At 71.2% G+C, this 56,521-nt stretch carries 54 protein-coding genes and 1 riboswitch (2 of these 55 cut by a window edge); of the genes, 17 read left to right on the top strand and 37 right to left on the bottom strand.

All coding sequences use genetic code 11. From position 1 onward, the window contains the following. A protein-coding gene (locus F8O04_RS01995; RefSeq protein WP_188726332.1) for a tyrosine-protein phosphatase crosses the window boundary here: on the bottom strand, positions 1-951 show its 5' portion. It extends 36 nt beyond the left edge of the window; 951 of the gene's 987 nt are visible here — the first part of the coding sequence; it begins with the start codon at positions 949-951; the stop codon falls past the left edge of the window. A gap of 195 nt (positions 952-1,146) precedes the next feature. Between F8O04_RS01995 and purF the strand changes: the two genes are divergently transcribed. After that, positions 1,147-2,604 carry an amidophosphoribosyltransferase gene (gene purF / locus F8O04_RS01990; protein ID WP_158027655.1) on the top strand — a complete coding sequence of 486 codons (1,458 nt, stop codon included), beginning with the start codon at positions 1,147-1,149 and terminating at the stop codon, positions 2,602-2,604. Positions 2,605-2,726: 122 nt separating this feature from the next. Here the strand turns inward: purF and F8O04_RS01985 are convergent, their stop codons facing one another. Together F8O04_RS01985 and F8O04_RS01980 are read right to left on the bottom strand one after the other, a co-directional pair. Beyond that, the gene (locus F8O04_RS01985; protein WP_158027653.1) at positions 2,727-3,131 is read right to left on the bottom strand and encodes a hypothetical protein; all 405 of its coding nucleotides are present in this window, start codon (positions 3,129-3,131) and stop codon (positions 2,727-2,729) included. 106 nt (positions 3,132-3,237) lie between these two features. Next, positions 3,238-3,606, bottom strand: a complete 369-nt coding sequence (locus F8O04_RS01980) for a sterol carrier family protein (RefSeq protein WP_158027651.1) — start codon at positions 3,604-3,606, stop codon at positions 3,238-3,240. A gap of 79 nt (positions 3,607-3,685) precedes the next feature. Here F8O04_RS01980 and purD point away from each other — a divergent pair, with 79 nt between their 5' ends. Together purD and F8O04_RS01970 are read left to right on the top strand one after the other, a co-directional pair. Next, complete coding sequence (gene purD, locus F8O04_RS01975) at positions 3,686-4,972, top strand: phosphoribosylamine--glycine ligase (protein ID WP_158027650.1); 1,287 nt, start codon at positions 3,686-3,688, stop codon at positions 4,970-4,972. Then, entirely contained in the window at positions 4,969-5,901 is a 933-nt protein-coding gene (locus F8O04_RS01970; RefSeq protein WP_158027648.1) for a phosphoribosylaminoimidazolesuccinocarboxamide synthase, read from the top strand. The genes purD and F8O04_RS01970 overlap by 4 nt, the downstream gene beginning before the upstream one ends. Before the next feature lie 22 nt (positions 5,902-5,923). On the opposite strand, the gene F8O04_RS01965 is transcribed toward F8O04_RS01970, so the two are convergent. After that, positions 5,924-7,480 (bottom strand): AI-2E family transporter, encoded by a 1,557-nt coding sequence (locus F8O04_RS01965; protein ID WP_225734816.1) that lies wholly within the window; start codon positions 7,478-7,480, stop codon positions 5,924-5,926. Between the two features lie 180 nt (positions 7,481-7,660). Between F8O04_RS01965 and purS the strand changes: the two genes are divergently transcribed. Genes purS through F8O04_RS01950 form a run of 3 tightly spaced genes read left to right on the top strand, consistent with a single transcriptional unit; the run spans position 7,661 to position 9,560 of the window. After that, entirely contained in the window at positions 7,661-8,041 is a 381-nt protein-coding gene (purS, locus tag F8O04_RS15210; protein WP_158027646.1) for a phosphoribosylformylglycinamidine synthase subunit PurS, read from the top strand. A gap of 2 nt (positions 8,042-8,043) precedes the next feature. Next, on the top strand, positions 8,044-8,736 hold the full coding sequence (purQ, locus tag F8O04_RS01955) for a phosphoribosylformylglycinamidine synthase subunit PurQ (protein WP_158027644.1): 693 nt from the start codon (positions 8,044-8,046) through the stop codon (positions 8,734-8,736). 56 nt (positions 8,737-8,792) lie between these two features. Continuing rightward, complete coding sequence (locus tag F8O04_RS01950; RefSeq protein ID WP_188726333.1) at positions 8,793-9,560, top strand: DUF3817 domain-containing protein; 768 nt, start codon at positions 8,793-8,795, stop codon at positions 9,558-9,560. A gap of 50 nt (positions 9,561-9,610) precedes the next feature. Here the strand turns inward: F8O04_RS01950 and F8O04_RS01945 are convergent, their stop codons facing one another. After that, positions 9,611-10,420 carry an SDR family NAD(P)-dependent oxidoreductase gene (locus F8O04_RS01945; RefSeq protein ID WP_158027643.1) on the bottom strand — a complete coding sequence of 270 codons (810 nt, stop codon included), beginning with the start codon at positions 10,418-10,420 and terminating at the stop codon, positions 9,611-9,613. Between the two features lie 374 nt (positions 10,421-10,794). Here F8O04_RS01945 and F8O04_RS01940 point away from each other — a divergent pair, with 374 nt between their 5' ends. Together F8O04_RS01940 and F8O04_RS01935 are read left to right on the top strand one after the other, a co-directional pair. After that, positions 10,795-11,232: a YciI family protein gene (locus F8O04_RS01940; RefSeq protein ID WP_158027641.1), complete on the top strand. Its 438-nt coding sequence runs from the start codon at positions 10,795-10,797 to the stop codon at positions 11,230-11,232. A 57-nt stretch (positions 11,233-11,289) separates the two neighbouring features. Continuing rightward, positions 11,290-12,585 (top strand): RNA polymerase sigma factor, encoded by a 1,296-nt coding sequence (locus F8O04_RS01935; protein ID WP_158027640.1) that lies wholly within the window; start codon positions 11,290-11,292, stop codon positions 12,583-12,585. Positions 12,586-12,624: 39 nt separating this feature from the next. Here the strand turns inward: F8O04_RS01935 and F8O04_RS01930 are convergent, their stop codons facing one another. From F8O04_RS01930 to F8O04_RS01910, 5 genes are all read right to left on the bottom strand, one after another. Beyond that, the gene (locus F8O04_RS01930) at positions 12,625-13,626 is read right to left on the bottom strand and encodes an iron-siderophore ABC transporter substrate-binding protein (RefSeq protein ID WP_158027639.1); all 1,002 of its coding nucleotides are present in this window, start codon (positions 13,624-13,626) and stop codon (positions 12,625-12,627) included. Then, positions 13,623-14,549, bottom strand: coding sequence for an ABC transporter ATP-binding protein (locus F8O04_RS01925; RefSeq protein WP_158027637.1), 927 nt, complete (start codon positions 14,547-14,549; stop codon positions 13,623-13,625). The genes F8O04_RS01930 and F8O04_RS01925 overlap by 4 nt, the downstream gene beginning before the upstream one ends. Positions 14,550-14,611: 62 nt before the next feature. Continuing rightward, on the bottom strand, positions 14,612-15,796 hold the full coding sequence (locus tag F8O04_RS01920; RefSeq protein ID WP_158027635.1) for a FecCD family ABC transporter permease: 1,185 nt from the start codon (positions 15,794-15,796) through the stop codon (positions 14,612-14,614). Then, complete coding sequence (locus F8O04_RS01915; protein WP_158027633.1) at positions 15,793-16,989, bottom strand: FecCD family ABC transporter permease; 1,197 nt, start codon at positions 16,987-16,989, stop codon at positions 15,793-15,795. Before F8O04_RS01915 ends, F8O04_RS01920 begins: the two co-directional genes overlap by 4 nt. A 13-nt stretch (positions 16,990-17,002) precedes the next feature. Next, the gene (locus F8O04_RS01910) at positions 17,003-18,031 is read right to left on the bottom strand and encodes a siderophore-interacting protein (RefSeq protein WP_225734815.1); all 1,029 of its coding nucleotides are present in this window, start codon (positions 18,029-18,031) and stop codon (positions 17,003-17,005) included. A 220-nt stretch (positions 18,032-18,251) separates the two neighbouring features. Between F8O04_RS01910 and purL the strand changes: the two genes are divergently transcribed. Further along, complete coding sequence (gene purL / locus F8O04_RS01905) at positions 18,252-20,570, top strand: phosphoribosylformylglycinamidine synthase subunit PurL (protein WP_158027632.1); 2,319 nt, start codon at positions 18,252-18,254, stop codon at positions 20,568-20,570. Between the two features lie 497 nt (positions 20,571-21,067). Here purL and F8O04_RS01900 read toward each other — a convergent pair whose 3' ends face one another. The 6 genes from F8O04_RS01900 to F8O04_RS01875 form a co-directional block, all read right to left on the bottom strand. Then, complete coding sequence (locus F8O04_RS01900; protein WP_158027630.1) at positions 21,068-22,192, bottom strand: nitroreductase family protein; 1,125 nt, start codon at positions 22,190-22,192, stop codon at positions 21,068-21,070. Beyond that, positions 22,189-24,249 carry a hypothetical protein gene (locus F8O04_RS01895; protein WP_158027629.1) on the bottom strand — a complete coding sequence of 687 codons (2,061 nt, stop codon included), beginning with the start codon at positions 24,247-24,249 and terminating at the stop codon, positions 22,189-22,191. The genes F8O04_RS01900 and F8O04_RS01895 overlap by 4 nt, the downstream gene beginning before the upstream one ends. Position 24,250: 1 nt before the next feature. Beyond that, positions 24,251-25,927, bottom strand: a complete 1,677-nt coding sequence (locus tag F8O04_RS01890; RefSeq protein WP_225734814.1) for a phenylacetate--CoA ligase family protein — start codon at positions 25,925-25,927, stop codon at positions 24,251-24,253. A gap of 93 nt (positions 25,928-26,020) precedes the next feature. Beyond that, positions 26,021-27,670 (bottom strand): tripartite tricarboxylate transporter permease, encoded by a 1,650-nt coding sequence (locus F8O04_RS01885; RefSeq protein ID WP_158027627.1) that lies wholly within the window; start codon positions 27,668-27,670, stop codon positions 26,021-26,023. Then, entirely contained in the window at positions 27,670-28,314 is a 645-nt protein-coding gene (locus F8O04_RS01880; protein WP_158027626.1) for a tripartite tricarboxylate transporter TctB family protein, read from the bottom strand. Before F8O04_RS01880 ends, F8O04_RS01885 begins: the two co-directional genes overlap by 1 nt. Next, complete coding sequence (locus F8O04_RS01875) at positions 28,311-29,291, bottom strand: Bug family tripartite tricarboxylate transporter substrate binding protein (protein WP_158027625.1); 981 nt, start codon at positions 29,289-29,291, stop codon at positions 28,311-28,313. The genes F8O04_RS01880 and F8O04_RS01875 overlap by 4 nt, the downstream gene beginning before the upstream one ends. A gap of 103 nt (positions 29,292-29,394) precedes the next feature. Between F8O04_RS01875 and F8O04_RS01870 the strand changes: the two genes are divergently transcribed. Both F8O04_RS01870 and F8O04_RS01865 read left to right on the top strand, forming a co-directional pair. Continuing rightward, the gene (locus F8O04_RS01870; protein ID WP_188726334.1) at positions 29,395-31,113 is read left to right on the top strand and encodes an ATP-binding protein; all 1,719 of its coding nucleotides are present in this window, start codon (positions 29,395-29,397) and stop codon (positions 31,111-31,113) included. Beyond that, positions 31,110-31,808: a response regulator gene (locus tag F8O04_RS01865; RefSeq protein ID WP_158027621.1), complete on the top strand. Its 699-nt coding sequence runs from the start codon at positions 31,110-31,112 to the stop codon at positions 31,806-31,808. The genes F8O04_RS01870 and F8O04_RS01865 overlap by 4 nt, the downstream gene beginning before the upstream one ends. A 40-nt stretch (positions 31,809-31,848) precedes the next feature. On the opposite strand, the gene mdlC is transcribed toward F8O04_RS01865, so the two are convergent. The 7 genes from mdlC to deoC all read right to left on the bottom strand — a co-directional run bounded on the left by mdlC (position 31,849) and on the right by deoC (position 38,692). Further along, positions 31,849-33,489, bottom strand: coding sequence for a benzoylformate decarboxylase (mdlC, locus tag F8O04_RS01860; RefSeq protein WP_158027620.1), 1,641 nt, complete (start codon positions 33,487-33,489; stop codon positions 31,849-31,851). A 137-nt stretch (positions 33,490-33,626) separates the two neighbouring features. Next, the gene (locus F8O04_RS01855) at positions 33,627-33,926 is read right to left on the bottom strand and encodes a chorismate mutase (protein WP_158027618.1); all 300 of its coding nucleotides are present in this window, start codon (positions 33,924-33,926) and stop codon (positions 33,627-33,629) included. Between the two features lie 28 nt (positions 33,927-33,954). Then, positions 33,955-35,727 (bottom strand): choice-of-anchor G family protein, encoded by a 1,773-nt coding sequence (locus F8O04_RS01850; RefSeq protein ID WP_158027617.1) that lies wholly within the window; start codon positions 35,725-35,727, stop codon positions 33,955-33,957. Beyond that, the gene (locus tag F8O04_RS01845) at positions 35,724-36,431 is read right to left on the bottom strand and encodes a hypothetical protein (protein WP_158027616.1); all 708 of its coding nucleotides are present in this window, start codon (positions 36,429-36,431) and stop codon (positions 35,724-35,726) included. Before F8O04_RS01845 ends, F8O04_RS01850 begins: the two co-directional genes overlap by 4 nt. Then, positions 36,428-37,129: a signal peptidase I gene (locus F8O04_RS01840; RefSeq protein ID WP_158027615.1), complete on the bottom strand. Its 702-nt coding sequence runs from the start codon at positions 37,127-37,129 to the stop codon at positions 36,428-36,430. The genes F8O04_RS01845 and F8O04_RS01840 overlap by 4 nt, the downstream gene beginning before the upstream one ends. Positions 37,130-37,157: 28 nt before the next feature. Then, complete coding sequence (locus F8O04_RS01835; RefSeq protein WP_188726335.1) at positions 37,158-37,796, bottom strand: SipW-dependent-type signal peptide-containing protein; 639 nt, start codon at positions 37,794-37,796, stop codon at positions 37,158-37,160. Positions 37,797-37,939: 143 nt separating this feature from the next. Beyond that, complete coding sequence (gene deoC / locus F8O04_RS01830) at positions 37,940-38,692, bottom strand: deoxyribose-phosphate aldolase (RefSeq protein ID WP_225734967.1); 753 nt, start codon at positions 38,690-38,692, stop codon at positions 37,940-37,942. A 466-nt stretch (positions 38,693-39,158) separates the two neighbouring features. On the opposite strand from deoC, the gene F8O04_RS01825 reads away from it, so the two are divergent. After that, positions 39,159-39,524: a hypothetical protein gene (locus F8O04_RS01825; protein ID WP_158027613.1), complete on the top strand. Its 366-nt coding sequence runs from the start codon at positions 39,159-39,161 to the stop codon at positions 39,522-39,524. Between the two features lie 142 nt (positions 39,525-39,666). Here F8O04_RS01825 and F8O04_RS01820 read toward each other — a convergent pair whose 3' ends face one another. The 9 genes from F8O04_RS01820 to F8O04_RS01780 form a co-directional block, all read right to left on the bottom strand. Further along, positions 39,667-40,959, bottom strand: a complete 1,293-nt coding sequence (locus F8O04_RS01820) for an adenylosuccinate synthase (protein WP_158027611.1) — start codon at positions 40,957-40,959, stop codon at positions 39,667-39,669. A gap of 65 nt (positions 40,960-41,024) precedes the next feature. Then, a complete protein-coding gene (locus tag F8O04_RS01815) occupies positions 41,025-41,516 on the bottom strand; it encodes a DUF3151 domain-containing protein (RefSeq protein WP_158027610.1) in 492 nt (163 codons plus the stop codon). A gap of 101 nt (positions 41,517-41,617) precedes the next feature. Beyond that, positions 41,618-42,271 (bottom strand): TrmH family RNA methyltransferase, encoded by a 654-nt coding sequence (locus F8O04_RS01810; protein WP_158027609.1) that lies wholly within the window; start codon positions 42,269-42,271, stop codon positions 41,618-41,620. Between the two features lie 144 nt (positions 42,272-42,415). After that, positions 42,416-43,450, bottom strand: coding sequence for an ABC transporter substrate-binding protein (locus tag F8O04_RS01805; RefSeq protein WP_158027607.1), 1,035 nt, complete (start codon positions 43,448-43,450; stop codon positions 42,416-42,418). A gap of 19 nt (positions 43,451-43,469) precedes the next feature. Beyond that, the gene (locus tag F8O04_RS01800) at positions 43,470-44,300 is read right to left on the bottom strand and encodes an ABC transporter permease (protein ID WP_158027606.1); all 831 of its coding nucleotides are present in this window, start codon (positions 44,298-44,300) and stop codon (positions 43,470-43,472) included. A gap of 120 nt (positions 44,301-44,420) precedes the next feature. Next, positions 44,421-44,547: riboswitch (FMN riboswitch) on the bottom strand. A 55-nt stretch (positions 44,548-44,602) separates the two neighbouring features. Then, a complete protein-coding gene (locus F8O04_RS01795; protein ID WP_158027605.1) occupies positions 44,603-45,040 on the bottom strand; it encodes an SRPBCC family protein in 438 nt (145 codons plus the stop codon). 24 nt (positions 45,041-45,064) lie between these two features. Next, entirely contained in the window at positions 45,065-45,823 is a 759-nt protein-coding gene (locus tag F8O04_RS01790; RefSeq protein ID WP_158027604.1) for a septum formation family protein, read from the bottom strand. Beyond that, the gene (gene pyrE, locus F8O04_RS01785) at positions 45,820-46,395 is read right to left on the bottom strand and encodes an orotate phosphoribosyltransferase (RefSeq protein WP_158027602.1); all 576 of its coding nucleotides are present in this window, start codon (positions 46,393-46,395) and stop codon (positions 45,820-45,822) included. Before pyrE ends, F8O04_RS01790 begins: the two co-directional genes overlap by 4 nt. Positions 46,396-46,424: 29 nt before the next feature. Continuing rightward, positions 46,425-46,841 carry a nuclear transport factor 2 family protein gene (locus tag F8O04_RS01780; protein WP_158027601.1) on the bottom strand — a complete coding sequence of 139 codons (417 nt, stop codon included), beginning with the start codon at positions 46,839-46,841 and terminating at the stop codon, positions 46,425-46,427. A gap of 109 nt (positions 46,842-46,950) precedes the next feature. Between F8O04_RS01780 and F8O04_RS01775 the strand changes: the two genes are divergently transcribed. From F8O04_RS01775 to F8O04_RS01755, 5 genes are all read left to right on the top strand, one after another. Next, on the top strand, positions 46,951-47,574 hold the full coding sequence (locus F8O04_RS01775; protein ID WP_158027599.1) for a TetR/AcrR family transcriptional regulator: 624 nt from the start codon (positions 46,951-46,953) through the stop codon (positions 47,572-47,574). Positions 47,575-47,785: 211 nt separating this feature from the next. Further along, positions 47,786-48,535, top strand: coding sequence for a hypothetical protein (locus tag F8O04_RS01770; protein ID WP_158027597.1), 750 nt, complete (start codon positions 47,786-47,788; stop codon positions 48,533-48,535). A gap of 5 nt (positions 48,536-48,540) precedes the next feature. Continuing rightward, positions 48,541-48,843, top strand: a complete 303-nt coding sequence (locus F8O04_RS01765; protein ID WP_158027596.1) for a transcriptional regulator — start codon at positions 48,541-48,543, stop codon at positions 48,841-48,843. Further along, positions 48,840-49,724, top strand: a complete 885-nt coding sequence (locus F8O04_RS01760) for an ABC transporter ATP-binding protein (RefSeq protein WP_158027594.1) — start codon at positions 48,840-48,842, stop codon at positions 49,722-49,724. Before F8O04_RS01765 ends, F8O04_RS01760 begins: the two co-directional genes overlap by 4 nt. Beyond that, positions 49,721-50,584: an ABC transporter permease gene (locus F8O04_RS01755; RefSeq protein ID WP_158027592.1), complete on the top strand. Its 864-nt coding sequence runs from the start codon at positions 49,721-49,723 to the stop codon at positions 50,582-50,584. Before F8O04_RS01760 ends, F8O04_RS01755 begins: the two co-directional genes overlap by 4 nt. Positions 50,585-50,681: 97 nt before the next feature. Here F8O04_RS01755 and F8O04_RS01750 read toward each other — a convergent pair whose 3' ends face one another. The 5 genes from F8O04_RS01750 to F8O04_RS01725 form a co-directional block, all read right to left on the bottom strand. Next, the gene (locus tag F8O04_RS01750) at positions 50,682-51,875 is read right to left on the bottom strand and encodes a cysteine desulfurase family protein (protein WP_158027590.1); all 1,194 of its coding nucleotides are present in this window, start codon (positions 51,873-51,875) and stop codon (positions 50,682-50,684) included. A 232-nt stretch (positions 51,876-52,107) separates the two neighbouring features. After that, positions 52,108-52,980 (bottom strand): carboxylating nicotinate-nucleotide diphosphorylase, encoded by an 873-nt coding sequence (nadC, locus tag F8O04_RS01740; protein WP_158029048.1) that lies wholly within the window; start codon positions 52,978-52,980, stop codon positions 52,108-52,110. Positions 52,981-53,036: 56 nt separating this feature from the next. Then, positions 53,037-54,824, bottom strand: a complete 1,788-nt coding sequence (gene nadB, locus F8O04_RS01735; RefSeq protein WP_225734813.1) for an L-aspartate oxidase — start codon at positions 54,822-54,824, stop codon at positions 53,037-53,039. After that, complete coding sequence (nadA, locus tag F8O04_RS01730) at positions 54,821-56,221, bottom strand: quinolinate synthase NadA (RefSeq protein WP_158027588.1); 1,401 nt, start codon at positions 56,219-56,221, stop codon at positions 54,821-54,823. Before nadA ends, nadB begins: the two co-directional genes overlap by 4 nt. A gap of 141 nt (positions 56,222-56,362) precedes the next feature. Then, on the bottom strand, positions 56,363-56,521 hold the 3' end of the coding sequence (locus F8O04_RS01725; RefSeq protein WP_158027586.1) for an NUDIX hydrolase. The gene runs 678 nt beyond the window's last position; the window shows 159 of its 837 coding nt (coding positions 679-837); its start codon lies off the right edge, out of view; the stop codon is at positions 56,363-56,365.

Genomic DNA, 56,521 nt, shown 5'->3' with positions numbered 1-56,521 from the left:
CAGCTCGGCCTCGGTCAGACCGGCCCTCGTGAGCGCGGTCCACGGGTCGAAGCCGTCGAGCTCTTCGAGGACCGCGGTGCGCACCGTGAGCCCGTGCTCGGCGAGCGACGCCTCGATGACCTCCTTGGGGTCGGGGAAGTCGAGGCGCGAAAAGAAGGGGCCTAGCTCCTCGGCACTCTCCGCGTAGTCGTCAGCGATCGCCTCGGGCTCCACGTCGGCGAGGCTCAGCAGCGCGAACGTGACGAGCCCCGTGCGGTCTCGCCCGACGGCGCAGTGGTAGACGACGGCGTCGGGCGACGCCGCAATGGCGCGAAGCACCGCGACGACGCGCTGCGGCTGCTGCTCGATGACGGGTCGGAAGAACCGGGGATTCCCGAGCCGACGCTCCTCGCGCATCCGGTCCCAGAACACTCGGTCGCTCGTGTTGTCGAGCGGCACGCGGATGCCGAACACGCCGTCGGGGAGCTCCGCTTCGCGCGTCGCAGGCACGCGATACGCGTTCGCCCGCTCCTCCCACGCGCTCCTCGCCACCGGACGCGTCTCGAACGCATTGCGCAGGTCGACCACGGTGCGCACGCCCGCCTCCCGCGCCGCCTCGAGGCCCGCTTCGGTCGCGAAACGCAGGTCGGCCGAGCGCACGAATGCACCGGTGAGCGTCACGCCGCCGTCGCGCGTGGGCAGCCCGCCGAGGTCACGGGCGTTGTAGAACCCGTCCCAGTCAACCGCGCGCGGCGAACGACGGAGTGGCTCCGGGTGCGCCTGCGGCTCGGGCGCGTGCGGTTTGGCCGGGGCGGCCGGCGCCCCCGCGTCCGGCCTACTGGGAACCGGATCGAACTCGTCAGGCCGCTCGGCGGGCCGTGAGTCTGGGCGGTCTCCCATCGCTGCCGGATCGGGCGCAGGCGTTGCACGATCGGTCGCGGCTGCTGGCGTTGGGGCGGCGGCGTCAGTCACACCCTCAATGGTCGCGTAGTCGGACGCCCCGCGCACCCGTTCTCCCCGATTCCTCGCCGCCGCCCGAGATTCCTCGCCGCCGCCGAGGCCGCCCACCGCCCTCCGCGAACGCCCGCAACGCGCATCCGCCTGGTGTGAAAAGATCGGTGCGACCCGTTCCGGGCTTTCCTGAGCAACCCCTGGAGTACTCCCAGCGTGTGCGGCATTGTCGGTCATGTCTCGACCACCCCCGTCAATCAGCAGATCTACGACTCGCTGCTTCTTCTGCAGCACCGCGGACAGGATTCGACGGGCATCACGACCTCGAAGGGGTCGACGTTCTATCACGTCAAGACGACGGGGCAGGTGCGCGAGGGGTACCGCACGCGCGACATGCGCAGCCTGCTCGGCAACGTCGGTCTTGGCCACGTCCGCTACGCCACGGCCGGCGACGCCACGAACGAGGAAGAGGTGCAGCCGTTCTATGTGAACGCGCCGTACGGCATCACGCTCGTGCACAACGGCAACCTCACCAACACCCGTGAGCTCGACGACGAGCTCTACCGCATCGACCGGCGGCATCTGAACTCGTCGAGCGACACCGAGATCCTGCTGAACGTGCTCGCCAACGAGCTGCAGCGCACGGTGCAGAGCGACGAGCTCACGCCGGAGCAGCTGTTCACCGCGCTCGGCCGCGTCCACGAGCGCGTCGAGGGCTCGTACGCCGCGATCGCGCTCATCGCGGGCCACGGCCTGCTGGCGTTCCGAGACCCGTTCGGCATCCGGCCCCTCATCCTCGGTCGCCGCCTCGACGAGAACGGGCGGGACGAGTGGGTCGTCGCCTCCGAGTCGCTCGTGCTGGAGTCGGGAGGCTACGAGGTCGTGCGCGATGTCGAGCCGGGCGAGGCCGTGTTCATCACCAACGGCGGCGTGCTGTATTCGCAGCAGTGCGCGACGAACCCGAAGCTCGCGCCGTGCTCGTTCGAGTACGTGTACCTCGCCCGACCCGACTCGGTCATGAACGGCATCTCGGTGTACGAGTCACGCCTGCGCATGGGCGAGACCCTCGCCGACGAGGTCGCCCGCCAGGTGTCGACCGGCGACATCGACGTGGTCATGCCGATCCCGGATTCGGCCCGGCCGAGCGCCATGCAGCTCGCGATGAAGCTCGGCATCGACTATCGCGAGGGCTTCTACAAGAACCGCTACATCGGCCGTACATTCATCATGCCCGGGCAGAAGGTGCGCAAGCGCTCGGTGCGGCAGAAGCTCAACGCGCTTTCGACGGAGTTCAAGGGCAAGCATGTCCTCCTCGTCGACGACTCGATCGTGCGCGGCACGACCTCGAAGGAGATCGTCGAGATGGCGCGGCAGGCCGGCGCCGCATCGGTCACCTTCGCATCGGCGGCGCCGCCCGTGCGTCACCCGCACGTGTACGGCATCAACATGCCGTCGCGTGGCGAGCTCGTGGCTTCGGCCCGCTCGATCGACGAGGTCGCCTCGGTGATCGGCTGCGACCGCCTCATCTACCAGACCGTCGAGGGCCTGCATGAGGCGATCGTCCGCGGCAGCGACATCACCGACCTCGACATGAGCTGCTTCACCGGCGAATACGTCACCGGCACGGTCAAGCCCGAGTACCTCGCGTGGCTCGAGCAGCACCAGACGAGCTGACGCGGGGTCTCCGAACGGCCTGGCCACGCCGGCCCCCAAGCGGACTCCGCAGAGGGCACCCGTAGGAACAGGCGACGGCGGGCCGACATCTGCACGCCACCTCCGGGCGGAGGCTGGCGCGGCTACTCGGCGTTGCGCGCGATGACGATCTCGGTGCGGCTGCGCTTCTCGGCCGCGCGGCCGAGGAAGTAGCCGATCAGGCCGCCGAGGCCGAGGCAGATGGGCACGAGGTAGACGGCGAGGAAGCCAAACACCTGTAGCTCGGTGAACTGGAGCTCGGGATTGGGGGGAAGGAACGACGGGTCGTCGGGCCAAAGGAGCGTGAGCCCGACCGCGAGCAACAGGCCGACGATCGCGCCAAGTCCGAGAAAGCGACCCATGCGCGCCTGGCGCGACACCCGGGCGGGGAGCTCGACGGGGGCTTCGGGCTCACTCGCGTCGTCGGGTTCGCTCGCGTGGTCGAGCTCGGCCTCGACGCCAGGCTCGTCGATACCGCGGGGGGTCGTGTCGTCGTCGCGTGCGGGCATACCGCTATTGTCGCTCACCCGCGAGGTCTGGGGGCACACGCTGCGCTCAGACAGGAGCGTGCGCCCGTCCTGTCCGGCCGCGGCCGGGTGCGGACGCGGACGCGGCTCAGCGGAGCCGGACGACGGGAAGCAGCGCTTCCAGGCTCGCCCGCGTGCCCGACGCGCGCACCACGCCCGCCGTCATCGCGTCGTTCCACGACAACCGGCCCGTGGCGAGCGCGAGCCAGGTCTCCGTGTCGACCTCGACCACGTTCGGCGGGGTGCCTCGGGTGTGGCCCGGCCCCTCGATGCACTGCACGGCCCCAAACGGCGGCACCCGAACCTCGACGCTCGCGCCCGGCGCGCGTTCGGCGAGCACTTGCAGCGTGTAACGCACGGCCGCGGCCCTGTCGGTGCGGGTCGCCGCCTCGCCCGCCGCCACCCACGCGTCGAGGGCCGCGCGCCCCTCCGCCTCCGAAATCCGCGCCTTCGCCATGGACTCATCGTGACATGGGCGTGGACGGAGGCTCGGCACGCGACTGCGCGCGCCCCGCGTCGCCCGTAAGCTGTGCCGGGTGAAGATTCTGGTTCTTGGTTCGGGCGCCCGCGAGCACGCCATCGTGTCTTCGCTGGCCGCCGAAGGCATGCACGACATCATCGCGGCACCCGGCAACCCCGGCATCGCGGCCGAAGCCACAGTGCTCGCGCTGGACGCCAACGACCCCGACCTGGTTTCCGCGTTCGCCCGCGACGAGGGCGTCGGGCTGGTCGTGATCGGCCCGGAGGCGCCCCTCGTCACCGGAGTCGCCGACGCGGTGCGCGCCGAGGGCATCCCCGTCTTCGGGCCGAACCGCGCGGCTGCCGAGCTCGAGGGCTCGAAGACGTTCGCGAAGCAGGTCATGGAGCGAGCGCACGTGCCAACCGGCGGGGCGCGGCTGTGCACCGAGATCAGTCACGTCACCGATGCGCTCGAGGCGTTCGGCGCGCCCTACGTCGTGAAGGCCGACGGCCTCGCGGCCGGCAAGGGGGTCATGGTCACGACCGACCTGGCCGAGGCGCTCACCCATGCCACGTACTGGCTGACCTCGGGCCCGGTGCTCGTCGAAGAGTTCCTCGACGGTCGCGAGGTGTCGCTGTTCGTGCTCACCGACGGAACGACGTGCCGCGCCCTCCCGCCGGCGCAGGACTTCAAGCGGCTGGGCGACCACGACACGGGCCCAAACACCGGCGGCATGGGCGCGTACACCCCGGTCCCGTTCCTCGTCGAGCGATTCGGCTCGGAGGCCGCCTTCGCGACGACCGTCGTCGAGCAGATCGCCCAGCCCGTCGTTGACGAACTGCGCCGCAGCGGCGCCCCTTTCGTCGGGCTGCTCTACTGCGGCCTCATCGTCACCGACGGGGGCATCCGCGTCATCGAGTTCAACGCGCGTTTCGGCGACCCCGAGACACAGGTCGTGCTGGCGCGTCTCGACCAGCCGCTATCGGAACTGCTCCTCGCCGCCGCGAACGGCACGCTCCACGAGCAGCCGGAAGAGCTCGCGGTCGCCGATCGGGCGGCCGTCACCGTCGTGCTCGCGAGCGAGGGCTACCCCGATTCGCCGCAGACCGGCCGCATCGTGATGGGAACGGCCGAGGCCGATTCATCCGACCGCGCGGTCCGCGTCCTGCACGCCGCGACGCGGGGCGACCTCGACGGCGAGCTGCGCGCGACGGGCGGTCGCGTGCTCAACGTGGTGGCTCAGGGGGCCGACATCGCAGAGGCACGGCAACGCGCCTACGGCGCGCTGGAGCGCATCCGGCTCGACGGCGGCCATTTCCGCACCGACATCGGCGAGGCCGCCGCGAACGGGTTGGCGCGATGACCCAGGGTCAGTCCGCACCCGTGGGCCCAGCCCCCGAACTCCCGGGCTGGCGGCACGTCTACTCGGGAAAGGTGCGTGAGGTCTACGAGGCTGAGGCCGCCGCCGAGGGCGATGACCTGGCCGACGACGCCGGCACCCTCCTCGTGGTCGCAACCGACCGCGTGAGCGCGTTCGATCACATCCTTCGCCCGGCCATCCCCGGTAAGGGCGCCATGCTCACTCGCCTCAGCCGCTGGTGGTTCGCGCAGCTCGACGCGCCGAACCACCTGCGTGAGCCGGCCGGGTGGGATGCGGGGCTCGATCCCGACACGGCTGCGCGGGCCATGCGCGTGGCGAAGCTCGAGATGTTTCCCGTCGAGTGCGTCGTGCGCGGCTACCTCACCGGATCGGGCTTCGCCGAATACCGCGACCACGGCACCGTCTGCGGTCTCGCGCTGCCGGCGGGGCTCGGCGACGGCGATCGGCTCCCCCAACCCCTGTACACGCCCGCGTTCAAGGCGCAGCAGGGCGACCACGACGAGAACATCACGTTCGAGCGGACCATCGGGCTGATCGGCGAGGATGCCGCGGTCGCGCTTCGCGACGCGTCGCTCCAGATCTTCGCGCGAGCGAGCGGGATCGCCGAGTCGCGCGGCGTGATCCTCGCCGACACGAAGTTCGAGTTCGGGGTCGATCCCGCGACGGGCGAGATCACGCTCGGCGACGAGGTGCTCACGAGCGACTCGTCCCGTTATTGGGACGCGGCGCTCTACGGCGATGCGTCGGCACCGCTCGGCGTTCGGCTGTCGTCGTTCGACAAGCAGCTCGTGCGCGACTGGCTGCGCGACAACTGGGACGGCTCGGGCGAGCCGCCCGAGCTGCCCGCCGAGGTGGTCGAGCGCACCGTCGAGCGCTACGAGGAGCTCTTCGACCGGCTCGGGGTGGCGTAGCGCGATCGAGCGCGCGGCGCGCTCAGCGAGCGTCGCCGTCGCCTGGTCTCGCCACCTCCGGGAGCCGGGGCTGCGATGCCGACATGGCTTCGGCATCCGTCGCGCCCGTTCGCCCGCCGCGCCGCCCGCGCTCGTCCGGATCTCGGCCGAACCAGCCCTTTGTGGTGGCGTGCTCGAGCTGGGGCAGCGGCTCGTTCCAGGCGACGATGAGCGCCCACCCGACCGCCGCAATCGGCACGGCGAGGAGCGTTCCGACGATGCCGCCGAGGACCGTTCCGACCATCAGGGCGATCAACACGACGAGCGCGTGTAGCTTGAGCGACCGCCCGAGCACGATCGGCTGCAAGAAGTTGCCCTCGAGCTGGTTGACGACCACGACGATCGCGATGACCGCGATGGCCTCCCACATGCCGTTGGTCACCAGGGTGACGAGCGCCGCGATGATGCCGGCGAGCGTCGCGCCCACGATGGGGATGAACGCGCAGATGAAGATGATGACGGCGAGTGGGAAGGCGAGCGGCACGCCGATGACCCACAGGCCGATGCCGATGAACACCGCGTCGACGAGCGCGACGATGACGGTGCCGCGCACGTAGCCGCCCATGACACTGACGGCGCGCCCGCCCATGAGCTTGAACCGGCGCAGGCGGGCGCCCTTCGCGGGGCGGAGGAGGAAGTTCCAGATGATGGGGCCGTCCTTCATGAAGAAGAACAGCACGACGACGAAGAGCACCGCAGAGGTGGCGAACGTCGCGACGGCCGAGATGCCGGCCGTGACGCCCGTGGCGGCGGCCGAGCCGAACTGGCTCGAGAACACGAAGTCGCGCACCTGCTCGTACCACTCCCCCAGTTGTTCGGCATCGACCACGAGGCCGAAGGTCGACTCGACCCACGACAGCGTCTGGTGAAAGCCGTCCACGGCATTTTCGCTCAGCGTGGCCCACTGGTTTTCGATGAGCACGACGATCATCCAGATCGCGCCGCCGAGCAGCAGCACGACGGCCAGCAGCACGACGATCGTCGCGAGGGATGATGGCCAGCCCCAATCGCGCAGCTTCGTGACGACGGGAGTGGCAGCGGACGCGATGATGAGCGCCAGCAGCACCGGAATCACAACGATTGAGATCTGGAGGCTGCCCCAGATCAGGAGCGCGGCGAGACCGACGACCAGCAGCACCTGCAGGCTGCGGGTCGCGGCGCGGCCGAGGGCATCCGTCCACATGAGGCCGACCGAAGCAGGGCGGCTCCCGCGGCCGTCGTCGGGACCCGGCTCGGCCGCCTCGGCCGCCGACGCCTCGGCGACGGGGTCTGGGCGCGGAACCTCGACGACGCTCGTCGCGACGGTCGGTGACGTACCGGGCGACGCGGATGCTGTCGCGACCGGTTGGGAAGGCCGGGGCGGCGCGCCCGCGGCTCCCCGCGCCGCCGTCTCGGCGCCAGCATTGGCGCCGACACCGGCCCCGGCACGGGCGCCAGCCGTCGCCGCCTCGTGCTCCGGCGCGGTCGGCTCGCGACGCGAGCGCTTTCCCGCTCCTGCGCGCGACGCGAGATCGCGCATCCGTTTTTGCCAAGCAGCCATCGGTATCCCCTTTCCGGCGCTTCTTCACCGTGCGCAACGCGTTTCGACGCAGCCAGACTCACCCTAGGCCGCGCCGCCCGCATGTGGACCTGCAAACTTCACGTCGAGGTACGCGCGACCGGCCCATCCCGGTCGCGGCGGTAGACTGATGCAGTTGCCGTCGGAAGGGTGAGGTGTCTGATGCCGAAAATCGTCGTGCAAGTCATGCCGAAGGAAGAGCTTCTCGACCCGCAGGGCAAGGCCGTCGCAGGCGCACTCGCACGTCTCGGGAAGGGGTACTTGAGCGACGTTCGCGTCGGCAAGCGCTTCGAGATCACGACCGACCGCGAGCCCTCGGGCGAGCTGATGGCGGAGATCACCGCCGTGAGCGAAGAGCTCCTGTCGAACGGTGTGATCGAAGACGTCATCTCGATCGACGTGATCGATGACGAGTTCGACGGCGAGCTCGACGAAGAAGACGACGACGAGCGCAACATCCCGCTCGACGAGCCGCGCAGCGACGTGGATGACGAGCAGCGGCTCTCGTCGCAGCAGGCGGAGTCGAACGAGCAGGGCGAGTAGGCATGCGAGTCGGCGTCATCACCTTCCCAGGGTCGCTCGACGACCGCGATGCCCAGCGCGCCGTGCGCGCGGCCGGCGGCGATGCGGTCGCGCTGTGGCACGGCGACCACGACCTGCAGGGCGTCGACGCGATCGTGCTGCCAGGCGGTTTCTCGTACGGCGACTACCTGCGCGCCGGGGCCATCGCGAGCCACTCGCCCATCATGACCGAGGTCGTCGAAGCCGCCGAGCGCGGCCTTCCCGTACTCGGCATCTGCAACGGCTTCCAGATGCTCACCGAGGCGCGCCTGCTGCCCGGCGGGCTCATCCGCAACGACCACGGCCAGTTCGTGTGCCGCGACCAGCGTCTGCGCGTCGAGAACGCGTCGACGGCCTGGACATCGGCGTACGACGAGGGTGCCGAGATCGTCATCCCGTTGAAGAACGGCGAGGGCGGCTTCATCGCCGACGACGAGACGCTCGCGCGCATCGAGGGCGAGGGGCTCGTGGCGTTCCGCTACGCGGGCGTGAACCCGAACGGCTCCCGCAACGACATCGCCGGCGTGACCAACGATCGCGGCAACGTGGTCGGCATCATGCCGCACCCCGAGCACGCCGTCGAGCCCGGGTTCGGCCCCGACACCGACGAGCGCATGCGATCGGGCATCGACGGGCTGCCGATCTTCGCAAGCGTGCTGCAAGCGCTCGTCGCATAGCCAGCGGCGCGCCCCGCCGTGGGCGCCGTCGAACCCCGCCGGTACGCTGGTCTCCCGTGACCCCCAAGCTGCTCCTGCGCACCGCATCCATCGCTGAGGCCGTCACGTGGGCCCTGCTGCTCATCGGGATGCTCGTGAAGTACGGCTTCGACGGCACGGGCATGATCGTCACGATCGGCGGCTCCCTGCACGGCGCCGTCTTCATCGCGTACCTGTTCTGCGGCTTCATCGTGGGCGTGAACCAGCGCTTCTCCTGGCTCATGTGCGCGCTCGTGCTGCTCGCGGCGATCCCGCCGTTCGCGACGCTGCTCTTCGACTGGTGGGCCGAGCGCCGGGGGCTGCTCGAGGGCGACTGGCGGCCGCGCACCCGGGTGAGCTTCGGTGACGACGTGGCCGAGGACGCCCTCGAGGCGTCCGGGGTCGACACCTCGCAGGTCGAGCGCGCGCCCGCGGCAGCGGCGTTGACGGCGCAGGATCAGGGGGATGCCGCGGCAACGGCCGGGAGCGCGGGTCGCGTCTCGACGGACATCACCTCCGACACGAGCCTGGCCAATGCCCGCCCGGCCGACGCGACGGCCGACGCGACGGCCGGGTCACCGGCAGCGCAAACGCACCCCGAGCATCCGCCCCGCCCTCGCCCGGCCCACCCGGCGGATGTGCGGGCCAGCGAGCGCGGCGAGCGAACGGCGCCCGTGAAATGGCTCGACCCGTTCGTGCGCTGGTGCGTCGACCACCCGTTCACGCTCGGCTGCATCGGCATCATGATCGCCGCACTCATCTTGTCCGGGGCGCTGTCCTCGACCCTCGAGCCGCCGTTCGGCTGAGCGGGCCGCGGGCGCCCCGTCGCCCCGACGCCCGGCACCAGACCGGCGGCTCAGTACACCGCGTGCGACAGGTCGAGCGCGCCCCCGTCGACCGGCAGCGTGACCCCCGTCACGAACGACGACGCGTTGGAGGCGAGGAAGAGCACCGGCCCGCCGAACTCCGACGGCACCCCCATGCGGCCGAGCGGAATCGTGTCGACCCAGACCTGCTCGAACTCGGGCGTCAGCTCGCCGCCGCCGCCGATGCGCGTCTCCTTGATCGGCCCGGGCGCGAGCGCGTTGACGCGGATGCCGCGCGGCGCGAGCTCGAGCGCGAGCTGTCGCACGATGTTCACCTGGGCGGCCTTCGTCGCGATATAGCCGTAACCGACCATTGGGTCAGAACGCAGCCCCGCGGTCGACGACGTGACGATGATGCGCCCGCCCCGCTCGAGCACGCGCGTCGCCTCCCGGAGAGTGAAGAACGTGCCGTCGAGGTTCGTGGCAATCGTGCGATGCCATTCCTCGTCGGTGACGTTCGCGAGCCGACCTTCCTCGGTGCGATACGGGGGCCCTCCGGCGACGCCCGCGTTGGCGACGACGATGTCAAGTCGCCCGAAGGCCTCGATCGTCTCGTCGATCAGGCGCCGCACCGATGCCGGGTCGGCGATGTCGGCCACGACGCCCCTGGCCTCGCCGCCGCGCTGCACGATGTCGTCGGCGACCGCCCTGGCCCGCGCCTCGTCCCGGCCGTGCACCACGACGGCGGCTCCCGCTCCCGCGAGCGCCATCGCGGCCGCTTGGCCGAGGCCAGACGACGAGCCCGTCACGAGCGCCACCTGGCCCGTCAGATCGAACAGCTGCTGCACGTCTTCGCGCATGGTTCCCTCTCTGTCGAGTGCTACGGGGGCACGTTCGGGGTGACCGCGTTGTCATCCCGCACCCCTCGTCACGGTACGCCCGCGCCGGCGTGTGGTTCGCGAAGGTTTCGACCAGGCGGATGCCCGGCTCGCTCGATGCGCGGTGCCGCCGCCCGGAGAGAGGGGCCATGTTGCCAACCCTGCTGCGTATGAGGCGGGGCGGGCACAAGAACCCCTCTATCCTGCATGCCGAAACCTGCCCCGACACCCGGCGCTCCGCGGGCGCGCCGAAACTCGGGCAAATTTCTCCTGGGGCGATGTCGATCGGTGGCGCTACCGTTCGACGCAAGAGGTGAAGGGCCCGAAGAGGGGCCCCACACGAAGGGAACGAACCCATGAAGTACATGCTGATCATGCGCGACACCGACGAGGCGATCGCGGCGTCGAAAGAGGTGCCCTTCGAGGAGATCCTCGAGAAAATGGGCAGGTACAACGAGGCGCTGATGCAAGCCGGCGTCATGGTGGGCGGTGAAGGACTCGCAGAGCCCGATGAGGGGTTCGTCGTCGACTTCGGCGCCGACGAGCCGATCATCATCGACGGGCCCTACGGCGAGACGAAAGAGCTGTTCAACGGCTTTTGGATGCTCGAAGTCGCCAGCAAGGAAGAGGCCGCCGAGTGGGCCAAGCGCTGCCCGCTCGGCCCCGGGAGCAAGCTCGAGGTGCGCCGAGTGCATGGCACCGAGGACTTTCCCGCAGACAACGAGTGGGTGCAGAAGGAGGAGGGCTGGCGCGAGGAGCTGGCCGCCCGCACAACCGACGGCAGCGGTGCGTAGACCGCGCAGCGCTTCCACTCACGATCCGCGGCCAGCGCGCCCGAATCGTCCGCATCCATGACCGACGCACACCGGGCCGATCCGCGTCACCCCGACGCGGTGTCGGCCCGGCGCGCCGTTGAGGCCGTGTGGCGCATCGAGTCATCGCACATCGTCGCGACCCTCACCCGCTACACGGGGGACTTCTCGCTCGCGGAGGACCTCGCCCAGGAGGCGCTCGCCGAGGCGCTCGGGCAGTGGCCCGTCCAGGGGACGCCACGCAACGCCGCGGCCTGGTTGACGGCAGTCGCCAAGCGGCGCGCGATCGATCACTGGCGCCGGTCGGAGCGCTTCTCCGACCGGATCGCCACGCTGGCGCGCGATGTCGAACGCGAACACGAACAGCGCATCCAGGGCGACACCGCGCCCTGGGACCCTGACGAGATCCGCGACGACACGCTGCGGCTCGTGTTCACCGCGTGTCACCCCGTGCTGAGCCCGACGTCGCGCGTCGCGCTCACCCTGCGCGTCGTGGCGGGGCTCTCGACCGACGAGATCGCGCGCGCGTTCCTCGTGCCGGTCTCGGCCGTGCAGCAACGCATCGTGCGGGCGAAGCGCGCGCTCGCCGATGCGGGCGTACCATTCGAGACGCCGCCGCCCGCCGACCGCCCGGAGCGGCTCGGCGCCGTGCTGGGCACCATCTACGGCCTCTTCACGGAGGGCCACGCCGCGACGGCTGGTGACGACTGGATGCGCCCAGACCTGGCTTCTGAGGCCGTGCGCCTCGCGCGCGTGCTCGCGCGGCTGCAGCCCGGCGAGCCCGAGGTGCACGGCCTGCTCGCGCTGCTCGAGCTGACGGCGGCGCGCTTTCCCGCGCGCACCGACGCGGCGGGCGTCCCCGTCCTGCTCGGCGACCAGGACCGGCGGCGGTGGGATCGTGGCGCCATCTCTCGCGGGCGCGCCGCACTTCGCCGTGCCGAGGGCGCCGGCCGCGGGCTCGGCCCGTACGGGCTGCAGGCCGCGATCGCCGAGTGCCACGCGGTCGCGCCGTCGGTCGACGACACGGACTGGTCGCGGATCGTGCGCCTCTACGACGGTCTCGTGCGGGTGGCGCCGACCCCCGTTGTGGCGCTGAACCGCGCCGTCGCCGTTTCAATGGCCGACGGGCCGGATGCTGCGCTCGCGATCGTCGACGGCCTGGCGTCGGAACGCGCGTTCGCCATGTCGCACCTGTTGCCGTCGGTGCGGGGAGAGCTGCTCGCGCGCCTCGGGCGCGACGATGAGGCCCGCGATGCCTTCGCGCGCGCGGCCGAGCTGTCGCGCAATGCCCGCGAGCGCGCGGTGCTGCTTGCCAAGGCGGCCGCGCGCACTTGAGCGCGCGGCCACGTGCCGCGATCGCTGGCCGTGAAGGCACTACTCGACGGCCGCGACGGCCTCCGACAGTGCGCTGAGGTACTCGTCGATCCCCCAGGTGAGTGAGAGCGCCGTCGGGGGCGACACCGACGCGATGAGCGCGGCGCCGACGACCTGCGCGACCGCCCCCGACTGCACAGCCGGGATTGCCTGCGCGTACGGCTGCGCGAGGAAAGCGTCCATCTCCTGCTGCGTGTCGGCGAAGACAACGACGACATCGCTCTCGAGCGCCGACGTGCGTTCGTACGAGAGCGTGTAGTAGAAGGTCTCATCGCCGTTCGAGAGCTCCTCGACGGCTGGCGCCGAGGTGAACCCGAGGTCGACCGCGAACTGCACGCGCGGATCGGCCGGCTTGTACACGGCGAAGGTCCCGGCCGTGTCCCACACCATCGCGATGCTCTTGCCCTCGAACTCGGGATGTACCGAGGCCGAGCCGGCGATGGTCTGGTCGATGTCGGCGAGCAGCTGCTCGGCCTCGTCGGCCAGGCCGAGCGATTGGCCGACCATCTCGATCACGGTCGGCCACGGCGTCGCCCACGGCTCGCCGGGATAGGCGACGGTCGGCGCGATCTCGGTGAGCAGGTCGTACTGCGACTGGTCCACGCCCGAGTAGGGCGCCAGGATCAGGTCGGGCTGGAGCGCCGCGATCGCCTCGTACGGCGGGGCCTCCGACGACGACGGCAAGATCTCGGGCGTCTCCGCGCCGAGCTCCTCAAGCCTCTCCGCGGCCCACGGCAGCACGGCCTCGTCGTTGCCGCCGTACTCCTGCGCCTCCATGCCGATGGGGACGACGCCGAGCGCGAGCGCGGCGTCGGCGGCGCCCCAGCCGAGCGCGACGACGCGTTGTGGGTCGGCCGGAAGCTCGGTGGTTCCGAGCGCGTGCTCGATCTGGCCGCCGCCCGCGCCCGAATCGGTCCCGCCGCCTGGAGCCGAGCATCCGGTCAGCGCGAGCGCCGCGGTCGCGGCCGCCGCGGCGAAGGTCAGCAATGGTCGACGTCTCATGGTTTCTCCTCAGGGATGGCCGGGGCCGGGATGGAAGGCGGCGTGGACGCGGGGCCGGCGGTTGGGTCCGGATGCGCCGCTCGCCACTCGTGTTCAGCATCGGAGTGCCCGGCGCCGGAGTGCCCGCCGCCGAGCCGCCCGCGCGGCACGATCAACGGCGTTCCGCGGACGGGATCGCGGAGCACGAGGGCATCGAGGTCGAACACCTCGGCGACCCCGCGCTGCGTCAGGACGTCATCGGCGCTGCCCTGGCGGACGATGCGCCCGTCCCGCATGGCGACGACGTGGTCGGCGGCGCGCGCCGCGAGTGCGAGCTCGTGCAGCACCATCACGATCGACGTGCCGCGCGCGGCGTTCCAGTCGCGAAGCAGGTCGAGCACGTCCACCTGATGCGCGAGGTCGAGGTACGTCGTCGGCTCGTCGAGCAGCAGCACCTCCGGGTCTTGCGCGAGGGCCATGGCAATCCACACGCGCTGCCGCTGGCCGCCCGAGAGCTCCTCGACGCGGCGATCGGCCAGGGCGAGCGTCTCCGTGCGCTCGAGCGCCGTCGCGACGTGCTCTCGGTCGGCGGCCGTCGGCCGCGCGAACGCTCCCCGGTGCGGGGCCCTGCCGCGGGAGACGAGCTCGGCAACCGTGATGCCGGCGGGCGCAAGCGGCTGCTGCGGGAGGATGCCGACGCGCCGGGCGTACGCTTTGCCCGGGTAATCCCCGACGGGCCTGCCATCGAGCAGCACGCGCCCCTCCGCCGGAGCGAGGATGCGCGCGAACGCCTTCAGCACGGTCGACTTGCCGGAGCCGTTCGCCCCGATGATCGCCGTGACCTTGCCGGTCGGCACGTGGAAGTCGAGACCCTCGACCACGCGCACGCCGTCGTATGACAGCGAAACGCCCTCCGCGCGGAGGCCGGTCTCCGTTTGCGGCATGGATGCTCCTCGCACGTTTCCTTCCTCGCCATCCGTGTGGTGGCGCGCCTGGGGCTCACCGCTCATACGCCGCCCCTCGTTCGCCGGTTCGAAACCAGCCACAGCAGGACGGGCGCGCCGACGATCGCGGTCACGATCCCGGCCGGCAGGTTTTCCAGCGGCAGGAGGTTCTGCGCGATCAGGTCGGCCCCGAGCACGATGACGACGCCGACGAATGCGCTCGTCGCCAGGGCGATCGACCCGTGGCCGGCGAGACGCCGCGCGATGGGTGCGGCGAGAAACGCGACGAACAAAATCGGCCCCGTCGCCGCCGTGGCGAGGGCCGCAAGGGCGACGGCGACCGCGATCGCCCCGAATCGCACTCGCCCGGCGTTGACCCCGATGCCCCGGGCGAGTTCGTCGCCGAGGCTGAGGGACTGCACCCCACCCCTGACCGCGAACGCGACGGGCACGAGCGCGAGCAGGCACAGGGCGAGCACCGTGATGACCGACCAGTCGGCGCGGCCGAGCCCCCCGATCGTCCAGATGAGGGCCTGCTGTGCCGCCCTGTCGCCGGCGCGCGTGACGAGGTAGCCGATCACCGCGGTCGCGACGAACGCGAACGCCACCCCGATCAGCAGGAACCGGGTCGGATCGAGCCCGCCGGCGGGGCCGTCTCGCGACAACAGCACGATCACCACGGCGACGAGGAACGCCCCGCAGAGGGCCGCGATGGAGGCGCCCACGCTGCCGGCCCCGAGCATGAGGATGGCGAAGCAGGCGGCCGCAGAGCCCCCGCCGGAGATGCCGAGGATGTCGGGGCTCGCGAGAGGATTGCCGAGCGTCGGCTGCAGCAGCGCTCCGGCGAGGCCGAAGGCGACGCCGACGAGCACCCCGAGCAGGAGGCGCGGGATGCGAACCCGCCACAGCACGAACCCGCTGCCGCCGGATTCCGCGCCGGTGCCCGTGCCGAACAGGGCTCCGGCGAGCTCGGCCGGTGTCATGGGATAGTCCCCCGTCACGAGCGTCACGAGGCACAGCACGAGCGCGCCCGCGGCGAGCGCCGCGCACACCGCGAAGCGACGCCGTGACGCGCTCCGCTCGATCGCCGCGACGACGCGCGCGGCCGCCACGAGCACGCCGTCGCCGCCGTCGTCGCGACCGCCACCGGCCCGCGGGGCCCCGGTCCCGGTGCCGGTGCCGGTGCCGGTGCCGGCCGGAACGCCTGCGCACGGCGGACGGGACGCGGGGCCGCGCTCCGACCTCACTGGCCGGCTCCCCCGTGGTCGGCGCCGATCGCGCCGCCGCGATCGCCACTACGACTCGCCGCGTCGCTCGGCAGGCTCGCCCGGCGCCCGGCGCGCCGCCGCGACGTGATGCGGTGCGCGTGAATGACGAGGGCAGGCGCGCCGACGATGGCGACGACGAGGCCGGCTTCGAGCTCGCCCGGCGGCACCACGATCCGGCCGATGACGTCGGCCGAGAGTAGCAGGATGGGGCCGCCGATGGCCGAGCCGAGAATCGTGAGCGTGGCGCTGGCACCGGTGACGCCGCGGACGACGTGCGGCACGACGAGCCCCACGAACGCGATCGGCCCCGCGATCGACACGGCCGCCCCGCAGAGCAGCACGATCGCGCCGAGCGCGATGGCGCGCGAGAGGCCGAGGTTCGCACCGAGCCCGCGGGCCAGGTCGTCGCCGAGTGAGAGGAGGTCGAGGAGCGGGCCCGCCACGATCGCGAGCAAGAACCCGGCGGCCAACACCGCCGACAGCTGCCAGACGGTGTCGAGGTCGCGCCCTGCGAGCGAGCCCACCTGCCAGTGCCGGAACGTGGCCAGCGTGGCCCGGTCGCTCACCATGACGATTGCGACGCCGGCGGTGCAGAGGGTCGTCACGGACATCCCGGCGATCGGCACCACGGCATCCGAGGCTCGATCCGACCGAAGCACGCTGATGAGCAGCACGATGCCGAGCGCGATCGCCGCGCCGAGCATCGCGAACCACACGAGCGCTCCGGGATTCGAGATGCCGAGCAACGCGATCGTGAGCACGACGGCGAGCGAGGCGCCCCCGTTGACGCCGAGCAGGCCCGGATCGGCGAGATCGTTGCGCGTGAGCGCCTGCATGACGGCGCCGGCGACGCCGAACGCGGCTCCCGCGACCAGGCCCGCGACCAGGCGCGGCACGCGCAGGGTGCCGACCACGGCGTGCTCGGCATTCGCGGGGTCGTACGCGAACACGGCCGAGACGACCGTGCCCGGCGAGATCGGCTGCGCGCCGACTGCCAGGCTCAGTCCTGCCACGAGCACGAGCAGCGCGGCGCCCACCACGAAGCTCGCGACGATCGCGACGACACGCTTCGCGACGACGTTCGGATGCTGGGCGGGCGACGGGCGGGATCCCCTCGTCGGCGCCCCCGTCGAGTGCGCCGAAGGGGCGACGCCCGCTGTCAGGGTGCTCATGCCGGCTCGCCGTTCAATCGATGTCGGCCACGCCGTATCGCCAATAGCCCATGAAGGCGACCGATCCGCGGTCGATGCCGGTGTCGGTGACGAGGTGGCGGCGCATCCGCTTGATCGCCGCCTGCTCCCCAGCGAGCCACGCGTAGAACGGCGTGTGGGCCGGGGTTTCGGGCGAGTCCCAGATGCGCTCGGTGTCGATGTCGATGTCGTCGAGCTGCACGGGCGCGGCGATCGCCGCCGAATACGCCTCGGGATGCGCGGCCGTCCAGCGCTCGAGCGCGGGCACCAGCAGTTCGCCGGGGCGCGCGGGCGCGACGGCGAGCGCAGCTGCCGGCTTCGCGGGGGCTGCGGGAACGTTGCCCACGGGCTTCGCGCCGATGCCCGTGCCGCGCCGTACGGCGCCCTGCGGCGATGGGCCGGATGCTTCGCTTCCGCGATCGAGCCATGTCACGAGGGCATCGGCGCGAGTGCGAACGGGCAGGATGTCGGCTCGATCGGGCACCTCGAGCAGGGCGTCGACCTGCGCGTCCTCCGGCAGGCGCTCGAGGATGGCGAGCGCCGCCGGCACCGCTGTCTCGTCGGCCACGATCAGCAGCCGCCGGGCGCTCCCCGGGTGCCAGTCGATACCGACGTGCGAGTGCGCGCTCGTCGCGTCGGGGCCGATGACGACGAGCCGATCGCCGGGGCGGGCCCCAGCTGCCCAGCGCGCGGCGGGGCCGAGCTCGGTGCCCGGGAGGGCCGGGTGGCGGACCACATCGATGTCGATCTCGCGGGCATCCGGCCGTACGGCACGGACCGTGTAGGTGCGGATCGGGTTGCGCTTCACATCGGGCAGTTCGCGCCAGCGCGCGTACCAGCTGCCCTCTTCGATGACCTGCTCGTCCGTGAAGCCGACGTCGGTGATCGTGCCGTCGCCGAGCGGCAGCACGAGCTTGATCCGCTGGTCGAAGCCGTCGGTGCCGAACGCGTCGAGCGCGTCGCCGCGCAGCGTGATGCGCACGAAATGGGGGCTGAGCCCCGTCACCGCGGTGACCTCCGTCACGAACGGGCGGTACCCGGGGCGCGTCTCAGATCGAACTCTCGAACCATGCACCGCGAAAGTATGGCATGCCTAACCTCACTTGCGCACGCGCGCAATCTCCGATTGTCCCGGGCGGGCCGGCCCGGGTGAGCGGCGCCGGTAGACTCGGCGAGGTCGCGCATCCGGCCTCTTCCCGCGCATTCGCGGGACGGCGCGCGATGCCCCGGAAGGAGCCCGCCGAGTGTCAACGCACGAGCATGTCCCCGACACGGTCGCCAACGCCGCAGCGACCCCCGAGCGCGAGCAGCCCTATGGAGCGCTCGGCCTGAAGGCCGACGAATACGCGCGCATCCGCGAGATCCTCGGCCGCCGCCCCACCTCGGGTGAGCTGGCCATGTATTCGGTCATGTGGTCGGAGCACTGCTCGTACAAGTCGTCGAAGGTCTACCTCCGTCAGTTCGGCGAGAAGGTCAACGAGACGATGCAACGCGACCTGCTCGTCGGCATGGGCGAGAACGCGGGCGTGATCGACGCGGGTGACGGCTGGGCCGTCACCTTCAAGGTCGAGTCGCACAACCACCCGAGCTACATCGAGCCGTTCCAGGGCGCCGCCACGGGCGTCGGCGGCATCGTGCGCGACATCATCTCGATGGGGGCCCGCCCCGTCGCGGTCATGGATGCGCTGCGTTTCGGCGAAATCGATCACGCGGACACCGCGCGCGTCGTGCACGGCGTCACGAGCGGCATCTCGTTCTACGGCAACTGCCTCGGCCTGCCCAACATCGGCGGTGAGACCTGGTTCGACAGCGTCTACCAGGCCAACCCGCTCGTGAACGCGCTCGCGGTCGGCGTGCTGCGCCACGAAGACCTGCATCTCGCCAACGCGCGTGGCGCCGGCAACAAGGTCGTGCTGTTCGGGGCGCGCACGGGCGGCGACGGCATTGGCGGCGCGTCGATCCTCGCCTCCGACTCATTCGACGAGAAGGGGCCGACGAAGCGGCCGGCCGTGCAGGTCGGTGACCCGTTCGCCGAGAAGATCCTCATCGAATGCTGCCTCGAGCTCTTCGGCGGCGACGTCGTCGAGGGCATCCAAGATCTCGGCGCGGCCGGCATCTCCTGCGCGACGAGCGAGCTGGCGGCCGCCGGCGATGGCGGCATGTTCATCGAGCTCGACCGGGTGCTGCTGCGCGACCCCAATCTCACGGCCGAAGAGATCCTGATGTCGGAGAGCCAGGAGCGCATGATGGCGATCGTGCGGCCGGAGAAGCTCGACGACTTCCTCGCGATCACCTCGAAGTGGGACGTCGAGACCAGCGTGCTCGGCGAGGTCACCGACACCGGCCGTCTCGTCATCAACTGGCGCGGCGAAGAGATCGTCAGCGTCGACCCGCGCACCGTCGCCCATGAGGGCCCCGTCTACGAGCGTCCCGTCGCGCGACCCGCCTGGCTCGACGCGCTGCAGGCCGACACCGCCGCCTCGCTCGCCCGCCCGGCCGGCGGGGACGCGCTGCGCGATCAGTTCATGAGGATGCTCGGGTCCCCGAACCTCGCCGACACCGAGTGGATCACCAACCAGTACGACCGGTACGTACTCGGCAACACCGCGTTCTCGTACCCGGAGGACGCGGGCATGGTGCGCATCGACGAGGCGACCGGGCTCGGTTTCGCCATCTCGCTCGACGCCAACGGCCGCTACGCCCAGCTGGACCCCGCCGAGGGGGCGAAGCTCGCACTCGCCGAGGCGTACCGCAATGTCGCCGCGACGGGCGCGCGCCCGGTCGCCGTCTCGGACTGCCTGAACTTCGGCTCGCCCGAGAACCCCGAGGTCATGTGGCAGTTCAAGGAGGCCGTGACGGGCCTCGCCGACGCCTGCCTCGAGCTGGAGATCCCCGTCACCGGCGGCAATGTGTCGTTCTACAACCAGACCGGCGACGTGCCGATTCATCCCACGCCCGTCGTGGCGGTGCTCGGCCTCATCGATGACGTCTCCGGCCGGGTGCCGAGCGCGTGGCAGGACGAGGGACTCGCGCTCTACGTGCTGGGCACGACGCGCGACGAGCTCGATGGCTCGCAGTGGGCGGGCGTCGTGCACGGCCACCTGGGGGGCCGCCCGCCTCGCGTGGATCTCGACGCCGAACGCGCGCTCGCCGACCTCGTGCTCGGCGCCAGCAAGCAGGGCATGCTCGCCGCCGCGCACGATCTGAGCGCCGGTGGCCTCGCGGCGTCGCTCGCCGAGGGGTGCGCCCGCTTCGGCGTCGGCGCCCGCGTGTGGCTCGACGAGCTTCGCGAGCGCGACGGCGTCGACGCGACCGCCGCCCTGTTCTCCGAATCGTCCGCGCGCATGCTCGTCGCCGTCCCCATCCACGACGATGTGAAATTCCGCGCGATGTGCGAGGCGCGCGAGTTCCCGGTCGTTCGCGTGGGAGTCACCGACGCCGGTGGCGGGGCGGATGCCGCGCTCGAGATCCAGGGCGAGTTCAGCATCCCCGTGGCCGAGCTGCGTGCGGTGCGCCGCGCGACGCTGCCAGAGCGCTTCGGCGAGGTCGTCGGCGGACGATAGGGCCGCACCCGCGGCGCGGCTCCGGTGCCGCCACCGGCTCACCCGATCGGCAGCGGCGCCCACACCAACACCAACACCGCAGGCCGGGACCGGAAAACCCCGCAGCTCTGCGCGAAGGCGGCGCGCGGGCCCGGCTCCCCCAAAACCCGGCCGGCGCGCCGCGAGCGGTTCACGTCGCCTCGACGGTCGCGAGCGGCGGGCCGTGCTCCCACCGGCCTGCCCTCGCCTCCCACTCCTTGAAAGAGGGTCGAAGCGGGGGCCGGATTCGGACTGGGTTCTTCAACTCGCTGGCCCGGTGATCGGCGGTACGGGGCCGTTTGGGAGCGGCGCCTCGATCGCAACGGCCAACAGGACGACGGCGCGCGCCGGCAGCTACCCAACTGGACAATGGCTACCGAGCAACGGGGAGCTGTTGTCCGAACTGGTAGCGCATGCTCCAGACGGATGCACCGAGCCAATGCGCCGGACCGCGGGCGAGGTGCCTGAGCGACCGAGCCCTACCCGGCGACCGCCTTGCGCGGCGAACGCGCCGGTGCCGGGACATCGGGCACGCCGACGCTCGCGACGAACAGCGGCAGCTCCCTGCGGCCGAGGCCGAGCTTGAACTGCAGCTCGCCGGCCGCGAGATCGGAGTCGAGCACCGCCGACTGCGGCGCGAACGCGGCGCCATGCGACGCTGCCACGAGCCACACCCGCATGAGCGCCCGGCCGGCCTCGAACACGACACTCGCCGGCAGTCCGAGCGGCGAGTTCAGCACCCGCGTCAGCTCGACGCCGCTGCCGAGGTCGAGCTCGTTGGCCTCCACGACGAGCACGACGTGCTGCGCCTGCACCGCGTCACCCGGCGCCTCGAGGTGCACCTCGAGCAGCGCCCGCCGCCACAGGTCCCCGCCGGTTCGCAGCATCCGGACGGCCGTGTCGCGAAGCCGCCGCCGGCGGGTGAACGCGGCCCCGACGCGCGCGGCGGCCGGTGGAAGCTGCAGCACCTCGGCGCTCAGGCCGTCGATGCCCCAGCGCGGATGCTCCGGCGACAACCGCAGCCACGTCATGAGCTCGCGCGTGATGGCCGGAATACGGAGCGTATCCGCCGTGCCGAGCGCCGCGAAGTGCGCGAGGTCGGCGGCCGCAACCGGCGCGAGGCGGATCCAGGACGGGATCACCTGTCGCGCTTCGGCAAGGAACCCGGGCACGGCCGTCTTCGCGCCTCGGTAGGTCAGGCGCCGATCGAGGAGAGCGGGGTCGGCGCCGCCTGTCACCTCGGCGCCGGGGCGGATGCGGATGCGCGCCACCGGTTCTTCGCGCTCGGCGCGCGCGACGACGGCCGGGTCGTCGAGCGCCGGGAGCAGCTCGACCTCGAGCGCGGCCCCCTCGGCCGCGGCGACGGTGGCCGCCGCCTCGACCCAGCATCCGAGCGCCAGCAGCGTGTCGCGACCGGTGTGGTCGCCCGCCGGCAGTGTGCGCCCGTGCTCGATCGCCAGCTCGATCACCCCGGCGTCGCCGGGCACCGCACGCGGCAGCCACGGCTGGGTGTTGTGCGCCGACGGCGCATTGGCCGCGCCCCGGACGACGCGCCCGGCGAGCGCCTCGAGGTCGGCGGTGCGGTTGGCTGCGATCGGGCTCATGCGTCGGTTCTCTCCGGCTCTGGGGTGCTCTCGGGGTCGCTGCCGGTAGCGCCGCGGGCGGCGCCGCCAGCGCGGCGGCTCGCGCCGCCGAGACGCTTTCGGAAGTACGTGTGGCCGTGCAGCGGCACGCCACGGAGGCGCTCGATGTGGCGTGATGAGGCCGGATTGTCGCGGCCGATCACGGTCGAGCGCAGCGCCGTGTAGCCGCCGTTCCGCAGGCCGGTCTCGAGTTCTCGCCAGAGCAGCGACACGATGCCGCGGCCCTGCACGCTCGGCAGCGCTCCGTGGATCAGCAGGATCGCCTCGCGCGCGTCGTCGGCACCCGAGCCGCGCGAGGCGCCGAGCGACGCTCTTCCGCCGCCCCGAAGCATCCGGTCGCGCAGGATCGTCAGGAGCTCCCGCACCCCGACGCGCCCGCCCGACCGCTGCAGTACGCGCGTGATGTCGGGCACCGCGAGCACGAACGCGACTGGCTCGCCCGACGCGCGGTCGATCGCGAAGAGCCACAGGTTCGGGTCCATGAGGGCGATGAGGCCGTCCGTGGCGGCCCGCATCTCCTCCGCCGAGATCTCGGTGTAGTACGGCAGCTGCTCGAAGGCCGCGTTCGTCAGCGCACGCAGGTCGCGCACGTCGCGTCGGTGCCGGATGCGCGAGGCGCGCCGGATCCGGATGCCCGCTCGTTCGAGGTCGGTCGCGGAGACGCCCGCCGACGCCGGATCTCCCCCGAGTCGCGCGATCCACGAGTCGGACTCGTGCCAGCGGACGAATCCGGCCGCCTCATAGGCGGCGGGGACCCACTCGTGGTTCCACGGGGAATCCATGAATCCCCGCTCGCCGAACCCGGACGTGATGACGCCGCCCATCTGATTCGGCAGCAACGAGACCGGACCGAAGAGCTCCGCGGAGCCGTCGTCGCCGGCCCGGCGCTCGATGGCACTGAGGAGGTCGCGAAGGTCACCGGCGGTCGCCGCGAATGTCGCGCCGAACAGCGTCGCGCGGGTGCCGAGCTTGGCGTCGAGGCGAGCGTCGGCGTGGATCGTGGTGCGGCCGACGACTTCGCCCGTCTCCGGGTCGCCCCGGCGGGCGAGGAAGAGCTCGACCGGTTCGCCGCCCGGGGCACCCCGCTCGCGCCACGACCGCAGCGACGATTCCTGCAGCGGCACCGCGAGGTGCTCGGGCTCGCCGCGTCGGGGCGCTGCGAGAAACGCCTGGAAGTCGGCCTCCGTCTCGACGGGGGCGAGGTGGAGCCGCGGCGACTCGGCGCCGACGCGCCCTCCGTGAGACACCCGGCGGCCCTCCTCCTCCGGCTCCGCGTGAGCGAACGGCCCGCCGCCCTCCGCGGTCTGCCGGGCGAGCTCCTCGCGTGTCGCGTAGAGCCGGATGAACCCGGCGTTCGCGTTCACCGTGTCCTGCACGATCCACTGCATGAGGTGCCGGTGCTCCGGCATGCGCGCGAAACGCAGCATGTCGTCGCGTGTGCGGTAGGTCGCGAGCGTGCCGAGGGTCCACGGCGGCTCCCAGTACACGCCGTGCCAGACCGAGCCGGACATGCGGGCCATCTTGGCGGTCATCGTCCACCAGTACCGGTTCGTCACGAGCCAGGCGATCGGGTGCCGGTACCGCGTTGCCCCGAGGAACATCGACCCGGTGTCGAAGATCGTCCACCGGCGAGGTCGGGACGGTTTCGCCTCGCCCCGCGGCCGGCGGACCGCGGCGGCGATCCGCGGCGGTGTGCGACTCTCCCGCGTCTCCGATGACGTTGGATGGAAGTGCTCGTTGTGCGCCATCGGCTCGGCGCCCTCGGCGCGCCAAATACCGTTCGTGTAGCCCCGCTCCTCCGCCACCAGCACCACCGTGCGAGCGGGGTGCGACCGCGCGATCGCCTCGGCCTGCTCCGCCGTCGCGACGGTGAGCAGCTCGAACGCGATGGACCCGTCGCGGAGGCGCCGGCGCCACGTCACCCCGTCGGCTCGGCCGGCCGAGGAGCGTCCCTCGGCGAGCACGACGGCGCCCGCCTGCCCCTGCGCCGGCACGACGGAGAAATCGGTCGTGTACACGTCACGACTCCACGACGTACACGTTCTTGATCTTCGTCGACCCGCCGGCGAACGGCCCGGTGTCGAAGTCGTGCACCTCGACGCGGATGTCGGCCGTCGAGGCGTCCTCCTCGAGCGATTGGGCGAAATCGCGCGACACGCTCGCGAGATGTGAGACGACGCCCCGTTTGGCGGCCACGGCGAGGGATTCGCGATGAGCGGCATCCAGCGATGCCCCCGACCGCAGCTGCACGTGCACGAGCGGACGCTGCTCATGGTCGCCGACCTCGATGAGGGCGAGCTTGAACGACTCGATCGACGGCGCGAACGGGTTGTCGCGGTAGAGCCCGTTCTCGACGTCGATCGGATACAGGTTCGCCCCCATGTACGAGATCGTCGAGTCTTTGCGGCCGAAGAGGAAGAGGAACGGCAGCTTCATGCGCTGCACCGCGAAGGCGCGGTGGAAGGCGCGCTGCAGCTCAGGGTCGAACGCCAGGGCCGCGTACACCTCGGGGAACGTCGCGATGCGCCCCTCGTCACCGATGTTGTACCGAAGCTTGGGGCTCATGATCGCGGTCGAGTTGAGCGTGACGACGACCTCGTCGTGCTCGTTGATCTCGAGGTACGTCTCGATCGGGTTGTACTGGAAGACCATGGGGATGCGCGTCTCATCCGGTCCCAGCAGGGCCGCGCGCACGCGGTCGTCGGCGTACATCGACCGGCGCAGCCACACGGAAACGTCGGACTCGCCGCCCATGCCGATCGTGAGGTCGCTCGCGCCATAGCCCGAGTACACGCGGCCGAAGCGCTCTTCGACGTAGTCGCGCAGCCCCTCGGTCATCGCCTCGCCCCCGACGAAGCCGTTCATCCGGTAGCGCGACCAGTCGAACCACTCCTCCTGGTCGAGCCGGTCGCGCAGGTGCTTGAGGAACGGCGGGTACGCCGCGACGAGGTACGTGAACCTCGGCCCGAAGTGGCGAATGGTGTCGACGATCTTGTCGAGGTCGGGCCCGGTGTTCTTCACCATCGCGATCTTCGACATCGCCTGGCCCGTGTTGGTGCCGGTGGCCCACGCGCCCATCGAGAACGCGTTGAGGCAGAAGAGCCGCTTCGAGCCGAACAGCAGGGTCACGTACCCGGCCACGTTGCTGTGGATCGTGCGCTGCTCCTTCTTGCCGCGCATCCAGTTGAACGGCGTCCCGGACGACCCCGACGACTCGTCGACGACCGTGCCGATGGTGACGATCTCGCCGTTCCAGCAGCGCTCGTCCTCGGAGTAGCGGGTCACGTAGCCGCGCTTGTCGGTCTCGGGGTAGTTGTCGAGCTTCCACCAGCGGAACACGAAGTCGTGCTCGCGCAGCCACTTCTGGTAGGCGGGCACGTCGAGGTTTGCCATCTGGCAGATCATCCACGCGTTGAGCCGCGCGAACCGCTCGAGGCCGGGATGGAAGTGGCGTGCGGTCCAGCGCCAGATCGCCGGATGCACCCGGTACAGCTCGGAGATGTTCGTGACGGCTCGCGACGAGGTGCGCAGCACCCACTGACGGAACCGCGAGTCGGGGCGACGGAACCCGGCGGGCCCGGGGCCGCCGTGCCGCTGGCGCGGGTGAGCGGGTTCGGGGTGGTCGCGGCGCGGTCGTGCCGGGCGCTCGGCGTGTGCCCGCGGCTCGGTCGCCCGCTGTGGATGCGACTGCGGCATCGGCCCTCCCTCGTCGCCGCGGCTGGGGGAAGCGCCGCGCCTCTCGACACGGTAGCCGAGGCGGGAGCCGGGACGATGCCCCGAGTTCCAGGTTCATCCTCGGGGCGGAGGCCCCTTCGGGTCCGCGCCGCGGCCAGTGTCCGACGTCCCCGTCCCAGAGGGTGCGGAAACGCCCGCGCTCCCGGTGTTCGCGCCGCCTGCCCCCGATTCCTGCACCCCGAGGGAACCGGTCGACGCGCGCGCGCTGACGGAGCGCTTGCGCACGTGCTGCACGAGCGACACGACGAGCGCGACCGCGAGCACGGAGTAGAGCGTAATTGTGAACGGGCTCGACACGAGCGAAGCGGCATCACCCTCCGAAACCGCGAGGGCTCGACGCAGCTCGGTCTCGGCGAGCGGACCGAGCACGACCGCGATCATGACGGGCGCGAGCGGCACGCGTGCTCGGCGCATGAGGAACCCGAGCAGTCCGATCCCGAGCAGCACGACGACGTCGACGACGGAGGATCCCATGGCGTAGACGCCGAGGACCGACAAGACCGCGATGCCCGCATAGAGGTACGGCTTTGGCACCCGCAGCAGTCGCACCCACAGCCCCGCTAGGCCGAGGTTGATGCCGAGCAGTACAACGAGGCCGATGAACAGCGAAGCCAGGAGCGTCCACACCAGGTCGGCGTTTCGCTCGAACAGCAGCGGGCCCGGCTGCAGGCCGTACTGCTGGAACGCGGCGATCATGATCGCCGCGGTCGCGCTCGTCGGCAGCCCGAGCGCGAGCAGCGCACCCATCGCCGTGCCGGCGGTGGCGTTGCCGGCCGCCTCGGGTCCCGCGACACCCCGCAGCGAACCGGTCGTGCCGAACTCCGTGTCACCGCGACGCCTCGCGAGGCGCTTCTCGGTGCCGTACGCGAGAAAGGTCGGCACCTCGGCGCCACCGGCAGGGATGATGCCGAATGGCACGCCGAAGCCCGTGCCGCGGAACAGGGCGGGCAGCGCCTGGCGCAGCTCGCGCCCGGACAACCAGACACGCTGGCGCGGCAGGAGCTTCTCGGCGCCGTTCGTGCCGCGGATTCGGGCGGCGACGGCGAACACCTCGCCGAGCGCGAGCAACCCGACCGTGATGACGACGATCGACAGCCCGTCGAACAGCTGCGGCAGGCCGAACGTGTAGCGCTCGGTGCCGCTCGGGCCGTCGATGCCGATGAAGGTGAGCGCGAGCCCGATGCCGAGCGCCGCGAGCCCGCGCACGATCGATTCCGAGACGACCGAGCTGATCGCGAGAAACGCGAAGACGGCGAGCGCGAAGTACTCGGCCGGGCCGAACAGGGTCGCGAGCGCAGTGAGCATCGGCATCGCGACGACCGTGAGCATCGTCGCGAGCAGACCGCCGATGAACGCGCCGATCGCGGCGGTCGCGAGCGCCTTGCCCGCCTTGCCGTTGCGGGCCATGCGATGGCCCTCGAAGCTCGTCGCGATGGCGGTCGAGTTCCCGGGCGTATTGAGCAGGATCGCCGCGGTCGAGTCGCCGAACATGCCGCCGAAGTAGATGCCGGCGAACATGATGAACGCGGCCGTCGGATCGAGGCTGAACGTGATCGGCAGCAGCAGCGCCACCGCCATCGACGAGCCCAGGCCGGGCAGCACCCCGACCGCGGTGCCGAGCACGGCGCCGATCACGACCCACAGCAGGTTGATCGGGGTCAGCGCCCCCGCGAAGCCCTCGAACAGCAGTCCAAGCTGGTCCATCAGAACAGCACCCCCACGAATCCGGCCGGCAGGCTCAAGCCGAGCGCGCCGACGAACAGGAGCTGGATGATCGATGCCAAGAGCAGCGCGATCCCCAGGTTGACGAGTGGTCGCTTCGCTCCGAAGGCGAAGGCGATGAGCCAGAACATCGCGGTGGCGGCGATGATCCAGCCGACGAACTCGAGTGCGAGCGCGAACAGCGCGATTGCGCCCACGGTCATCCCGACGGTGCGCCAGTCGATCGGGTGCCCCGTGTTGGGGTCGTCGTTGGCGGCCGGTGCAGCGGCCCGGTCGACGCGAATGAGCTCGGTGTTGGCCCCGAGGTCGCGCAGCATGTCTTCACTGATGTCCGGCCGGTGCCAGTCGGCACCGTCCTCGTCGGGCCGACGCAGCTGCATGGCGAGCAGCACGACGCCGACCACGGCGAGGAGGCCGCTGACGATGAACGGGAAGAACTGGGGACCGGGCACCTGCTGGCCCCGGACATCCATGTTCAGTGCGCCGATGAGCAGCACGAGCGCAACCGCCAGTGCCACGAGGGCGATGCCGACGTCCGCGAGGCGACCGCGCAGCCGACGTGCGGGGCTCGGCCGGGCGGCCGGGCGCGGCGTTCGCGCGCCTGCTGGGGAACGACCGTTCGTCATAGTCCGAGCTCCTCAACGATCTCGTCGGTCAGCGCTTGCTCGTCGTCGAGGAAGCCCGAGAACTCGTCGCCGACCATGTAGTTGTCGGTCCAGGCGTTGCGGGCGACGACGTCAGCCCACCCCGGGCTGCCGTGGAGCTCATCGATGATGGCCCGAAGCTCGTCGACCTGCGGCTCCGTCAGTCCCGGCGGGGCCACGAACCCGCGCCAATTGGCCATCTGCACGTCGACACCTCCCTGGATGAACGTGGGCGCGTCGATGCCGTCGATCGGCTCGGGGGCCGAGACGGCGAGCAGGCGAAGCGTGCCCGACTCGATCTGCCCGGCGAACTCGTTGTAGCCGGCCATCCCCGCGGTCGTCGTGTGCGAGAGCAGGGCGGAGAGGGTCTCGCCGCCGCCCGAGTAGGCGAGGTAGTTCGCCTGCTCGGGGTCGATGCCGATCTCGCGCGCGAGCATGCCCGTCACGAGGTGGTCGATGCCGCCGAGCGAGCCGCCCGCGATGGAGACGCCCGTCGGGTCGTCACGCCACGCCTCGACGAACTCCTCGAACGTCTCGATGTCGGAGTCCGCGGGCACCACGAGCGCGGCGTAGTCGTCGGCGAGGCGGGCGACGGGCGTCACGTCATCGATGGACTCGGGCGTGTTGCCGACCGAGATCGCGCCGATCATGACGCCGCCCGTCACCATGAGCACGTCGTCGCGCCCGTGCATCTGCACGAGCTGCGAGAGGCCGATCGTGCCGCCGGCGCCCGGCACGTTGACGACCTGCACGTTGTTCACGATGCCGTCCTCGCGCAAGACGAGCTGCGCCTCGCGCGCGAAGCCGTCCCAGCCGCCGCCCGGCGACGCGGGGGCGATGATCGTTAGCTTGTTCCGCACCGTCGCAGTCCCGCCGGACTGCGCCGCGTTCACGAACGCGACGGCAGCCACGACGATCACCGCGATGCCGAACACCGCCTGTTTGAGCGAGAATCGCATTGGCCCGCCTTCGTCGTTGAAGCTGATCCCTCGGTGGCACGCCGCCCGACATCGACGTCGACGGCAGCGCTGTGGTGACACGTTAGGCAGCGGGGCGGCCCTGATGGAGTTTTCGAAACTAAGAGAAATTACGGTCGTTGTGTTCACGAGACTGCGCCGGCGCGTCGCCGGCTTCGGCGCCGAGCTGTTCGCCATGCAGGTCGCGCTCATCATCGTGGTCGCCGCCGTGTTCACGAGTGCCGCGGCCACGGCCCAGGTCGCGCTCGTTCGCGACGATGCCGAAGACGACATCCGCGCACTCGCGATCTCGGCGGCGTCGCTCCCGACCGTCGTCGAGGGGTTGCGCTCCGACGACCCGACGTCCACGATCCAACCGGTCATGGACGCCCTCCGGCTCGCATCCGGCGTCGAATACATCACGGTCGTCGATATGCATGGCATCCGGGTCTCCCACCCGGACCGCTCGCAGATCGGGCGGCCCGTCTCGACGGATCACTCGCAGGTGCGGCTCGGGCATGAGTTCGTCGGCACCGAGGAGGGGACGCTCGGGGTCACGTTCCGGGCCAAGGTCCCAGTGCGCGACGCCGCCGGCGCCATCATCGGCACACTTTCGGTCGGGATGCTCGAATCCGATCTCGCACGCGACGTCGCAGACCGCACGTGGCAGCTCGTGGGGGTGGCGCTCGCGGCCGTCATAGCCGGGTCGCTGCTCAGCTGGGTGGCCACGCGCATGATCCGCCGCCGCCTCTACGGCGTCGACCCCCGCGAGCTCCGCACGCTCCTGCAGACGCGGGAGGGCATGATTGCCGGGGTGAGCGATGGCTTCGTCGCGGTAGATGCGTCCGGTCGCGTCGCCCTCGCGAACAGGGCCGCCGAGGACATGCTCGGCGTGCGCGACATCCTGGGCCGCGACGCCGCCTCCGCCCTGCCGGTCGAGCTCGCCCCGCTCGTGTCGGGCCCGACGACCGTCATGACGGACGCCGCGCCGCAGCGCTCGCAGCTCCGGCTCGGCGACCGCAGCCTCGTCGTCACGCTGTCGACCGCTGAGGTGGGCGGGCGACCCGCCGGGGTCACGCTCCTGTTCCAGAACCGCACCGAGCTCGAGCGTGCGCTCGCCGATCTCGACGCCCAGACCGCGCGAGCCGACGCCATGCGCCGCGAGACGCACGAGTTCGAGAACCGGATGCACGTGATCGCCGGTCTGCTCGGCATGGGTGAGATCGACGAGGCCGCTCGCATGCTCGACACCTTCCCGGCGGGCTCGCGCCCGGGCGTTCGCGACGACTTGACGACCGTCCGTCCCCCGGTGCTCGCGGCGCTGCTCGAGGCCCGGATGGCCTCGGCCGCGCGTTGCGGCGTCACGCTGGCGGTGTCCGATGACACGATCGTCGAGCCGTCGTGCGCGTGCGACGCCGTGACGATCACGATCGTCGGCAATCTGCTGTCGAACGCGGTCGAGGCCGCGGCGTCGCGCGTGGAGGTGTACCTGTCCGGCGACGAGGCGGGGCTCGAAATCCGCGTGGAGGACGACGGGCCGGGCGTGCCGGTCGACGATCGGCGGCGCATCTTCGTCGAGGGCGTCTCGACGAAACCCGCGACCGGCGCCGGGCGCGGCGTCGGGCTGCATCTCCTCGCCGGCATCGTCGCGGGGCGCGGGGGCACGATCGAGGTCGCCGACGCCGAGCTCGGGGGCGCGGCGTTCGACGTCTGGCTGCCCGCGGGCGACGGGTCGGCCGGGCCCCTCGGAGGCGTGACGAGCGCACCCGGGGCGAGACGGGCATCCGGTACCGTCGCCGCTGACGCCAGGGAGGAGGCCCCGTGACGAGTTCGATCGACCCTCCCGTTACCGTCGTCATCGTCGAGGACGACGACGCGGTCGCGGCCTTGCACCGCCGGTACCTCGAGACGATGCCGGAGTTCACCGTGCTCGGGCGGGCCGCCGACGTCGCCGGCGCGCTCGCGCTGCTCGAACGGGAGCGGCCCGAGCTCGTGCTACTCGACCTCCACCTCGGCGATGGCAGTGGCATGGACCTGCTGCGGCGGGTGCGTGCGCTGCGCCCGGACGACTTCGACGTGATCATGATCACGGCGGTGCCCGACCGCGCCGTCGTCGAACGCGCGGTGCGTCTCGGGATCGCCGACTACCTGCTCAAGCCGTTCACGCAGCGCGACTTCGCGAAGCGGCTCGGGGCCTACTCGAAGGTCCGAGAGGCGCGTCGCCGTGCGCCGGCCCACCGGCCCCTCTCGCAGGCGGACATCGACGCGCTGCGCGATCCGCTCGGCGACGTGCGCTCGCTTCCCAAGGGGCTCGCCCCCGCAACCCACGAGGCGGTCTCGTGGGCGCTTCGCGGCGCCGGCGGGCCGCGAACGGCGAGCGAGATCGGGGCCGAGGTGGGTGTTTCCCGGGTGAGCGCGCGGCGGTATCTCGAGCAGTTGGTTCGCGACGGGCACGCCACGTCGCGGCCCCGCTACGGCGAGCCGGGGCGCCCCAACATGGAGTACGTCTGGGTCGATTGACGCACGCGACCCAGGGTCGCGACGATCGAACGGCGGCGGCCTACGGCACGATCCGGGCGTCGATGAGCACGGGACCGGATGCCCCGAGCGCGTTCCGGTATGCCGCCGTGAACTCCTCCCGCGTGCGGGTGGTGGAGGCCGGCACACCGTAGCCCTGCGCGATCGCGGCAAAATCGATGCCGCCGAGTTGCAGCCCCGGCACGTGGCCCGCGCCCATCCGCTCGGCAAACCCCGCGAGTGCCCCGTATCCGCCGTTGTTGACGATCACGAACACCGTGCGCGTGCCCCGCTGGGCCGCCGTGTACAGCGCCGAGATGCCGTAGTTGGCCGAACCGTCGCCCACCGTCGCGACGATCGTGCGCTCCGGCGCGGCGATCGACATGCCGACGGCGACCGGGAGACCGAAGCCGAGGCCGCCCGAGGCCGGGAAGTGGTACATGCCCGGCCGGTCGATCGCGATGCGCTCGAGGTAGTCGAGGTCGAGCGTCGTCGTCTCGTTGACATAGGCGACGCTGTCGTTCACGTGGGCGTTGAGCACCTCGAGGATCTCGGTCCCGGTCATGCCGTCGGGCGAGGTGCGGGCGGGCGAGAGCTCGCGGCTGCCACGATCGCCGCGGCGCCGGCCGCGGTCGGCGACGAGCGATGCGAGCGCGGTCGTGGCGGGGCCGACCGAGGCGACGATCGCGCGACCGAACGGCGCCCGCGTCGCCTCGCGAGCATCCTGCGTGATCTGGATGACATCGGTGCCCGGCTCGAGGTAGTCGCCCGGCTCCCAGCGGTGGTAACGGAAGACGGGCGCGCCGAGCACGAGCACCACGTCGTGACCCGAGAGCCGCTCGCGCACGGAGCTGATGCCGGGCACGATGACGCCCTCGAAGTTGGGGTGCGTCGTCGCGAACGGTCCGCGGGAAGGCGACGGGGCGACGTACACGGATGCGTCGAGCCGCTCGGCGAGCACCGCTGCGGCCTCGAAGACGGCCGGGTCGTCGACCGAGGCGGCGTCGAGCTGCGGGCCGACGACGAGGGCGGGCGACGAGGCGGCGTCGAGCGTCGAGGCGAGGTCACGCACGAGCGCCTCGGGCAGCCCGCCGGCGATCGTCACCGAACGCTCCAGGAGCAGGGCGTCGTCATCGAGCGCGGGCTCGCCCCAGTCGTCGAGCGGCACCGACACGTACACGGGGCCCGCGGGCGGCGCCGACGCCTCGAGCGCAGCCTGGCTCAGCGTGCGGGGCACGTCGGCGGCGGCGAGCGGCTCGTGCGAGTACTTCACGAGGGGTGCCGGCAGCAGCGCCGCGTCAGCGCTGGCGAGCATCGTCTCCTGGCCGACGGTGCGGCGCACCTGCTGGCCGGCCAGCACCACCATGGGCACGTGCCCGTAGTGCGCGTTCGTGAGCGCGCCCATGCCGTTGCCGGATCCGGATGCTGCGTGCAGGTTGACGAGCGCCGGCCGACCAGTCACCCGCGCATATCCCTCGGCCATGCCGACGACGACCTGCTCGTGCAAGCCCAGCACGAAGTCGAAGTCGGCACCGAGGCCCGCGAGGAACGGCAGCTCGTTCGAACCGGGGTTGCCAAACACCGTCGTGAGGCCGTGCGCGCGGAGCACCTCGACGCTCGCTTCGAGAACGGTCTTCGGCGTCGTTGGCGTTGGGTCGTTCGTCGAGTCCGTCGAGTTCGTCACTGGGTCGGCTCCTCGGTTCGTCGGCGCGGTCCGGTGCTGCGTCGCAGCGATGGACGCTTCGCCTCGCGATCATAGGCACCGCGACGGATCGGTTCCAATCCCCACGGACCGGGGCCGGTCCTCACACCGGGCCGGCGCTACTGCTGCTCGGCGATCCTCGTGTGGTGCTGGATCACTTCGGCGACGATGAAGCCGAGGAACTTCTCCGCGAACTCGGGATCCAGGTGCGCGTCGCGGGCGAGCCGACGGAGCCGCTCGATCTGCTGCCGCTCGCGGTCCGGGTCGGACGGCGGCAGATCGTGCGCCGCCTTGAGCAGCCCGACCTGCTGGGTGTGCTTGAACCGCTCGGCCAGCAAGTGCACCAGCGCGGCGTCAATGTTGTCGATGCTGCCGCGGATGCGCTGCAGTTCCTCGAGTGCCTCGGACGTCGCTGACATAGCTGCAAGCGTAGCGCTGCAGCCCCGGTCAGACCGTCGACGGTGCCGGGCAGTCACCGCCCACGGCGATGGAGGCGAGGCAGGATGCGCCGACCGACGCGCGACCGAGATGGAGCGCGATGGCCTGCGCGCCGAGCGCATCGAGCACGCCAATGCGAATCGCCGAGACGTCGAACTGCCCCTCCGGCAGGTTGCGCCACTCGGCGGGGCCCTCGCCCGTGCCCGGAATGTTCTGGGTGTTCATCGTGATCGAGACGATGCCACCCAGGAAGAGCGCCGAGTAGACGCCGCTGACGACGGCGATGACGGGTTGCGTGAGGGCGGCGACCGCGCTGCCGAGCCCCGCGAGCGGCGTCAGTGCGGCGCCGACGACCGTCCCGACGACACCACCGAAGCCGTTCACGAGGGCCGCCACGAGCGGCTCGAGGAGACCGAGCTGGATCGAGCCAAGCAGGCGCACGTCGACCTGGCTGGTGACGCCGCCCGCGAGCAGACTCGCGAGCGACGCGTTGACGTTGGCCGTAATCGTGGCGACGTCCACCCAGCCGAGCACGAGAAAGAGCTGAACGGCGACCGTCGCCGTGACGTTGACCTGCACGGCGTCGAGTGCGCTGGTGAGCAGCGCTTGCACGTTGGCCAGCCAGTCGTCGAGGGCACCTCCCAGCGCGGCGGTGAGCGCCGTCAGGATCGCCGGGTCGCCGAGCAGGTTCGTGTTCGGCGGCAGGCCGTTGAGGCCGTTGGAGAATTGCCCCGGGTATGCGGCATCGAGCAGCGCGGCCGTCGAGATGCGCACGGTGCCGGCGACCGGGTCGATCGTGAGCACGCCGCCGGCGTCGCCGAACGGCTGGGTCACGAAGGTACGCACCGGGCTCAGGTCGATCGTTGCTGTCACGCTCGCGCTGATGGTGCCGAGGCGCAGCGACCCGAGCAGCCCGCCGAGCAGGCTCGAGACCCCGCCCGTGATGCCCGACAGCACGCTCTGGTTCGACGCGAGCCCGTTGACGCCCCCCTCGAGGCCATCGATGACCCTGGCGACCCCGCTCACGAGCGTTCCCACCGCGGGCGATTCGATGGTCGTGTCCACGTCGCTCGCGAGATAGGTGCGCTGCAACGTGTCCGCCGCGATGCCCTCGAATGCCGCTGTGCACGCGTCCAGATCGGCGCGCGCCCCGACGGCACCCGCCGACAGCGTCACATCGGTCACGTTGTCGCCGAGCAGCGATCCGAGGCCGATGCCGGGGGCGTCGAGCAGGGTCGACAGCTGCAGCTCGGCGAGTTCGGGATACCCGTCGGTCGGCTCGTCGAGCACGATCGCCCCGGTGTCGCTGATGAGACCGGATGCTCCGGCCATGGTGCCGGTCGAGGTCGCCTGCGCGTACTGGCCGACCACGCCGGTGCTCGAGTCGAGGGGAAGCTGCAGTGCGTTCCCGAACGCGAGCTGCAGTGCCTGCAGCGCCGTGACGGACAGGGGCGAGAAGGTCGTGTCGTCGGGAGAGGCGAGGTCGCCCGGGTTGCGCACGACCGCGTCCTCGACCTCGGCGATCGCGTCGAGATCGGTGCCGAGTGCCGTGCCGCTCACCATCGTGCCCGCGCCGCGCGTCGCGAAGGTGCCCGCGGCCGGGTCGGCGCAATCGAGCACGCCGAGGCCACCGCTCACCCATTCTGCGTCGGTCCACGACGCCAGCGTCTGAGTCACGCTCGGCGTGACGGCGAGTCCGGCGAGCACCGCCGTGCCCGCAATGGCCGTGACGATGGATCGCCACCCCCGCGCGAGTCGTTCCCGCCCCCGCGTGGCGGTCATGCCCCGGCCTCCCCTCGACGGCGGCGCCGAAGGAGCGCGCCGGAACCGACCCCGAGCATCCCGATCGCGAGCACGAGGAGCGCGAGCAGGTCGCCACCCGTCGGCGCGAGGGCGCCGGGTGGTTCGGCTCCCGCCGCGGGAACGCCTTGATCGTCGCCGGACGCGTGCAGCCCGACTCCGAGGCGGCCCTCGAGCCCGGCCCGGTCAGGTGACGCTGGGATGGAGACGGTGATGAGGAGGTACCTGGGGGCATCCTCGGTGAGGTCGGCGAGCTGCCACGTGCGGCCGTCGGCCTCGCGCGGCAGGTCGGTGAGCGCCATATCGTCGACGATCGCGCTCGATTCACCCGGGCATGCGCGCCCCAGGTACTCCAGCGTGCAGCCGTCGACCGCGACGCGCATACCCGCATCTACGAGGGTGCCGGAGGCCTCGAGTTCGAGGGCGAGCGTGCTGCGTTCGGCGCCGTGCAGCGACGCTTCGACGTGCCACGTGACGACGTCACCTGCACCGAGTTCGTGCCATTCGGCGGGGAATGGGTTGGTGCGCAGGTGGAGCCGCCCGTTCTCGTCCGGCTCCGACACGTCCTGCCAGGCGGCGACCCCACGGCCGGCCACGAGCACGACGCCCAGGGCGAGCACGACCGAGAACACGGCGACGAGCGCAGTACCCAGTCGACGCGTCCCGCGTGCCCGTGCCTCGTTCACCGGCGCGCTCCCGGCACGGCGGTCTCCGGCACGGCGGTCTCCGGCACGACGTTGTCCGTCGGAGCATTGGGGGCGGTGGCGGTCTCGGCCGCTTCGGCCGCGCCGGACGTGACTGTGCCGGTTCCCTCAGTCGTCTCGGAGCCCGCGGGAACCCGCCGCGGCCAGAACGCGCGCACGACGAGGAGCGCCGCGACGAGCGTGAACACTCCCATCGAGATGGGGGTTTGCGCGAGGGCGATGACCGTGCCGAGACCGGGCATCGAGGCGACGACGCGGTGGGCCTCGGTCACGACGTAGGGCGCTTGATCGTCCTCGGTGTTGGCGTCGCCGCGCAGGGTGAGCGCTGTCGCCCCCGGCGCCGCCGCCGCCGGTTCGATCGCAACGATGCGGTGCGTCACGGGCAGGTCGCTCCCATGTGACTGGACCGTGACGACATCGCCCACCTCGAGGTCGGACGCGGGCACCGGCAGCACGACCGCCGCGGCCCCCTGCGGCATGGTCGGGCTCATCGAGCCGGTCTTGAACACGATGAGCTGGGCGCCCGTGAGCGCGGCGAACGCGAGCCACCCGAGCACGGCGACGCCGACGATGGCGAGCAACGTTGTGGCGACGGATGCGAGCGCGCCAGCACCGCGCGCGACCGGCGCCCCGCGCCCCGCGGCGTGGGCCGCCGAGCGACGGCGCTCACCGGCGGTCATCGTCGTACTCGCGCGTCGACTCGCGGCGTCACGCCTCGAGCGAGACGGCCTGGAACTCCCACGCCGGCTGGGCCGTCTGGCCCTGCACGTCTTCGGAACCGGCCAGCTCGGCGGGCAGCGCGATCTCGAAGCAGTAGTACTGCACCGACCCGCTGTCGGCCGCGAGCGACTGCGGTGCCGTGCTCGCGGCGACGGAGGCGAGCTTGCCGCTGGCGATCTCCGTTCCCGCGGTGATGCCGTCGGCGTCGCACGTGAACGGGGCGTCGCTCGTGGTGACACGCACATCGAGGGCGGCCCACAGCTCAGTGCCCGGCGTCGTCCCAGCGGCCGGGACGGCTCCCTGGAGGGTCACGGTCGCGGCGTCGGACCCGGCCGCAGTGCGCAGGGCGAGGGGGGCGTACGCGGCGTCACCCGGCGTCAGCGCAGCGGCGTCCGCCGTGAAGCGCAGCGCGCCACCGGGGTTCGACTCCTCTTTCACCCAGGCGGCGTCGCCGATGTCGGCGGCGGTGTTCTGCTCCACCTCGAACGACGAGGTGGAGAACAGCCCATTCACCCACTCGCTGTCATTCCAGGTCGCGAGCGTCGAGACCGCGCCGATGCCGAGGACGACGGCACCCGCCAGGATCGCGGTGAGTTTGCGTGAGGGACGAACCTGGTCTGCGGGCATTGGGCGTTCCTTTCGGGCGTGCTTCGCCCGGGTGCGAACGGCTCCGAAATGGGGCCGCGCAACCAGAGGGAATCACCGGGGGGGGGAGGGGAGAAACTGGCCGTGCCTCAGGAGGTCAGCATCAGCGCGCGAAGGCTACCACACTACTTTTCCGCGCCGCCACGGCCCTCGGCGCCGGTCTCGCCGGTGGCCTCGGCACCGGACGCTGCTGCGGCTGCGCGCACCGCGTCCCATCCGTGCAGCACACCGGCCGTCGCCGACATCCCGAGTCGGTTCGCCCCCGCTTCGATCATTGCGAACGCCGTTTCAGCATCCCGGATACCGCCGGAGGCCTTGACCCCGAGCCGGTCGCCGACGGTCTCGCGCATGAGGCGGACGGCCTCGACCGAGGCGCCGCCGGCGGCGTGGAACCCCGTCGACGTCTTGACGAAGTCGGCACCCGCAGCTGCTGCGGCTTCGCACGCGATGACGATCTCGTCGTTCGTCAAGGCCGCCGATTCGATGATGACCTTGAGCACCGCCGGCGCGGGTGCCGCCCTGCGCACGGCCTCGATCTCCTGCTGCAGCAGGTCGGCGCGGTCGGCCTTGAGCAGGCCGATGTCGATGACCATGTCGATCTCGGTCGCGCCGTCGACGACGGCGCGCGCCGCCTCGACGGCCTTCACGCCGGCGTGGTGCTTGCCGGATGGGAAGCCGACGACCGTGCAGATCGCAACCTCGTCCTGTTCGATCACGACGGGCAGCATGCTCGGCGAGACGCAGATCGAGTACGCGCCAAGCTCCATTGCCTCCGCGAGCAGTGCGAGCACCTGCTTGGGCGTAGCGTCGGTCGTGAGCAGCGTGTGATCGACGAGCCGTGCGACGTCGGCTCGCAACAACGCCGACGGGTCGTCGATGGCGGCGCGGGCCTCCTCGGGCAACGCCGGCTCGGTGGGCGTCGCGGGCGCGTCGAGCCCGACGAGGGGTTGATACGAAGCGGTGATCGGTCGCGCGGGCCCTGCGGGCTGCGCGGATCCTGCGGGCTGCGCGGATCCTGCGGGCTGCGCGGGCCCTGCGGGCTGCGCGGTCACGCCGGACGCGGCGGGCGGCGTGGTCACGCCGGACGCGGCGGGGGCGCCATGCCCGTTGCCTGCGACGGGAACGTCTGGTGCGGTTTCCTCGGTCACTGGTGTCCTCCTCGTGGCTGCCCGCCTACGCTACATCGGCCGCGCGAGCGACTCATGCCGCGACGCTGCGACGCCGGCTCACCGACGGGGGCGCCCCTGGCATCACTCGCCCGGATGACGAGAGCGCACCGCGCGCCCGATGCTGCGCGGAGCCGCACCGGCGCATGCTCGTTGTCAGCGTTGCAAAGGAACCAACATGCGAACTCGAACCGCCTATGCCCTCTCGGCCGCGGCCGCCGCCGCCGGCATCGCCGCCGGACTCTGGGGCCTCAGCGCGATCGATCCGCTCGTCATGAGGGGCGGATTCACGAGCGCGGGCCCGGTCGTGGCGCCCAACCTCGCGCCGCTCATCGCGATCATCGCCGCCGTCGTCTTCGAGATCGTCGCGCTGCTCGTGCCCATGCTTCGCACCCGCCAGCGCCCGCACCGCGTCGCCGAAGCGGCGGCGAATGCGACGCCGCTGATCGTCACGGAAAGCGCCAACGAGGTCACGTTCATCTGGGGCGAGCCACGCAGCACAGGGCGCGGAGCCGACGCCGGTTACGCCCTGACCGCGGCCTGACCTCCAGTTCAGCGGGCGTCGGACCTGGGAGTGTCCGGCGCCCGCTCCCCCGCTCGATGACGCTAAGCCACTCCTTGTTGCGCGCGAGACGGCGTTGCGCGCGAGACGGCGTCACGTGCGCCGCGCGATCGCGGAATCGACGTCAGTCGTCGCTGAGCAGGTCGTAGCGCTGGATGATCTCGTCGCGCTTGGCCCCGACGCCGATGGCCGACAAGCGAGCGCCCGAGAGCTCCTCGATGCGCAGCACATAGTCTTGCGCGTTCGTGGGAAGGTCGTCGAACGTGCGGCATCCCGAGAGGTCTTCACTCCACCCCGGCAATTCCTCGTAGATCGGCTTCGCGTGGTGGAAGTCGGTCTGCGTGAGCGGCATCTCGTCGTGGCGCACGCCGTCGACGTCGTAGGCGACGCACACGGGAATGCGCTCGATGCCGCTGAGCACATCGAGCTTGGTCATGACGAAGTCGGTCACGCCGTTGACGCGGGCGGAATACCGCGCGATCGGAACGTCGTACCATCCAGTTCGGCGGCGGCGGCCCGTCGTCGTGCCGTACTCGCCGCCGCGTTCGGCGAGCAGATCGCCCCACTCGTCGAAGAGCTCGGTCGGGAACGGCCCCGCACCGACTCGCGTGATGTAGGCCTTTACGATGCCGATGATCCGGTTGATGCTGCGCGGCCCGATGCCCGACCCTGTCGAGGCGCCGCCCGCGACCGCGGACGACGACGTCACGTACGGATACGTGCCGTGGTCGACATCGAGCATGGTGGCCTGGCCGGCCTCGAACACGACGGTCTTGCCCGCCTCGAGTGCGTCGTGCAGCTCGCGGCCGGTGTCGCCGACGAGGGGGCGAATGCGCTCGGTGTGCTGCACGAGCGAGTCAAAGATCTCGTCGACCGAGATGGCGCGACGGTTGTACACCTTGACGAGCATGTGGTTCTTCTGAAACAGCGCCGCCTCGATCTTCTGGCGCAGGATTTTCTCGTCGAACAGGTCCTGGATGCGGATGCCGATGCGGTTGATCTTGTCGGCGTACGTCGGCCCGATGCCGCGACCGGTCGTGCCGATCTGGCGCTTGCCGAGAAAGCGCTCGGTGACCTTGTCGATCGTCGTGTGATAGCCCGTGATGAGGTGCGCATTCGTCGAGACGCGGAGCTTCGACGTGTCGATGCCGCGCGCCTCGAGGGCGTCGATCTCCTGGAACAGCACATCGAGGTCGATGACGACACCGTTGCCGATGACGGGCACGACCCCCGGCGTCAAGATGCCCGACGGCAGCAGGTGCAGGGCGTACTTCTCGTCGCCGATCACGACCGTGTGCCCCGCATTGTTGCCGCCGTTGAATTTGACGACGTAGTCGATGCGGTCGTTCAGCAGGTCGGTCGCCTTGCCCTTGCCCTCATCGCCCCACTGGCCGCCGATGATCGCTACGCCTGGCATTCTCGCTCGATTCCGTTACTGCGGGCGCGCTGTCGCCCTGGATGGTCAGGTCTTCGTGCCGCGGATCAACGCGCGCCGTCGGCGTCGGCGCCCACTTCGGCCGCGCCCGCGTCGTTCGACGCACGACGCGAGAGCTCCGCCTCGATGGCGTCGCTCGCGGAAGGGTCGGCGTCTCGCAGCAGGTCTGAGATGCGCTCGACCTCGGGGACCTCGCCGATCTGTTCGGCCGAGCGGCGCAGGGCGTAGAACGCCCGCAGCACGCCCCGGTTGGGCTCGTGCGACCACGGCACCGGCCCCTGGCCGCGCCAGCCGGCCTTCCGCAGCGCATCGAGCCCCCGGTGGTACCCGACGCGCGCGTAGGCGTACGCGCCGATGATGTTCCCCTCGCGGTACGCAGCGTCGGCGAGCGCCGCCCAGGCGAGGCTCGAGGCCGGGTGCTTCGCGGCGATCGCCTCGACGGCCCGCTGGTCGTCTGGCAGGTTGTTGAGGTCGTCGACGACCTCGGGTTCTGCATCGAGTCGCGTCTCGGGGATGTCGAGCAAGTTCATTCCGGTCACGCTTCATTCTATGCAGCACCCGCCGACACGGCCTGAACGGCCGCGCGGGACGGTGCCACTCCCGCAGGGCGCGGCCCGCGCATCCACGCCGCCGTGCACGCTCAGATGTCGGCGTGCTGCAGCACCCACGAGTGCATCGTGACCGCCGCTGCGGCCGAGGCGTTGATCGATCGTGTCGACCCGAACTGGGTGATCTCGAGCACGGCGCCCGCAGCGTCGATCGCCTCCGGCGAGAGGCCCGGCCCCTCCTGACCGAACAGGAACAGGCACCGCCTCGGCAGGGCGAAGCGTTCGATGGGCTCGCTGCCGGGCACATTGTCGATCGCGATGATCGGCACGTCGAGCTCGCCCGCGCGGGCGACGAGCGCCGCGACGTCGGCGTGATGCTCGACGTGCTGGTAGCGGTCGGTGACCATCGCGCCGCGACGATTCCAGCGCTTCCGGCCCACGATGTGCACGGCCTCGGCGCCGAAGGCGTTTGCGCTCCGCACGATGGACCCGATGTTCATGTCGTGCTGCCAATTCTCGATGGCGACGTGGAAGGGATGCCGGGCGCCGTCGAGCTCGGCGATGATCGCCTCCATACGCCAGTAGCGGAAGCGGTCGACCACGTTGCGCGAATCGCCGTGCTCGAGCAGCTCTGGGTCGTAGCGGTCATCGGCGGGCCACGGCCACGCCTCGGGGCCGCCGGGCCACGGGCCGACGCCCTGCGTCGACCGCTCGAGCGAGGGCTCGGCGCCGTCGGGAAGTGCCATGGGCTTCAGCCTAGGGCGGCGAGCTCTCCGCGCCGGCCAGGCGCCCCACCACTCCTTCGCGGCAATCTGAGTGCACCGAACGCGCGACACGCCGCATCGGTCTCGCGCCGCGGCACCAGCCGCACCAGTTTCGCCGGACCGCCGCTACGCCCCCGGGACGAAGGCGTTGGTGTACGCCTCGCCGGCGACGACCGCCGTTTCGCCGAGCAGGCCGTTGCCGCCCATGAAAGCGACCATGGCATCCCACACCTCTGGCCGGTTCTCGAACCTCGGGGCCCCGCCGGCAGGCTCGAGCAACGGCACGGTCGCGTCGAGCGTGGCCAGCGCGTCGGCCTTCGCCTCGTCGGTCGTGAGGGTGGGGATGTGGGCAGCGGACAGCTCGACGGTCTCCTCCGGATTATCGATCACGAACTGCGTGGCCTTCTCGAGCGCCTGCATGAGGAGGGCCAGATCGTCGCCGCGCGCGTCGATAGTGGCCTGGGAGGCGCCGACGGCTGGACCGACGAGCTCCTGCTCCTCGGCGAACACGTCGATGACGCGCACGGGGAAGCCCGCCCGCTCGAACTGCACGGCATCGTTGTTCACGAAGCCCATGACGCCCTCGACTTTGCCCGAGGTCAGCGCCACCTGCTGCGTGTACCCGATCGACTGCAGATCGATGTCGGCTTCGCTCATGCCGCCCGACTGCAGCAGGGCGAGGAGCGCGAAGTACGTCTGCCCGAAGGGACCCGGGGTTCCGATCGTGCGACCGCGCACGTCCGCGGCCGTCTCGATCGGCGAGTCGCGGGGCACGATCAGGGCAGCCGGGTACTCGCTGTAGAGCGTCGCGATCGACACGACGTCGGTGCCGTTGCTGCGCGCCTGCACGATCTCGTCACCGCCCGCGTAGACCACGTCCTCCGTACCGCTCTGCAGCGCGCCGAACAGATCCTCCGACTGACCGTGGTGCCGAAGCTCGACGTCGAGTCCGACCTCTTCGAAGAAGCCCTGCTCGGCCGCCACGTAGAACGGCGAGAACTGGATGTTCGGCGTATACGTCAGCCCGACCGTCAGCACGTCTCCGCTGCTGCCCTCGTCGCCGGCGGGCGAGCATCCGGCGACACCCCATACGAGCGCGACGGCCGCGGCGACGGCGGCGATGCGCCGACCGGCGCGTGAACGGGTGAGGTGGATGCTCATGGGTGTCTCCTGAGGATGCTCAGCGGCCGACGACGGGAATGGATGCGGTGATCGCGTCGCTCGTGCGGCCGCGAGACCGATTCTGGCGCCAAACGACCCACGCTTCGAGGAGGCGCAGCACGGTGAAGAGTGAGACCGCGAGCACGACCAGCACCGTGAGCGTGGAGAACAGGCCGACCACGTCGTTGGCCCCCTGATAGAGCGTGAGGAGCATGCCGAGGCCGTTGCCACCCATCGTGAACTCGCCCACGACGGCGCCCGTGATCGACAGCGCCGCGCCGCCGCGTACGCCCGCGAGCACGCTCGGCAGCGCGAGCGGCGCCTCGATGTGCCACAACGACTGCCAGGCGTTGGCGCCATCGAGTCTCGCCGCCTCGAGCACGTCCTGCGGCAGGCCCCGCACGCCGAGCGACGTGGTGATGAGCATCGGGAAGAACGCGGTTATCGCGCACAGGATCGCAATGGGGAACAGGCCATAGCCCACCCAGAGCACCAGCAGAGGTGCGAGCGCGATCGCCGGCACCGCCTGCGAGGCCGCCACGTACGGGGTAAGCGCGTAGTCGACGATGGCGATGCGGGCGACGAGATAGCCGACCGGCACCGCGATGCAGACGGCGATGAGTGAGCCGGTGATCGCCTCGCCGAGGGTCACCCATGCGTAGGCGAGCAGCTCGCCCCGGGCGAGGTCGCCCCACAGCCGATCCGCGAGGTCGATCGGCGAGGGCAGGAACTGCTGCGGGACCAGGCCGAGGAGGCTCGCGGACTGCCAGATAACGAGCACCACGATGCCCAGGCCGACCGGCGCGAGGACGCGCGCGCGATCGGCGAATGATTTTGTGGCTTCGGCCATTGCAGTGGTTCCCGGGCTCCCGTGCGATTTCGGACTCCGGGGCGTGGCGGTGCCGTCGTGCCATTCCTCGATTCCTCGCGGAACGCGGCGCGACCGCGAGCCGGGCGCACCTGTGCGACCCTGCGCGCCTCCCATCCGGACTTTGACCGTCGGTCCCGGGATCTCACCGGATCGGCCCCGGCCTTTCGGCCGAGGCTCGCGGACTGTAACCGCCGGTTCGGATTCTCACCGACCCCGGAGCGCGTGACTCTGCGGCAAGGCTAGGCGACGCGGCCACTCCATCGGTAATCGCCGTTTCGAGCTCAGGCGACCCCGTCGCTCGCAAAGCGGCGCTCGAGGTACTTCTTCGCGTTGCCGAGCTGGTTCTTGAGGGCGACTGAGGCGACGCCCTTCGCGAGCCCGAGCTTTTCGGCCATGCCGCCGGCATCGAACTCGGCCTCCAGTACCAGCGACGTGGTCGTGGGGCTGACCGCCCGACAGCGCAGGTCAAGCACGAACGGCACGCGCTGCGTCATCGACTCGTAGCGGGCGTGGTTCGGCGGATCGACCTCGGTGGCCTTGGCCTCGAACGACGCCGTCTTGCCGGCCAGCTCGACGACCCACTTCGTGGTGTCGGGGCCCGTGACTTCCATCGACTTCACGAGCGAGAGGAATCTCGGCATCGTGTCGGGATCGGTGACGGCCCAGAACACTTTCTCAACCGGCACGTCGACATCGATGGACTCACTCACTCGGGTCATGTCCCACAGCCTATTGGGTGAGTCCTACGTGAGCGTCAGCGGGTCGGTCAGCGGCTCGCCCGATTCCCGCGACGCGAAGCACCAGTAATTGCGCACGCCGGCATCCCAATCGCTTTGCGACATGGCGAAGCTCGCCTCGATGCGCAGGTCGTCGATGCCGGATGCGACCGTCATGTTGATCGATGTTGGAGCCTGGCAGGCGCGCATCGCCTGCGACTGCAGCAGTGCCTCCCCGGGGTACTCGTCGTCCGCGGCGAACTCGGTCGCCGAGACGACGGCATACAACTCGGCCGCGTGGGGCGTCGTGCAGTCTGCGAGTTCGAACTCGTCCTGCCAGGCCGACGTGTAGGAGGCGTAGCACTGCCCGGCGGCGAGCCTGCCACCGCTGACGTAACCCGGCACACCCGGCCCGCTCGTGGGCGTCGACACGACCATCGGCGCCGGCTGCGGGGCGAACGGGTTCAGAAGGTAGCCGAGGGCGCCGGCGCCGATCGCGAGCACGACGGTGATGACCGCGGCGATGCCGATGAAGCGGTGCCTCGTGGAGCGGCGCCGTCGGGCTTCCGCGTCGAGACCGCGCCGCCGCGACGCGTCGACGTCGGCGGTCGACGACCGAGCGATGTCACGAGGGTGCGGGGCGTCGGCCGCCCGCTCAGCGCTGGAACGTAGCGCGGTGGGTTGCGCCGCCTCGGGGTGCCCCGAGGCGACGTGCCCCGCGACCGCCGGCTCGTCCGGAGCGGCCCAGCCGAACGCGTTGGCGTCCGGCCCCTCTCGCTCGGTCATGTCGTCTCGGCCAGCCCCAGATCCGCCAGGTCGAACGCGTAGCGGTAGGCATAGCCTGCGTCCTCGATGCGGCCGCGCGCCTCGGTGTCGCGGTCGGCGATGACCGCGACGCCGACGATCGTCGCGCCGACGGCCTCGAGTGCCGCGATCGCCGCGAGCGGCGAGCCGCCCGTGGTCGAGGTGTCCTCCAGCACGACGACGCGCTTGCCCTCGAGATCCGGACCCTCGACCTGCCTGCCGCGGCCGTGGCCCTTGGGCTCCTTGCGCACGACGAACGCGTCGATCGTGCGGCCCTGGGCCACGCCCTGGTGCATGACGGCGTTGGCCAACGGGTCTGCGCCCATCGTCAGGCCCCCGACGGCGTCGACTCCGGCCGCTCCCCCGAGCTCATCGACGAGCTCGAGCAACACGCGCCCGATGAGCGGGGCCGCGCGGTGGTCGAGACTGAGCTTGCGGAGGTCGATGTAATAGCTGGCACGCTTGCCGCTCGTGAGCGTGAAGTCGCCGTGGAACACGGCCTCGTCACGGATGAGCTGGAGTAGTGCGGCACGGTCGTCGTTCACGCGCGACAGTCTAGGGGCGCGGCGTTCCGTTACACGGCTCAGTGCTCTTCACGCGTCGCGACGGGGCGTCCGGCCGGAGTGATGACCCGGTGACTGATTCGCCAGTGGCCTTGGTCGCGGCGAAGGGTGTCGTCGTACGTCACCCCCTGGGTCGTTCCCGTGGCCATGATCATCAGACACTTCGACAGCGCCGTGGCCTCGTCTTCACCGGTGCTCGTCAGGATGATATTGGTGAGGAAGTGCGCGATGGGTGCGTGGCCACTTGCAGACAGCTGGGCCGCGGCGGCGCAAATCGTATCGAGTCCCTCAAAGACTCCGATGCCGGGGGCGGTCATGTCGTAGACGGCGTCTGGCGTGAACAGTTCATCGATGCGATCGAGTTGGTCGGCGTCGACGAGATGGGCATGGAGCGCGAGGGTCTCGGCGATGTCGAGGCGGTCTTCGGTCGTCAGCATGAGCAGTCCTCCAGGACGGAACGGGGCGAATCCCCATAGTTGGTACTCAGTACCATACAGGCCTCAGTCCAGATTGGCACTCAGTACCATTAATCAGTAGAATCCTTCCATGCCTGATCCTTCCGCCGCGCTCGAACCCCTCGCTGATCGCAAGCGACGCCTCGTGAGGCAGCGCATCATCGAGGCCTCCGACGAACTGTTCGCCGCGAGAGGCTTCGACAACGTCTCGGTCAGCGACATCGCCGCGCGAGCCGACGTTGGCCGCACCACGTTTTTCCGATATTTCGGCGACAAGCAGGAGGTCGTGTTCGCCCAAGAGCAGCAGATGCTCGACGCGATCGCCGAGGTTGCACAACAGGAGGTCTTTCCGGTAGCTCAGACCGCGATCGAGGCCGTCGAGCAGCTCCGTCCGATCGTTGTCGGGTTGTGCGAACGCGCGACCGCCGACCTTGACGCGTATGCGCGGCACAGACGGTTGCTCGAGCAGCACCTCGAATTGCGCGGCCGCGAGGCCCTGAAGATCCAGCAGATCGGGGTCATTCTGGGCGAGATCCTCCGTGACCGCGGCACCGACGAGGCGACGGCCGTGTTCGCCTCCCAAGTCGCCCTCGCCTGCTATCAGACCGGTCAACGCCGAGCGAAAACACCGGCGTCTCTTGCGGATGAGACCCGAGCCGCCTTCGACCAAGCAGCGAGACTCGGCCAGCGATCGACACCCACCGCGAGGGTGTGAAAGAGCGACGACGAAGCGCATCCAGTACCTCCAGATCGACGCCCACTCGAGCATGACCGCGACGCACGATCGCACCGCCGTTCCCCGACGTGAAGCTCCTCATCCTCACGGAGCAGCCCCGAGCTGACCACCGAGTCCGCGCCGATGAGCGCATCGCGAGGCGGTAGGCAACCTCTTGACACAAATCAGTTTGCAGTGCAAACTCATTTGCATGAATGAGAAGCCCTTCGGGAACGATCGGCCGGATGCCGTGCCCGGCGACGCCCTCGAGACCGGCGACGCACTCGACCCAGAGGCCGACGGCCCGCTCGAGCTCGCCGAGATGGCCGCGCTCATGCGCACGCAGCAGCGCGCGGCACGAGGCGGCACCGCGCGCATCGTCTCGCTCCTGCTGCTGACGTGGGGCGTCGTGTGGTTCACCGGTTTCCTCGTGCTGTGGAGCGGCGTTCGCGGTGGCAACCCGTGGTTCACGATCGCGAGCCCGATCGACTCGATCGCGTTCGGCGGGCTCATGATCGTCGGCGTCGCGGCATCGATCACGATGGGGGCCCGGCTCGGACGCGGAGTCCGCGGCGGCTCGGCCACGTCGGACACCATGTACGGCCTGGCCTGGATGGTCGCGATGGCCGGAGCGACGGCCACGCTCACCGCCCTTATCGGGCACGGGCTCGCTCCCGAGTCGATCACGCTCGTCGCCCCGTCGATCTACGTGTCGACGGCCGGGCTCATGTACCTGGTCGGCGCCGCGATCTGGCGCTCATGGGCCACGTTCGGGCTCGGTTCCTGCGTCATTGCCATCGCCTGCGTCGCAACCTTCATCGGCGCCCCGCACCACCTCCTCGCGTACGCGATCGGCTCGATCGTCGTACTCCCCGTCTTCGCGTGGCTGTCGTGGCGCGGCATGATGCGTGGGACCGACCCGACCAGGCCGGGCTCCGGGCCCCGGGCGTCGGAGACCTGATCGAGATGGATCAACTCGACCCCGTCATCCACGCCCCAGCACGGCTGCGCATCATGACGACGCTCGACGAATCGCTCGCAGACGACGACAGCATGACGTTCCCGCGCTTGCGCGAGCTGCTCGACATGACCGCCGGCAATCTCACGACGCACCTCGCGAAGCTCGAGGCCGCCGGATACGTCGGCATCGAGAAGGCCTTCGAAGGGCGCAAACCCGTGACCCGCATCTCGCTCACGCTCGAGGGACGCGCCGCCTTCCGCACCTACCGCACGACCCTGCTCGACCTGATTGGAGGAACATCCTCATGACTCTTCCCGTCTCAGTCCAAAACGCATCCAAGTCGTTCGGCGATGTCGTCGCCGTCGACGATGTCACGCTCGATCTGCGCGCCGGTGAGTGCCTCGGCATGCTCGGTCCGAACGGCGCGGGGAAATCGACCCTCCTCTCGCTGCTGCTCGGGCTGCGTCGGCCGACCGCGGGCAGGGTGCTGCTCTTCGGCGGCGACCCTGGCGACCCGGCATTCCGGCAGCGGGTCGGCTCGACGCCGCAGCGGTCCGCGGTGCCGGAGGCGCTGCGGGCGCGCGAGGCGCTCGAGATCGTCTCGGCGCACTACGTCACGCCGACGCCGGTCGACGACATCATCGACGAGTTCGGGCTCGGCGAGGTGGCGCGCAAGCAGTGCGGCTCACTGTCGGGCGGCTGGCAGCGGCGGCTCGCCGTCGCGATGGCCTTCGTCGGCACTCCGTCGCTCGTCGTTCTCGACGAGCCGACGACGGGCCTCGACGTCGAGGCCCGCACGACCCTGTGGGATGCGCTGCGGGCGCGGCATGCCGCCGGCTGCACCATCATCGTCACGAGCCATCATCTCGAAGAGATCGAGGCGCTTGCGCAGCGGGTCGTCGTGATGGACGGCGGACGCGTCCTCGCCGACGATGATCTGCCGGCCGTCCTCGCCCGCGTCTCGAGGCGGCGAGTGGCGCTGCGCGCCGACGTGCGGCAGCTCGAGTCGCTCGACGCAGCATCTGACGTGCGCGCGAGCGATGACGGTCGCGCGACCGTGCTGACCGCTGACGCCGACGCGTTCGTCCGCGAGCTCGTCGCGTCGGGCATCCCGTTCTCGGACCTCGCCGTGCGCGGGGCGACACTCGAAGAGGCCTTCCTCACCATCACGAAGGGCAGTGAACGATGACGACGCTCAGCCAGCACGACCAGCAGCCCGCGACACCGTCGCACAGCTCACCGCCGCCTCGCGGGCGGCCCGGCGGCGCGCCTGCCGCAGACGCCGATCGGGCGCTCGTCGGCGGTGTCGGCCTCGCGGTCACCCACGCGAAGTGGATCCTCATCGAGACGTTCCGGGTGCCGATCGCCTGGATCGGCGGGATGCTCTTTCCCGTACTCGCCTTCTCGTTCTTCGCGCTGCCAATCCCGGCGGTGCGCGACGACAGTGCCGCGGCGATGCAGGCCATCGTGTCGATGATGGTGTTCGGGTTCCTGGCGAACGGCCTGTTCTCGTTGGGCCTGGAGCTCGCGTCGCAGCGCGCGAAGCCGTGGGCGCCGTACCTTCGCACGCTGCCCGGCCGCCGGGGCGCGCGCATCGTCGGGCTCATCACCGCGACGCTCGTCACGGCCCTGATCTCGGTGGTCCCCGTGCTCGTCGTCGGTTTGCTGTTCACTGCGGCGGCGCCCGATCCCGGGCGGCTCGCGCTGGGAATCGCCACCGTCGTGGCGACCTCGGTCCCCGCGGCCCTCATCGGCCTCATCATCGGCACGACGTGCGGCGAGAAGGCGGCAATCGCCGTGACGCAGCTCGTCATGTTCGTGATGGCGTTCGCGTCCGGCCTGTTCCTGCCGCCCATGATGTTCCCGGCGTGGCTGGAGGTCGCGACCCGATTCCTGCCGGTTCGTGCGGCGCGCGAGCTGAGCCTGTCAGTCGCGACCGGGACGCCGGTCGAGTGGTGGATGCTCGTGTCGTTCTTGGTCTGGACGGTCGTGCTCGCCGTCGTCGGCGTCGTCCTGTTCCGGCGCGACGAGGGCCGTCGCTTCCGGTAGGAGTTCGGCCAGAACGCGCCGTCGCTGACCGGTCCCGTTGCGCATTGCCCCGCCAGCGTCCCCTCGGCGCTCAGTGGACGATCGCCCCTCGGATCGGTCAGGGTCGGCGCGAGGGGCCGCCGACAGCGGCGACCGACGCCGCAACCGCGTCGGCGACCACGCCGAGCGGCTCGTCCCAGCTGTGGGGCAGGGTGAACCGCACCGATGTCTGCGCGATCTCGGGCGGAATCCCGAGTGCGACGAGCACGTGCGACGGCTCGTCGCTCCCGGCGGCGCACGCCGAGCCGCTCGATGACACGATGCCGCGTCGCTCGAGTTCGAGCAGCACTGCTTCGCCGCTCGTGCCCTCGAAGGTGAAGCTCGCGGTTCCCGGCAGTCGATGCTCGGGGGCGCCCGTCAGCCTCGCGGTCGGCACGAGCGCGAGCACCCGCCCGATCAGGTCCCTGCACAGCGCCCCGACCCTCGCGGCCGCCGCCACGCGCTCTGTCTCGGCCAGCTCGAGCGCGGTCGCGAGCGCGACGGCGCCGGCGACGTCCTCCGTGCCGCTGCGGCGGCCGCGCTCCTGCCCTCCCCCGTGCAGGAGCGGCTCCACGGGCACACGTCCCCGCACGGCGAGGGCTCCCGTTCCCTTGGGCGCCCCCAGCTTGTGCCCGGCGATCGAGAGCGCGTCGACCCCCAGGTCGCGCGCCGAGAGCGGCAGCCACCCGGCCGCCTGCACCGCGTCGACGTGCACGGGCACGCGAGCCCGTGTGTGCGACGCGCCCGCGCCACCCGCCGCGCGAACCGCCGCGACCGCCTCGCTGACCGCCGAGACGTCTTGCACGGTCCCTACCTCGTTGTTCGCGTACCCAAAAGTGACGAGCGCGGTGTCGGCGCGCACGGCATCCGCGACCGCGCCCGGATCGAGTCGCCCCTCCCCGTCGACGGGCACCCGGGTCACCTCGAAGCCGTGCAGTCGCTGGAGATAGGCAGCCGACTCGAGCACCGACTCGTGCTCGATCGGCGTCGTCACGAGGTGACGCGCCCCGCGCTGCTGCAGGGCCGCGAGCGCGATGCCCTTCACGGCGAGGTTGTTCGCCTCCGTGCCGCCAGAGGTGAACACGACATCGCCGGAGCGCATGCCCAGGATGCTCGCCACGCGTCCGCGTGCATCGGCCAGCGCCCGCGCGGCCGCCTCACCGATCGTGTGGTGACTCGACGGGTTGCCGAACGCGTGCGTGAGGTAGGGCAGCATCGCCTCGAGCACCTCGGGGCGCACGGCCGTGGTTGCGGCGTTGTCGAGGTAACGCACGATCAGGCACCAGCCCCGGCACCAGCACCAGCACCAGCACCGGCACCGGCACCGGCCCCGGCCCCGGCCCCGGCCCCGGCCCCGGCGGATCCCGTGTCAATCTGCGTGCACCAGGCGCCCGACACGCCGAGCATTCCCCCGACCGGGGCACCAGCCGCACTCCATTCGCCGCGAGCCCCTTCCGCCCAGTGCGAGGCGGGCGGCGACGCGATGCGCCGGGCGGCCGACGAGGTCACGCGCGATCCCCGAGGTCGTCGTCGATCCCGACATCGAGCCCGAGGTCGAGGGCCGGGGCCGAGTGCGTGAGGACGCCCACCGAGATCACGTCGACGCCGGTCTCGGCGATCGCCCGCACCGTGTCGAGCCGCACGCCGCCCGATGCCTCGACGATCGCGCGGCCGGCGACCTGCTCGACGCCGGCCCGCAGCTCGTCGAGCGAGAAGTTGTCGAGCATGATCGTGCCGATCCCCGCCGCCAGCACGGGTTCGATCTGCTCGCGCCGGTCGACCTCGACCTCCACGTGCGTCGTGTGCGGCAGGCGCTCGATGGCCTCGCGCAGCGCATCCGTCACGGGCCGGCCGCTGCTCGCGAGCACGGCAAGGTGGTTGTCCTTCACCATGACCGCGTCGGACAGCGAGTATCGGTGGTTGCGGCCCCCGCCGTCGACGACGGCCTGCCGTTCGAAGGGGCGCAGGCCGGGCGTTGTCTTGCGGGTGTCGACGATGCGTGCGCGGGTGTGCGCAACCTCGGCGACGTAGCGCGACGTGAGCGTGGCGATGCCCGACATGCGCTGCACGAAATTGAGGCCGATGCGCTCGGCCGTCAGCACGGCGCGGGCGGGTCCGCGGACCGTCGCGAGCACGGCGCCCCGCTCGAAGCGCTCGCCGTCGGCGACGCGCTGTCCGATCGTGACGGCCGGGTCCGTGAGCCGGAACGCCGCCGCGAACACCCGCCCGCCGCTGAACACCCCGGGCTCCCGGGCGACGAGCTGCGCCTGCGCCACGACGGTCTCGGGCAGAAAGGCCGAGCTCGTCAGGTCACCCCAAGGCGCGTCCTCGTCGAGGGCGGCGGCGACGACCCGGTCGATCGTGGCTGAAGACAGGATGCGCATCCCGGCGGTCATGGTCATGCTTCGGCTTCCGTTCGTGGTCGTGCGGGCCGTCATGCGGCCTCAGGGTCTCGCGGTCGCCGCAGGGCGGCAGCCGCATCGGGCAACGGCATCGACGCCGCGGCGGTCGCGTCGCGGGCCGGGCGGCGGTCGTCGCTGCGGAAGTGGGCGCCGATCGACCCGCTCCGCCGCAGCGCCGCGTCGACGAGGTGCGCCGCGACGAGCAGGAGATTGGCGTCTTCGCGGATGAGAACGTCGTCGGCGGACGGGCCTTCGCGGGCGGCCTCGTCGCGCCACGCACCGATCTGGCGAGCGGCGTCGTCGAGATGATCAGCGTCGCGTACGAGCCCCGCGTGGTTCCACATGAGGCGCTGGAGGGCTTCGCGCGAGAAGGGACAGTCCGTCCTCGGCGCATCACCGCACGGCCTCGCTCCCGCGGGCCCCTGGCGAGCGGCGGGCGCCGACGGCGTCACGGCACGGGAACGGGCTCCTCCAGCCCCGGCGGGGCGGGGCCCCAGCGGGGCGCCGCGCCCTTGCCGCTCGGCACCCGCGGCGATCGCGGCAGCCGCCCGCGCCCCGAAGACCGCGCCCTCGAGCAGCGAGTTCGAGGCGAGGCGGTTCGCGCCGTGCACGCCCGTGCGGGCGACCTCGCCGACCGCGTAGAGGCCCGGGATCGAGGTACGCCCGTGGAGGTCGGTCGCGACGCCGCCCATGAGGTAGTGCGCGGCGGGCGTGACCGGTATCGGCTCGCGACTCCAGTCGAGGCCCCGCTCGCGCACGACCCGGTCGATGGTCGGGAATCGTCGCGCTAAGAACGCCGCGGTGGGCTCTCCTCGCCCGAGCCGCGTCGCGTCGAGCCGCACCGGCCGCCCACCCTGTGCCGCCATGCGCTCGGCGATCGCGCGCGCGACGATGTCGCGGGGCGCGAGCTCGCCGTCGGGGTGGGCGCCGAACGCGAATCGCCGGCCCGTCTCGTCGACGAGCGTCGCGCCCTCGCCCCGTACGGCCTCCGACACGAGGAACGCGTCGACGCCGAGCGCCGGCGCGGCGGGAAGCGACGTCGGGTGGAACTGGACGAATTCGAGGTCCTCGACGCGCGCGCCGGCACGGATCGCCGCCGCGATGCCGTCGCCCGTCGCGACTGCCGGGTTCGTCGTGTGCGCGAACAAGTGACCCGCGCCGCCCGTCGCCAGCACGACCGCGTCGGCCGCGAGTGCGAGCCGCCCGCCGTCGACGAGCAGCTCGACGCCGCGCGCGCGAGCGGCGTGATGGGGGGACTGGACCGAGGACGAATCGGGGAGCGACGCGTCGAGGATCACGTCGACGAGGAATGCGTGCTCGATCACCTGGACCGTGCCGCGCGCCTCGGCCTCCCGCAGCCGCGCGACGAGGGCCCGCTCGATCGCGAGCCCGGTTGCGTCGCCCCCCGCGTGCAGCACCCTCGGGTACGAGTGCGCGGCCTCCAACCCCTTCACATAGGAGCCGTCGTCGCCACGATCGAAGTTGACCCCCGCGTCGATGAGATCGCGAATGCGATCGGGCCCCTCCTCGACGAGCACGTGGACGGCGTCGCGGTCGCTCAGGCCGGCGCCGGCGACGACCGTGTCGTGCGCGTGGTCGTCGGTCCGGTCGTCGCCGAACATGACGCCCGCGATACCGCCCTGCGCGAAGCGCGTGCTGCCGTCGTCGAGGGATGCCTTGGTCGCGACCGTCACGCGGCACCCGGCGGATGCCGCACCAAGCGCCGCGGTCAGGCCGGCGATCCCGCTGCCCACGATCACGACGGCCGGCCCCGGATCGCGGTCGTCCACGCGCCGCGCCCGCGGGGTCGCGCGGGTCACGGCCTGACCGTCGTCCTCGGAGCATCCACCCCCGCGGCGGCACCCGCGAGCGCGCCCGGTGCGTGCGGCTTCGCCGCGAGCATGCGCTCGAGCGCCACGCGCGCCGGGGCGGCGACATCGTCCGGCACCGTGATGCGGTTGTGCACGGTGCCGGCGACCAGGCCCTCCAGCACCCACGCGAGGTAGCCGGGGTGGATGCGGTACATGGTCGAGCAGGGGCACACGACGGGGTCGAGGCAGAAGATGGTGTGCTGCGGGTACTGCGCGGCCAGGCGCTGCACGAGGTTGACCTCGGTGCCGATCGCGAACGTCGTCGGCTCGGTCGCGGCGTCGATCGCGCGCCGGATGTAGTCGGTCGAGCCCGACTCGTCGGCCGCGTCGACGACGGGCATGGGGCACTCGGGGTGCACGATCACGCGCACGCCCGGGTGCTCGTCACGCGCCCGCGCGATCTGGTCGACCGTGAAGCGGCGGTGCACCGAGCAGAATCCGTGCCAGAGGATCACGCGCGCATCGCGCAGCTCGTCCTCCGCGTTGCCGCCGAGGGGGCTGCGCGGGTTCCACATTGGCATCTGATCGAGCGGCACGCCCATGGCCTTCGCGGTGTTGCGGCCAAGGTGCTGGTCGGGGAAGAAGAGCACACGCCGGCCCCGCTCGAACGCCCACTCGAGCACGGTTCGCGCGTTGGACGACGTGCACACAATGCCGCCGTTGCGTCCGACGAACCCCTTGATGGCCGCCGACGAGTTCATGTAGGTGACGGGAACGACGGGCACGCGGCCGTCGTCGCCCACAGCATCCATGTCGCCGTAGAGGTCCTCGAGCTGCTCCCAGCAGTCTTCGACCTGGTCGATGTCGGCCATGTCGGCCATCGAGCAGCCGGCGGCGAGATTCGGCAGGATCACCGCCTGCTCGGGTCGCGAGAGCAGGTCGGCGGTCTCGGCCATGAAGTGCACGCCGCAGAACACGATGGACTCGGCCTCCGGGCGGCTCCTCGCGGCCCCCGCGAGCTGGAACGAGTCGCCGACGTGGTCGGCGTGGCGCACGACCTCGTCGCGCTGGTAGAAGTGGCCGAGTACGACGACGCGGTCGCCGAGCGTCCGCTTGGCGGCCATGATGCGCGCGTCGAGCTCGTCTTCGCCCGCCTCGCGGTACTCGACGGGCAGCTCGCCCTGGCGGGGAGCGCCGGCCGGGATGACGTCGCCCATCGAGGAGCCCGGGCCGTACCCGGTTCTGGCGTCGAAGTCCCACGGGCCGGCCGCCAGGTCGGTGTTGCAGGTCTCGGCCGTCGACCGGCCGTCGACGATGGCGCGGATGACGTGTTCGACCGAGGCGTCGGCGGAGGCGTCGGCCGGTGGGTCGGGGCGGGTGGTGAGGGGCAGGAACGTTGCGGGCATGGTGCTCTCGATTCGGGGGCCTCCGGCATCCGTGCCGGCGGGATGGTCTGATCGTTGTGGTGGATGCCGCTGAACGGCGAGGGATGCTGCCGTCGATGGCGCCGCGCGACGGCCGAGCGGGCTGGGTTGGCGCGGGCCGGGCTAGGGGCTCTGGCCCAGCGGGCCGCGGCTCGCGAGCTCGAGCGTGTCGTCGTAGCGGTAGAGGCGGGCGGGGCGGTGGCTGCCCGTGCGGAAGCGGTCGGTGGCGATGAGTCCGCCCGCGCTCTCGGCCTGGCGCCGGAAGTTCGCCGGGTCGAGGCG

This window comes from Pseudoclavibacter endophyticus, from assembly GCF_008831085.1.
Taxonomy (GTDB): domain Bacteria; phylum Actinomycetota; class Actinomycetes; order Actinomycetales; family Microbacteriaceae; genus Pseudoclavibacter; species Pseudoclavibacter endophyticus.
The sequence above is the reverse complement of the archived record's forward strand: the minus strand, read 5'-3'. Positions and strand labels throughout refer to the sequence as shown.

Excerpts from the sequence above, each read along its gene's own strand:
- F8O04_RS01775 (WP_158027599.1), top strand. The coding sequence starts at position 46,951 with ATGCCTGATCCTTCCGCCGCGCTCGAACCCCTCGCTGATCGCAAGCGA.
- F8O04_RS01820 (WP_158027611.1), bottom strand. The coding sequence starts at position 40,959 with ATGCCAGGCGTAGCGATCATCGGCGGCCAGTGGGGCGATGAGGGCAAG.
- F8O04_RS01850 (WP_158027617.1), bottom strand. The coding sequence starts at position 35,727 with ATGACCGCCACGCGGGGGCGGGAACGACTCGCGCGGGGGTGGCGATCC.
- purS (WP_158027646.1), top strand. The coding sequence starts at position 7,661 with ATGCCGAAAATCGTCGTGCAAGTCATGCCGAAGGAAGAGCTTCTCGAC.
- F8O04_RS01790 (WP_158027604.1), bottom strand. The coding sequence starts at position 45,823 with ATGACCGAGCGAGAGGGGCCGGACGCCAACGCGTTCGGCTGGGCCGCT.
- F8O04_RS01875 (WP_158027625.1), bottom strand. The coding sequence starts at position 29,291 with ATGCGATTCTCGCTCAAACAGGCGGTGTTCGGCATCGCGGTGATCGTC.
- F8O04_RS01760 (WP_158027594.1), top strand. The coding sequence starts at position 48,840 with ATGACTCTTCCCGTCTCAGTCCAAAACGCATCCAAGTCGTTCGGCGAT.
- F8O04_RS01765 (WP_158027596.1), top strand. The coding sequence starts at position 48,541 with ATGGATCAACTCGACCCCGTCATCCACGCCCCAGCACGGCTGCGCATC.
- F8O04_RS01885 (WP_158027627.1), bottom strand. The coding sequence starts at position 27,670 with ATGGACCAGCTTGGACTGCTGTTCGAGGGCTTCGCGGGGGCGCTGACC.
- F8O04_RS01870 (WP_188726334.1), top strand. The coding sequence starts at position 29,395 with ATGGAGTTTTCGAAACTAAGAGAAATTACGGTCGTTGTGTTCACGAGA.
- F8O04_RS01970 (WP_158027648.1), top strand. The coding sequence starts at position 4,969 with ATGACCCAGGGTCAGTCCGCACCCGTGGGCCCAGCCCCCGAACTCCCG.
- F8O04_RS01965 (WP_225734816.1), bottom strand. The coding sequence starts at position 7,480 with ATGGCTGCTTGGCAAAAACGGATGCGCGATCTCGCGTCGCGCGCAGGA.
- F8O04_RS01940 (WP_158027641.1), top strand. The coding sequence starts at position 10,795 with ATGAAGTACATGCTGATCATGCGCGACACCGACGAGGCGATCGCGGCG.
- F8O04_RS01795 (WP_158027605.1), bottom strand. The coding sequence starts at position 45,040 with ATGACCCGAGTGAGTGAGTCCATCGATGTCGACGTGCCGGTTGAGAAA.
- F8O04_RS01915 (WP_158027633.1), bottom strand. The coding sequence starts at position 16,989 with ATGAGCACCCTGACAGCGGGCGTCGCCCCTTCGGCGCACTCGACGGGG.
- F8O04_RS01945 (WP_158027643.1), bottom strand. The coding sequence starts at position 10,420 with ATGCGCGAAGACGTGCAGCAGCTGTTCGATCTGACGGGCCAGGTGGCG.
- F8O04_RS01980 (WP_158027651.1), bottom strand. The coding sequence starts at position 3,606 with ATGGCGAAGGCGCGGATTTCGGAGGCGGAGGGGCGCGCGGCCCTCGAC.
- F8O04_RS01825 (WP_158027613.1), top strand. The coding sequence starts at position 39,159 with ATGCGAACTCGAACCGCCTATGCCCTCTCGGCCGCGGCCGCCGCCGCC.
- nadA (WP_158027588.1), bottom strand. The coding sequence starts at position 56,221 with ATGCCCGCAACGTTCCTGCCCCTCACCACCCGCCCCGACCCACCGGCC.
- F8O04_RS01890 (WP_225734814.1), bottom strand. The coding sequence starts at position 25,927 with ATGCCGCAGTCGCATCCACAGCGGGCGACCGAGCCGCGGGCACACGCC.
- F8O04_RS01985 (WP_158027653.1), bottom strand. The coding sequence starts at position 3,131 with ATGCCCGCACGCGACGACGACACGACCCCCCGCGGTATCGACGAGCCT.
- F8O04_RS01800 (WP_158027606.1), bottom strand. The coding sequence starts at position 44,300 with ATGGCCGAAGCCACAAAATCATTCGCCGATCGCGCGCGCGTCCTCGCG.
- F8O04_RS01900 (WP_158027630.1), bottom strand. The coding sequence starts at position 22,192 with ATGAGCCCGATCGCAGCCAACCGCACCGCCGACCTCGAGGCGCTCGCC.
- F8O04_RS01925 (WP_158027637.1), bottom strand. The coding sequence starts at position 14,549 with ATGCCGCAAACGGAGACCGGCCTCCGCGCGGAGGGCGTTTCGCTGTCA.
- F8O04_RS01810 (WP_158027609.1), bottom strand. The coding sequence starts at position 42,271 with ATGGCACTTCCCGACGGCGCCGAGCCCTCGCTCGAGCGGTCGACGCAG.
- F8O04_RS01835 (WP_188726335.1), bottom strand. The coding sequence starts at position 37,796 with ATGCCCGCAGACCAGGTTCGTCCCTCACGCAAACTCACCGCGATCCTG.
- F8O04_RS01855 (WP_158027618.1), bottom strand. The coding sequence starts at position 33,926 with ATGTCAGCGACGTCCGAGGCACTCGAGGAACTGCAGCGCATCCGCGGC.
- F8O04_RS01805 (WP_158027607.1), bottom strand. The coding sequence starts at position 43,450 with ATGAGCATCCACCTCACCCGTTCACGCGCCGGTCGGCGCATCGCCGCC.
- purQ (WP_158027644.1), top strand. The coding sequence starts at position 8,044 with ATGCGAGTCGGCGTCATCACCTTCCCAGGGTCGCTCGACGACCGCGAT.
- F8O04_RS01755 (WP_158027592.1), top strand. The coding sequence starts at position 49,721 with ATGACGACGCTCAGCCAGCACGACCAGCAGCCCGCGACACCGTCGCAC.
- F8O04_RS01840 (WP_158027615.1), bottom strand. The coding sequence starts at position 37,129 with ATGACCGCCGGTGAGCGCCGTCGCTCGGCGGCCCACGCCGCGGGGCGC.
- F8O04_RS01770 (WP_158027597.1), top strand. The coding sequence starts at position 47,786 with ATGAATGAGAAGCCCTTCGGGAACGATCGGCCGGATGCCGTGCCCGGC.
- F8O04_RS01930 (WP_158027639.1), bottom strand. The coding sequence starts at position 13,626 with ATGAGACGTCGACCATTGCTGACCTTCGCCGCGGCGGCCGCGACCGCG.
- F8O04_RS01780 (WP_158027601.1), bottom strand. The coding sequence starts at position 46,841 with ATGCTGACGACCGAAGACCGCCTCGACATCGCCGAGACCCTCGCGCTC.
- F8O04_RS01935 (WP_158027640.1), top strand. The coding sequence starts at position 11,290 with ATGACCGACGCACACCGGGCCGATCCGCGTCACCCCGACGCGGTGTCG.
- F8O04_RS01880 (WP_158027626.1), bottom strand. The coding sequence starts at position 28,314 with ATGACGAACGGTCGTTCCCCAGCAGGCGCGCGAACGCCGCGCCCGGCC.